At 51.8% G+C, this 57,671-nt stretch carries 54 protein-coding genes (1 of these 54 only partly in view); 27 read left to right on the plus strand and 27 right to left on the minus strand.

The window, feature by feature from the left end; genetic code table 11:
- Positions 1 to 64 precede the first annotated feature (64 nt).
- Positions 65 to 367, minus strand: coding sequence for a helix-turn-helix domain-containing protein (locus M3668_RS06740; RefSeq protein WP_251380058.1), 303 nt, complete (start codon positions 365 to 367; stop codon positions 65 to 67).
- 848 nt (positions 368 to 1,215) lie between these two features.
- Positions 1,216 to 3,213: an MDR family MFS transporter gene (locus M3668_RS06745; RefSeq protein WP_251380167.1), complete on the minus strand. Its 1,998-nt coding sequence runs from the start codon at positions 3,211 to 3,213 to the stop codon at positions 1,216 to 1,218.
- 329 nt (positions 3,214 to 3,542) lie between these two features.
- Here M3668_RS06745 and M3668_RS06750 point away from each other — a divergent pair, with 329 nt between their 5' ends.
- Positions 3,543 to 4,505 (plus strand): L-lactate dehydrogenase, encoded by a 963-nt coding sequence (locus M3668_RS06750; protein ID WP_251380059.1) that lies wholly within the window; start codon positions 3,543 to 3,545, stop codon positions 4,503 to 4,505.
- Positions 4,506 to 4,609: 104 nt separating this feature from the next.
- Here the strand turns inward: M3668_RS06750 and M3668_RS06755 are convergent, their stop codons facing one another.
- Positions 4,610 to 4,852 carry a DUF5703 family protein gene (locus M3668_RS06755; RefSeq protein ID WP_425570015.1) on the minus strand — a complete coding sequence of 81 codons (243 nt, stop codon included), beginning with the start codon at positions 4,850 to 4,852 and terminating at the stop codon, positions 4,610 to 4,612.
- Positions 4,853 to 4,907: 55 nt separating this feature from the next.
- Here M3668_RS06755 and M3668_RS06760 point away from each other — a divergent pair, with 55 nt between their 5' ends.
- The 3 genes from M3668_RS06760 (at position 4,908) to mshC (ending at position 7,530) form a co-directional block, all read left to right on the plus strand.
- Positions 4,908 to 5,192 carry a hypothetical protein gene (locus M3668_RS06760; protein WP_251380060.1) on the plus strand — a complete coding sequence of 95 codons (285 nt, stop codon included), beginning with the start codon at positions 4,908 to 4,910 and terminating at the stop codon, positions 5,190 to 5,192.
- A gap of 124 nt (positions 5,193 to 5,316) precedes the next feature.
- A complete protein-coding gene (locus M3668_RS06765) occupies positions 5,317 to 6,147 on the plus strand; it encodes an undecaprenyl-diphosphate phosphatase (RefSeq protein WP_251380061.1) in 831 nt (276 codons plus the stop codon).
- Between the two features lie 90 nt (positions 6,148 to 6,237).
- Positions 6,238 to 7,530 (plus strand): cysteine--1-D-myo-inosityl 2-amino-2-deoxy-alpha-D-glucopyranoside ligase, encoded by a 1,293-nt coding sequence (gene mshC, locus M3668_RS06770; protein WP_251380062.1) that lies wholly within the window; start codon positions 6,238 to 6,240, stop codon positions 7,528 to 7,530.
- 68 nt (positions 7,531 to 7,598) lie between these two features.
- Here mshC and M3668_RS06775 read toward each other — a convergent pair whose 3' ends face one another.
- Positions 7,599 to 8,489 (minus strand): PAC2 family protein, encoded by an 891-nt coding sequence (locus M3668_RS06775; RefSeq protein ID WP_251380063.1) that lies wholly within the window; start codon positions 8,487 to 8,489, stop codon positions 7,599 to 7,601.
- 85 nt (positions 8,490 to 8,574) lie between these two features.
- On the opposite strand from M3668_RS06775, the gene M3668_RS06780 reads away from it, so the two are divergent.
- The 15 genes from M3668_RS06780 (at position 8,575) to M3668_RS06850 (ending at position 25,965) form a co-directional block, all read left to right on the plus strand.
- Complete coding sequence (locus tag M3668_RS06780) at positions 8,575 to 9,708, plus strand: site-2 protease family protein (protein ID WP_251380064.1); 1,134 nt, start codon at positions 8,575 to 8,577, stop codon at positions 9,706 to 9,708.
- Between the two features lie 84 nt (positions 9,709 to 9,792).
- Positions 9,793 to 10,809: a tRNA (adenine-N1)-methyltransferase gene (locus M3668_RS06785; protein WP_251380065.1), complete on the plus strand. Its 1,017-nt coding sequence runs from the start codon at positions 9,793 to 9,795 to the stop codon at positions 10,807 to 10,809.
- Positions 10,810 to 10,893: 84 nt separating this feature from the next.
- Positions 10,894 to 12,579, plus strand: coding sequence for a proteasome ATPase (gene arc / locus M3668_RS06790; RefSeq protein ID WP_251380066.1), 1,686 nt, complete (start codon positions 10,894 to 10,896; stop codon positions 12,577 to 12,579).
- Between the two features lie 2 nt (positions 12,580 to 12,581).
- Positions 12,582 to 14,171 carry a depupylase/deamidase Dop gene (gene dop / locus M3668_RS06795; protein ID WP_251380067.1) on the plus strand — a complete coding sequence of 530 codons (1,590 nt, stop codon included), beginning with the start codon at positions 12,582 to 12,584 and terminating at the stop codon, positions 14,169 to 14,171.
- Positions 14,172 to 14,221: 50 nt separating this feature from the next.
- Complete coding sequence (locus M3668_RS06800) at positions 14,222 to 14,428, plus strand: ubiquitin-like protein Pup (protein WP_251380068.1); 207 nt, start codon at positions 14,222 to 14,224, stop codon at positions 14,426 to 14,428.
- Between the two features lie 40 nt (positions 14,429 to 14,468).
- Complete coding sequence (gene pafA, locus M3668_RS06805; protein WP_251380069.1) at positions 14,469 to 15,902, plus strand: Pup--protein ligase; 1,434 nt, start codon at positions 14,469 to 14,471, stop codon at positions 15,900 to 15,902.
- Between the two features lie 90 nt (positions 15,903 to 15,992).
- On the plus strand, positions 15,993 to 17,024 hold the full coding sequence (locus M3668_RS06810) for an FKBP-type peptidyl-prolyl cis-trans isomerase (RefSeq protein WP_425570014.1): 1,032 nt from the start codon (positions 15,993 to 15,995) through the stop codon (positions 17,022 to 17,024).
- 19 nt (positions 17,025 to 17,043) lie between these two features.
- Complete coding sequence (locus tag M3668_RS06815) at positions 17,044 to 17,442, plus strand: FKBP-type peptidyl-prolyl cis-trans isomerase (RefSeq protein ID WP_251380071.1); 399 nt, start codon at positions 17,044 to 17,046, stop codon at positions 17,440 to 17,442.
- Between the two features lie 61 nt (positions 17,443 to 17,503).
- Entirely contained in the window at positions 17,504 to 19,420 is a 1,917-nt protein-coding gene (locus M3668_RS06820; RefSeq protein WP_251380072.1) for a helix-turn-helix transcriptional regulator, read from the plus strand.
- 139 nt (positions 19,421 to 19,559) lie between these two features.
- Positions 19,560 to 19,886, plus strand: a complete 327-nt coding sequence (locus M3668_RS06825) for a hypothetical protein (protein WP_251380073.1) — start codon at positions 19,560 to 19,562, stop codon at positions 19,884 to 19,886.
- Complete coding sequence (tatA, locus tag M3668_RS06830) at positions 19,876 to 20,136, plus strand: Sec-independent protein translocase subunit TatA (protein ID WP_237202732.1); 261 nt, start codon at positions 19,876 to 19,878, stop codon at positions 20,134 to 20,136. The genes M3668_RS06825 and tatA overlap by 11 nt, the downstream gene beginning before the upstream one ends.
- A 108-nt stretch (positions 20,137 to 20,244) precedes the next feature.
- Complete coding sequence (tatC, locus tag M3668_RS06835; RefSeq protein ID WP_251380074.1) at positions 20,245 to 21,102, plus strand: twin-arginine translocase subunit TatC; 858 nt, start codon at positions 20,245 to 20,247, stop codon at positions 21,100 to 21,102.
- A gap of 103 nt (positions 21,103 to 21,205) precedes the next feature.
- Positions 21,206 to 24,028: a DEAD/DEAH box helicase gene (locus tag M3668_RS06840; protein ID WP_251380075.1), complete on the plus strand. Its 2,823-nt coding sequence runs from the start codon at positions 21,206 to 21,208 to the stop codon at positions 24,026 to 24,028.
- Positions 24,029 to 24,060: 32 nt separating this feature from the next.
- The gene (locus M3668_RS06845) at positions 24,061 to 25,137 is read left to right on the plus strand and encodes a hypothetical protein (RefSeq protein ID WP_251380076.1); all 1,077 of its coding nucleotides are present in this window, start codon (positions 24,061 to 24,063) and stop codon (positions 25,135 to 25,137) included.
- An 84-nt stretch (positions 25,138 to 25,221) separates the two neighbouring features.
- Positions 25,222 to 25,965: a polyprenol monophosphomannose synthase gene (locus M3668_RS06850; RefSeq protein WP_251380077.1), complete on the plus strand. Its 744-nt coding sequence runs from the start codon at positions 25,222 to 25,224 to the stop codon at positions 25,963 to 25,965.
- 79 nt (positions 25,966 to 26,044) lie between these two features.
- Here the strand turns inward: M3668_RS06850 and M3668_RS06855 are convergent, their stop codons facing one another.
- The 3 genes from M3668_RS06855 to M3668_RS06865 all read right to left on the minus strand — a co-directional run bounded on the left by M3668_RS06855 (position 26,045) and on the right by M3668_RS06865 (position 28,065).
- Complete coding sequence (locus tag M3668_RS06855) at positions 26,045 to 26,383, minus strand: RNA polymerase-binding protein RbpA (protein ID WP_251380078.1); 339 nt, start codon at positions 26,381 to 26,383, stop codon at positions 26,045 to 26,047.
- A gap of 107 nt (positions 26,384 to 26,490) precedes the next feature.
- Complete coding sequence (locus tag M3668_RS06860) at positions 26,491 to 27,582, minus strand: SPFH domain-containing protein (protein ID WP_251380170.1); 1,092 nt, start codon at positions 27,580 to 27,582, stop codon at positions 26,491 to 26,493.
- A 33-nt stretch (positions 27,583 to 27,615) separates the two neighbouring features.
- The gene (locus tag M3668_RS06865) at positions 27,616 to 28,065 is read right to left on the minus strand and encodes an NfeD family protein (RefSeq protein ID WP_251380079.1); all 450 of its coding nucleotides are present in this window, start codon (positions 28,063 to 28,065) and stop codon (positions 27,616 to 27,618) included.
- Between the two features lie 205 nt (positions 28,066 to 28,270).
- On the opposite strand from M3668_RS06865, the gene M3668_RS06870 reads away from it, so the two are divergent.
- The gene (locus tag M3668_RS06870; RefSeq protein ID WP_251380080.1) at positions 28,271 to 28,657 is read left to right on the plus strand and encodes a DUF3054 domain-containing protein; all 387 of its coding nucleotides are present in this window, start codon (positions 28,271 to 28,273) and stop codon (positions 28,655 to 28,657) included.
- Between the two features lie 64 nt (positions 28,658 to 28,721).
- Here the strand turns inward: M3668_RS06870 and trpD are convergent, their stop codons facing one another.
- Entirely contained in the window at positions 28,722 to 29,768 is a 1,047-nt protein-coding gene (trpD, locus tag M3668_RS06875; protein ID WP_251380081.1) for an anthranilate phosphoribosyltransferase, read from the minus strand.
- 204 nt (positions 29,769 to 29,972) lie between these two features.
- On the opposite strand from trpD, the gene ctaE reads away from it, so the two are divergent.
- From ctaE to qcrB, 4 genes are read left to right on the plus strand one after another with little or no spacing between them, the layout of a single operon-like run.
- Positions 29,973 to 30,611 (plus strand): aa3-type cytochrome oxidase subunit III, encoded by a 639-nt coding sequence (gene ctaE, locus M3668_RS06880; RefSeq protein ID WP_251380082.1) that lies wholly within the window; start codon positions 29,973 to 29,975, stop codon positions 30,609 to 30,611.
- A 53-nt stretch (positions 30,612 to 30,664) separates the two neighbouring features.
- Complete coding sequence (qcrC, locus tag M3668_RS06885; protein WP_251380083.1) at positions 30,665 to 31,459, plus strand: cytochrome bc1 complex diheme cytochrome c subunit; 795 nt, start codon at positions 30,665 to 30,667, stop codon at positions 31,457 to 31,459.
- A 49-nt stretch (positions 31,460 to 31,508) separates the two neighbouring features.
- Positions 31,509 to 32,600 (plus strand): cytochrome bc1 complex Rieske iron-sulfur subunit, encoded by a 1,092-nt coding sequence (gene qcrA, locus M3668_RS06890; protein WP_251380084.1) that lies wholly within the window; start codon positions 31,509 to 31,511, stop codon positions 32,598 to 32,600.
- Entirely contained in the window at positions 32,600 to 34,264 is a 1,665-nt protein-coding gene (gene qcrB, locus M3668_RS06895; protein ID WP_251380085.1) for a cytochrome bc1 complex cytochrome b subunit, read from the plus strand. Before qcrA ends, qcrB begins: the two co-directional genes overlap by 1 nt.
- A 751-nt stretch (positions 34,265 to 35,015) precedes the next feature.
- Here qcrB and M3668_RS06900 read toward each other — a convergent pair.
- The 5 genes from M3668_RS06900 to M3668_RS06920 all read right to left on the minus strand — a co-directional run bounded on the left by M3668_RS06900 (position 35,016) and on the right by M3668_RS06920 (position 40,075).
- A complete protein-coding gene (locus tag M3668_RS06900; RefSeq protein ID WP_251380086.1) occupies positions 35,016 to 35,417 on the minus strand; it encodes a cytochrome c oxidase subunit 4 in 402 nt (133 codons plus the stop codon).
- Between the two features lie 10 nt (positions 35,418 to 35,427).
- Entirely contained in the window at positions 35,428 to 37,131 is a 1,704-nt protein-coding gene (gene ctaD / locus M3668_RS06905; protein WP_251380087.1) for an aa3-type cytochrome oxidase subunit I, read from the minus strand.
- 10 nt (positions 37,132 to 37,141) lie between these two features.
- The gene (gene ctaC, locus M3668_RS06910) at positions 37,142 to 38,011 is read right to left on the minus strand and encodes an aa3-type cytochrome oxidase subunit II (protein ID WP_251380088.1); all 870 of its coding nucleotides are present in this window, start codon (positions 38,009 to 38,011) and stop codon (positions 37,142 to 37,144) included.
- 233 nt (positions 38,012 to 38,244) lie between these two features.
- On the minus strand, positions 38,245 to 38,601 hold the full coding sequence (locus tag M3668_RS06915; protein ID WP_251380089.1) for a HesB/IscA family protein: 357 nt from the start codon (positions 38,599 to 38,601) through the stop codon (positions 38,245 to 38,247).
- A 94-nt stretch (positions 38,602 to 38,695) separates the two neighbouring features.
- On the minus strand, positions 38,696 to 40,075 hold the full coding sequence (locus M3668_RS06920) for a dipeptidase (RefSeq protein ID WP_251380090.1): 1,380 nt from the start codon (positions 40,073 to 40,075) through the stop codon (positions 38,696 to 38,698).
- Positions 40,076 to 40,222: 147 nt separating this feature from the next.
- Here M3668_RS06920 and M3668_RS06925 point away from each other — a divergent pair, with 147 nt between their 5' ends.
- Positions 40,223 to 40,750, plus strand: coding sequence for a DUF3043 domain-containing protein (locus M3668_RS06925; protein ID WP_285835804.1), 528 nt, complete (start codon positions 40,223 to 40,225; stop codon positions 40,748 to 40,750).
- Positions 40,751 to 40,819: 69 nt separating this feature from the next.
- Here M3668_RS06925 and M3668_RS06930 read toward each other — a convergent pair whose 3' ends face one another.
- From M3668_RS06930 to hrcA, 12 genes are all read right to left on the minus strand, one after another.
- A complete protein-coding gene (locus M3668_RS06930) occupies positions 40,820 to 41,911 on the minus strand; it encodes a quinone-dependent dihydroorotate dehydrogenase (RefSeq protein ID WP_251380172.1) in 1,092 nt (363 codons plus the stop codon).
- A 52-nt stretch (positions 41,912 to 41,963) separates the two neighbouring features.
- Complete coding sequence (locus M3668_RS06935; protein ID WP_251380092.1) at positions 41,964 to 42,743, minus strand: isoprenyl transferase; 780 nt, start codon at positions 42,741 to 42,743, stop codon at positions 41,964 to 41,966.
- Positions 42,744 to 42,749: 6 nt separating this feature from the next.
- Entirely contained in the window at positions 42,750 to 43,520 is a 771-nt protein-coding gene (gene recO, locus M3668_RS06940; RefSeq protein WP_251380093.1) for a DNA repair protein RecO, read from the minus strand.
- Positions 43,521 to 43,618: 98 nt separating this feature from the next.
- The gene (gene leuA / locus M3668_RS06945; protein ID WP_251380094.1) at positions 43,619 to 45,358 is read right to left on the minus strand and encodes a 2-isopropylmalate synthase; all 1,740 of its coding nucleotides are present in this window, start codon (positions 45,356 to 45,358) and stop codon (positions 43,619 to 43,621) included.
- Between the two features lie 213 nt (positions 45,359 to 45,571).
- Positions 45,572 to 46,969, minus strand: coding sequence for an LCP family protein (locus M3668_RS06950; protein WP_251380095.1), 1,398 nt, complete (start codon positions 46,967 to 46,969; stop codon positions 45,572 to 45,574).
- Positions 46,970 to 47,131: 162 nt separating this feature from the next.
- Positions 47,132 to 48,220 (minus strand): GTPase Era, encoded by a 1,089-nt coding sequence (locus M3668_RS06955; protein ID WP_251380096.1) that lies wholly within the window; start codon positions 48,218 to 48,220, stop codon positions 47,132 to 47,134.
- Positions 48,221 to 48,416: 196 nt separating this feature from the next.
- The gene (locus tag M3668_RS06960; RefSeq protein WP_251380097.1) at positions 48,417 to 49,712 is read right to left on the minus strand and encodes a hemolysin family protein; all 1,296 of its coding nucleotides are present in this window, start codon (positions 49,710 to 49,712) and stop codon (positions 48,417 to 48,419) included.
- Between the two features lie 3 nt (positions 49,713 to 49,715).
- On the minus strand, positions 49,716 to 50,222 hold the full coding sequence (ybeY, locus tag M3668_RS06965) for an rRNA maturation RNase YbeY (protein ID WP_251380098.1): 507 nt from the start codon (positions 50,220 to 50,222) through the stop codon (positions 49,716 to 49,718).
- Entirely contained in the window at positions 50,222 to 51,313 is a 1,092-nt protein-coding gene (locus M3668_RS06970) for a PhoH family protein (protein ID WP_251380100.1), read from the minus strand. The genes ybeY and M3668_RS06970 overlap by 1 nt, the downstream gene beginning before the upstream one ends.
- 112 nt (positions 51,314 to 51,425) lie before the next feature.
- Positions 51,426 to 52,187: a 16S rRNA (uracil(1498)-N(3))-methyltransferase gene (locus M3668_RS06975; RefSeq protein WP_251380102.1), complete on the minus strand. Its 762-nt coding sequence runs from the start codon at positions 52,185 to 52,187 to the stop codon at positions 51,426 to 51,428.
- Between the two features lie 5 nt (positions 52,188 to 52,192).
- Entirely contained in the window at positions 52,193 to 53,323 is a 1,131-nt protein-coding gene (gene dnaJ / locus M3668_RS06980) for a molecular chaperone DnaJ (protein ID WP_251380103.1), read from the minus strand.
- Between the two features lie 65 nt (positions 53,324 to 53,388).
- On the minus strand, positions 53,389 to 54,381 hold the full coding sequence (gene hrcA, locus M3668_RS06985) for a heat-inducible transcriptional repressor HrcA (RefSeq protein WP_251380104.1): 993 nt from the start codon (positions 54,379 to 54,381) through the stop codon (positions 53,389 to 53,391).
- A 127-nt stretch (positions 54,382 to 54,508) separates the two neighbouring features.
- On the opposite strand from hrcA, the gene M3668_RS06990 reads away from it, so the two are divergent.
- Positions 54,509 to 55,381 (plus strand): DUF3097 family protein, encoded by an 873-nt coding sequence (locus tag M3668_RS06990; protein WP_425570013.1) that lies wholly within the window; start codon positions 54,509 to 54,511, stop codon positions 55,379 to 55,381.
- Positions 55,382 to 55,530: 149 nt separating this feature from the next.
- A complete protein-coding gene (locus tag M3668_RS06995; protein ID WP_251380105.1) occupies positions 55,531 to 55,947 on the plus strand; it encodes a DUF4870 domain-containing protein in 417 nt (138 codons plus the stop codon).
- A 94-nt stretch (positions 55,948 to 56,041) separates the two neighbouring features.
- Here the strand turns inward: M3668_RS06995 and hemW are convergent, their stop codons facing one another.
- A complete protein-coding gene (gene hemW / locus M3668_RS07000) occupies positions 56,042 to 57,286 on the minus strand; it encodes a radical SAM family heme chaperone HemW (protein ID WP_251380106.1) in 1,245 nt (414 codons plus the stop codon).
- On the minus strand, positions 57,286 to 57,671 hold the 3' portion of the coding sequence (lepA, locus tag M3668_RS07005) for a translation elongation factor 4 (RefSeq protein ID WP_251380107.1). The gene runs 1,471 nt beyond the window's last position; the window shows 386 of its 1,857 coding nt (coding positions 1,472-1,857); the start codon falls outside the window, past its right edge; the stop codon is at positions 57,286 to 57,288. The genes hemW and lepA overlap by 1 nt, the downstream gene beginning before the upstream one ends.

The raw sequence follows: 57,671 nt of genomic DNA on the forward strand, positions 1-57,671 counted from the left end.
AAACACAGAGAAGCCTCGGCGACCAACACGGTTGCCGAGGCTTCTGCTTTACCTGCCTGTGGGCTTATTTACCCGCTGGAGCTACCTGGATGCCGTCAGGGGTCCACTCGACCGTGAGCTTGCCATGCAGGGCGCTAGGGGAGGCGCTGGGGTCCTCTGAGTCTGCATAGAACCATTCGATAGGTACTCCAGTAGCTTCAGCGAGCGCTTGGAGGTTTTTTTCGGTGGGGGTGTGGCTGCCGTTTTCCCAACGTCCGAGGGTTTGGCGGGTGGTGTCTAGCTTTTGTGCTAGTTCGTCTTGTTTGAGCCCTGCGTGTTCGCGGGCTTTTCGGATGCGGTCTTGGAGTGTCCAGGTGGGGAGTGGCATGGTTTTAGTTTACCTGGGTTGTTACATATGTTCTATGTTTTAGTGGTTTTACATTGCTTATGTTCCTTATGTAATGTATCGTGAACCTTGAAACGTTACTTATGCAATGTTTCCAGGAAGTCATTCTTACTTTACGGTTCTTGAATCCTGACCACGGCAGCTTGCAACTGCCAGGTGAACACAAGCAACCGCCTGGATAGACCCGCTGGAGCTGGGTCATTTGAGATAGGGCCATTACCGGGATTGGCATACAAAGGAATCATTCACTGGGTAGCTCCCAGCGTTTGATGCATACGATAAGACTGCCTTGATCTTTCATACGGAAGAAATAAGGGGTCTAGTTGTCGTATCACCAGGAGGCTCTGGTGCTCAAAACCTCGGGTTTCTTTTGGAGGATGGGATTACAAAGCCCCCGCGTAGCGCAAGCCCTAGCCTCTTCCTGCGTAGCAGGCTAACCAACTAACCCTCCGTCAACTAGCCCTCACCTGATACCCTGAATCTCAAGGTAGCGGTGGGGGTTTCTTCATTCCCAGATAGTGCAGTGACACCGTCAACCAGAACAGTGCTTCACCTAGCTCATCAATAGAACAATTGCCTGTTGACGCTGTCAACATCTCCAATGAATTAGAATCTGTTTCATTCGCCTTTATCGCGGTAAATCAAGGATTATTAACCAATTATTACAGTGATTGGGGTTTTCAAGTCCCCCCTCGCGCACAGAGATCATCCCCGGTTCATAAGAACCGGGGATTTTTTTATATCTCACCCTAAAAGCTTGAGGAGGGCTACCCAACTGTGGGGAACCCTCCTCAATATTTCTACTACCTCCGTGTAGTCGCTCTAGCTATTTACTCCGATTTACCGCGACGCGCGGCGTCCGCAGATTCTTGAAGGCCGGAGGCGTTACGTAGTGGTGGGGTCTTGAAGAAGAGCGCCAACACAAAGGCCAGTAGGGTAGCAATCAGGCCCACCCAGTAAACAGACAGCGCCGATTGCGTAAAGCCCACCATAAAGGGGCGTGTAAGGCGGCTGTCGGCACCGTTGAGATATGAGGTATCTGACGTGGATGCTGAGTCGTTTTGCTCGCCCTCCTCGCTAGACTGCTCATTGATAGACTCAGCAATCTTGGGCGCCAGCAGATCAACCCAATAAGTTCGTTGCTCTTCATCTGACCAGTCGACGGCAAGCGACCCGTCTCTAATCGTAGCGTGAGCCTGCTCAGCGGCAGTGGTTAAAGCTTGCTCTTCTGCAGACGGGGTAGCTTGTGCAACCTGGTCGTCAACGAAAGTCTGCAGTGACTCAGCAGGGATCGCACCTGCATCTACCTGTGCTTGAGCGGCAGCAAAAACCTGCTGACCTACAGCATCGGTTGCAGCAGTGAGAGCCTGCTGGGTGACCTGATCTAGTTGCTCTTGAACTTCAGTCTGTAGGGGGTCAACTATGGGACGCCATATTTGCTGCATAACCCCCTGATTCTCTGAAGCTTGAGCTACAGAGGGGGTGAGGGCTGCGTCCAGGCCGTTCTTGAGATCATGCTCATTGGACATCGCTGAAGTGATATTTGCCGGCATAGCGGTGAAAAGAATGGACAAAAGCACTGCGGTGCCCATGGTGCCACCCATCTGTCGGAAGAAGGTAGCACCTGATGATGCGACGCCCATATAGGCAGGGGAGACCGAATTCTGGGCGGCAAGAGTGATGGACTGCATCAGCTGACCGAGCCCCAGACCCATGATGAACATGCCTACGATGAGGAACCAGAAGGGGCGGTCAGCCGTGAGGAAGGTCAGATAGAAGTAGGCGCTTGCCATGAGGGCGGTACCTACAATGGGGAAGATACGGTACTGGCCGGTGCGTGCCACTATTTGCCCAGAAACTATCGAAGCAATCATGATTCCGAGTGTCATGGGCAAGGTGGCGAAGCCTGATTCAGTGGGGGTTAGACCAACGACAATCTGTAGATAGAGAGGAATGGTCATCATGGCACCGAACATGCCAAAACCAACCAGGAAACCGAGGATGGAGGACATGCTGAATGCCCCTGCTCTGAATAGGTTCAGCGGCAAGATGGCGTCCGGCCCCATCTTTGACTCGATGGTAATAAAAGCAGCAAGGCCGACCGCCGAGATCGCAAAGCAGGTAACGGAGATAGCGGAGCTCCAGCCCCACTCGCGCCCCTGCTCTGCTACCAGAAGAAGAGGTAGGAGGGCGATGATGATGGCGGTTGAACCCCACCAGTCCACCCGAGGCTTAGTAGAGGGTGCTGCTCGGTGGGGGAGATGCAAGAATTTCCACACCATTGCCAGAGCGATGAAGCCAATCGGTACGTTGATCAGAAAGACCCAGCGCCAGCCGGTGACCCACAGGATTTCTGAAGCTCCTGCAAAGAGGCCGCCGGTCAGCGGGCCCAGCACAGAAGAAACACCAAAGATTGCTAGAAAATAGCCCTGATATTTTGCGCGTTCACGAGGGGCTAGCATATCGCCCATAATTGCCATAGGGAGTGACATCAGGGCTCCAGCGCCGATACCCTGAAATGCTCTAAAGGCAGCCAGCATAGCCATGGAACTTGAGAAAGCCGAGAGAAACGATCCCACAATAAAGACAGCGATGCCAAAAATATACAGAGGTCTTCTGCCGAAGAGATCCGATAGCTTTCCGTAGATGGGAGTGGTGATCGTCGATGTAATCATATAAGCAGTAGTGACCCAGGCCTGTTGTTCAAGGCCGTGCAAATCATCGCCAATGGTGCGAATCGCAGTTGAAACAATCGTCTGATCGAGTGAAGACAGGAACATGCCTGCCATCAGGCCCGCAATGACCAACATAATTTGCCGTCGGGTCATCAATGGGGCAGTGAGTGGTATAGAGGTAGCAGTCACGAGAACCTTTGAGATAGGAGTGTTGAGTTTTTTGAGGGACCTACCAATACTATTTGCAGTTCTGCAGAAAAATTCACGTTGGTGGTTTGTTGTTGGTCACGATGGACGCAGTGTGACCTTCAACAAAGGGTCAGGATGTACATATTTGTTTTTGTGGGCTTTATTTGGTTATGGTAGGGAAAACCCAAAGTTAACCACAGGTAAAACAACGGAAACCATCATTTTTTAGTGGCATACTGGAGAAGTACCGAACACAATAATTCGACTACTAAAGTCCCCTTGAAAGGACCATCATGGCTCTCGATAAGAAGCACACCAAGCTCGGCGTAATCGGCGCTGGTGGTGTTGGATCAGCTACAGCGTACGCAGCAACCTTGCGCGGTGCGGCAGACGAAATCGTCATTTACGATATCGCCGGTGATCGCGCTGAAGCTGAAGGGCTGGACATTGCCCACGGCACTATGTTCGCTCATGAAGCTCAGGTTGCCGGTAGCGGTGACGTTGAGATTCTTCGTGACGCTGATCTGATTATCGTCACTGCTGGTGCTCGCCAGAAGCCTGGTCAACCGCGTTTGGAACTAGCAGAAGCCAACGTCAATATTTTCAAGGCTATGCTTCCCCAGGTTATGGAAGTGGCCCCAAATGCCATTCTTATGATTGTTACCAACCCCTGCGATGTGCTTGCAGTAGTTGCCCAAAACATCACTGGTCTGCCCACTGAGCGTTGCTTCGCATCAGGTACCGTCCTTGATTCATCACGCCTGCGCTGGCTCATAGCTAAAAAGGCCGGTGTTTCCATCAAATCAGTTCACGCCAATGTTGTCGGCGAACACGGTGACTCAGAATTCCCGGTGTGGTCAGCAGCTAACATCGGCATGGTTCCTCTCAATGATTGGACCAACGAAGCCGGCGAAAAAGTATTTACCGATGAGGTCAAGGAAGAACTTGCTGAGCAAGCGATGCGAGCGGCCTACAAGGTGATTGAAGGCAAGGGCTCAACCAACTACGCCATCGGTATCTCAGCTACCCGAATCGCAGAGGCTGTCCTCAAGGGTGAAGATGCTGTGCTCAATGTCGCCACCCAGATTAGGGGACGCTACGGCATCGAAGGCGAAGCAGCTCTCTCACTACCTTCAGTCGTCTCGAGAGAAGGCGTCAAGCGCGTCCTTGATGTCCCCATGGACGAAGCCGAAGTAGGGCGCCTGCGTGCATCAGCTGAGGCAATTAATAACTCACTCAAGACGCTGGGTTTCTAAGACAACAGAGATTTCTGGCGATAGAGGTGGAGGTGTAGCTAGCTACACCTCCACCTTTTTTGTACGCGGAAACTCTGAGCTAACGCAAAAGAAGCTGTAAGAATCTAGACAAAATGAACTGTCTTCTGCAGCTTCATTACCCGCCGCCGTAACCAGTACTTTCGGCGGCCGCCGTAAAGAATAACGGACCGTGCTAATTCCCACCGACCGTATTCAGAGTGCTCCAGTAACCTTGCCCGTGCGTCCTTGAGATTTTCGTGAGACTCGACCGTTACGATCATGTACTCAAAGCGTTGCTGGGAGCCAGCAACCTGCTCTTCTGCATAGCCAATGGTGTGTTCCCTCAAAATTAACCTCCCGGGATATTTCGCGGAATAGACTTTTCACGATAACGTCTATTGTATGAGTAATGATCCTCGCGCCGAACTGGCACTTCTGACGTCCGCTCTCGAAGAGCACCTTGCCGCCATCACAAACAGCCGAGGTGAGCAGGATGCCACTATTGAAAATGCATATGTTGCTATCGCTAACGCCTTCGAACGGTATGAAGAGGCCCTATTTGAAACCTTTGAAGAGGTAACTCCTCTTGAGGTATTCATTGAGGATGATGATGAGGAAGAAGAGTTTGACTACGACTTCGAGGATGAAGACGACCAAGACTTCGAGGCTCAGGACGCAGAAAACTAGACCTGTTAACTGACCTCTCATCTAGCTCTGTGGGCTGTTTGAGGGTCTGGTTCTTCTGTTATTCCCGGCACAGCACCCTTTTGGGTGCTGTGCTTTCCTTTTTTCTCCCGTAGAGTTTTCAAACGTGGAATGGTTACAAGCGATAATCCTGGGTCTAGTCCAGGGTCTAACAGAATTTTTGCCGATCTCTTCATCGGGGCACATCAGAATCGTGGGGCAGTTCCTGCCGCACAACGAAGATCCTGGTGCTGCTTTTACTGCGATTACCCAGCTAGGTACTGAAACTGCGGTACTGGTGTTTTTTTGGAAAGACATCATGCGCATTATCAAGAACTGGTTTGGCTCACTGACCGGTAAGGTCGATAAGAAGGATCCAGATGCTCGTATGGGCTGGTTCATTATTATTGGTTCTTTACCCATCGGTATCCTCGGAGTCCTGCTAGAAGACTACATAGACACTTCCTTCCGTAGCCTATGGATCACTGCCACTATGCTGATTGTCTTTGCGATCATTCTTGGTGTTGCAGACCGTATTGGCAAAGAGCAGCGAGAGCTAAAAGAACTCACCGTTAAGCACGGTATTCTTTTTGGTTTCGCGCAGGCTCTGGCGCTGATTCCAGGTGTCTCCCGCTCAGGCGGCACCATCACCGCTGGCTTATTAATGGGCTACACCCGTGAAGCTGCAGCGCGCTATTCCTTCCTGTTGGCTATCCCGGCAGTCTTTGCCTCTGGCCTCTACAAGCTGGTTGGCAGTATTGGAGATGGCTTCACCGGCTATTACGGTTTTGGTTCGACCATGCTTGCAACGGCAGTTGGTTTCGTTGTTGCCTACTTCATCATTGGTTGGTTCTTGAAATTCGTTTCTAACAACAGCTACAGCCTCTTTGTCTGGTACCGTATTGCGCTCGGTCTAGCGCTTTACATCCTGCTGGGCACTGGCGTCCTCGCCGCTTAATCTCGCTCACCTTTTCACCCGCTCGGAATGATTACCGGGCGGGTATTGTTTTATATAACTGTTTTATAGAGAATCATCGTTAGGAAGTCCATGAGAGCCTGGAATCAGCCCACTATTCCATCATTGCCGGGGGCAGCCCCTCTACCTCACATTTTTGATACAGCTGCCCAACAGCAGGTGGAACTTGAGCGTGAGCAGCAGGCGGGGCTTTATGTCTGCGGTATTACACCGTACGATGCAACTCATATGGGTCATGCTTCAACTTATGTTGCTTTTGACGTGCTCAATAGGGCCTGGCGCGATGCTGGGATACCCGTAAAGTTTGTGCAGAATGTGACTGATATTGATGACCCTCTGCTTGAGCGCGCTGCAGCGACGGGTGTTGACTGGGCGGAGCTAGCTGAAGAGCAGACTGAACTTTTCCGCACTGATATGGAAGCGCTCAATATCATTGCTCCTGACCATTATGTTAGCGTTGTCGATTCAATTGCGCTGGTGGTAGACGCTGTTGAAAAGCTGATGCAACAGGGCTATGCCTACCGAGTCCCGGGTTTTACCGCTGAGGATGGCACGGTGCACCCTGATGGCGATATTTATTTTGATTTGGAGGCAGCAGCGCAGCTCAATGAGAGACTGGGCTCGGGCTGGACTCTCGGCCATGTTGCGCATATGAGTCATGAAGAGATGCTCACGGTTTTTGGGGAGCGCGGTGGTGACCCTCAGCGCCCCGGAAAGAAAGATGCCTTAGATCCGCTTCTGTGGCGGGTAGCGCGTGACGGTGAGCCCTCCTGGGAAGGGGGAGAGCTGGGTGCTGGGCGTCCTGGCTGGCATATCGAATGTACCGTCATCTCCCAGGAGTTTTTAGGCTCGCCCTTCTCTGTGCAAGGCGGAGGTTCTGACCTCCAGTTCCCTCACCACGATTTAGGGTCCAGCCACGGTTTCGCTCTGACCGGGCGTCCCATGGCACGGCATTATGCCCATACTGGCATGGTGGGCTTAGACGGCGAGAAGATGAGCAAGTCACTAGGTAACCTGGTGTTAGTCTCTAAACTTCTGCAAGAGGGAATCGATCCAGCTGTCCTACGGCTTGCCATTATGGATAACCACTATCGCACCGACTGGTTCTGGACCGAAGATTTACTAGAGAAAGCGCAGGGACGCTTTGACACCTATGTTGCAGCTCTGGAACACGCTGACACACAGGAAGATGAAGCAGCTCTTAAGCTTTTGGCATCGGTGCGAGAACTTCTTGCCGATGACCTCAACGTCCCTGCTGCCTTGATCGCTATCGATCAGTGGGCCTTTTCTGTGCTAGAGCACGGTGGTGGCGGTAGCGAGCTGGTTGGTAATCTGCTGATGGCTCGGCTTGGTCTAGCTATATAGGTTTAACTCAAGAAGAGATAGAGACGCCGGTGGTTGAACCACCGGCGTCCCTAACGTTTCACCTAAATTTAGGAGTCATCTCTGCGTTTGAGAAATTTTTCAAACTCAGCTGCAATATCCACATGGTTAAAGGTTGCGAGGTCGTCCTCAGCCTCGGCGGAGCTTTCGAGTTGCTGGACGTAGGAGCGTAGCTCGGGTTCTTCTTCAAGGAGTTCGGTAGCCCCTCGTTCCCAGGCCAAGATGTCTTCAGCCAGTTGATCTACAGGTAGCGAGATCCCCAGCATGCTTTCCAGAGCGCTCATGAGGGTGAAGACCGCCTTAGGATGGGGCGGGTGGCTAATGTAGTGGGGGATTGATACCCAGAGCGATGCGGCGGTTAAGCCCCGCTGCGCTGCCTCGTGAGCGGTGACCCCAATCATCCCGGTAGGTCCGCTGTAGGTTACTTTCTCCACTCCTTCAACGGCGAGAACATCGGGGTTCATACTGGTGATATTGAGCGGAAAGGGGCGAGAGTGGGGGACTTCATCAAGAAGGGCACCGCATTGCAGGATGAGGTCAACGCCCTGCTCTTGGGAGAAGTTGAAGATGTTATCAATAAAACTCTGCCACCTGAGGGAGGGCTCTGGTCCGGTGATAATCAGTAATCGGCGCTCTGGGCTTTTGAGGTTAACTTCTGAAAAGGTGATGGTCGGCCATCTAACCGTCCCGGTTCCATCGCTGAAGGATTCAAACATGGGGCGGGTGTTCAGATAGCTAAAGTAATCAGAGGTCTCAAACCCTGGGAGAGGGGAGGCGCCGTAGTGAGATGAAATCAGCCTCAAGGTCTCCGTTGAGGCTTCACCAGCATCATTCCACCCTTCGAAAGCGATGAGAAGTGCAGTTAAGGGCTTATCGTCTAGGATTCCCTGACGGGCGCTCATCTGGGCAAGAATGTCTTGAGGTATTTGCTGGTGTATCACCGTTATATGCTACGCCAAAAATCCACAGCAATCACCCGTAGACTGATGGAGCAAGTAAACGAAACCCTGGGAAGGTAACTCACCAGTGAATCAGCATTCGGGACTGCAGATTGGCTCTTATCGCGGGGCTCCCATTTATCTCAAAGCATCGTGGTTCATATTCATGATTCTTCTTATTGTGGGGTACGGGTCTCATCTCTCCGCCTGGCCCGCTCTTACCGTTGCTGATGGGTTTACGGCTGCAGCGGTGGTGGCAGTAACACTAGCGATGGGTGTCTTTTTGCATGAGCTGGCTCATGCGGTAGTTGGTGCTCAAAGGGGGCTAGAGGTCAGGTCCATCTCCTTGACAGTTTGGGGCGGGCAAACCAGCATGAGTACCGGTACGCCCATGACGTCGCTCATGGTGTCTTTAGTGGGGCCACTAGCGAATTTTCTCATGGCCGGAGTCTGTCAGCTCGTGTGGTCTCTCACTGGAACAGCTGATTTCTTGGGTTTTTCAATAGCATCCCAGGTCAATGTGGCGATTGGAGCCTTCAACCTCATCCCTGCTTATCCGTTGGATGGCGGACACGCACTTGAAGCAGCTGTGGCACACGTTTCAAGAAGCCGCAGCCTAGCCATGCGTGTGACTTCCTACACCGGTATTGCAGTGACTGCTCTGATGGTTGGAATTGTTGTCTTCCTAGGGCTGTGGAATTCACCGGTGATCGTGGTAGCTACCTTGGCGTTAGCTTATTTCCTCTGGAGTGGCGCTTCTCGGTCCCTTAAAACCCTCTCCCAGGAGAGGAACCCTCATAATCCGTTGACCGCGGTCTCCCTCATGAGACCCGTTCAATACTTTGACTCCGAAGTAAAGATTGGCGAGGTCTTAGCGAGATGGGACGGAAGGTCATACCTGCTCCTGAACGATGGATCTGCCGCCTCGCCGTCGTCTGTTGTAGAACCTATCGTTCTACAATCTGCTCTCAGTCTAGCCAACCAGCCATTGACATCGATAGCTAGCCCCCTTGCTCCTGGTTACATTCCCGGTTCAGCATCATCGGTAGACATCATGGATGCTTATAACGGTTACCGCTACCATCAATTGCCGGCACACTACCGGCAGAATGCTCCCCTGTGGGCGGTTACAGATCGGGGAGCTACGATTGGCGTGATTAGCCATAAGGATATTACCGAGGTGCTTCTTGCCTCTGTGAAGCGCCCACCGCACCCCGCTTAGTCGGGCAATATCCGCTGGTGTGCCTTACATGGTGCAATCTGAGATAATGTAGAAAACATATTTTTGACGGAAGATAATAACCCTATGACCACCCCTACCGGCAGCATCAACCGCCGAGGCCCCTTCCGCGCTGGTGAGCGCGTACAGATTACTGACGAGCGTGGACGCATCACCACCATCACCCTCACTGAAGGCGGTGCCTATCACTCACACCGCGGTTTCTTTAACCACAGCGAGTTGATCGGCAACGTTGAGGGTACGGTCATCGAGAACTCTGAGGGCATTAAGTTCCAGGCCCTGCGCCCCCTCTACAAGGACTTTGTACTGTCTATGCCTCGCGGCGCCGCTGTCGTTTACCCTAAGGACGCCGGCCAGATTGTAGCGATGGCTGATATCTTCCCTGGGGCCCGCGTTATTGAAGCCGGCGTTGGCTCTGGGGCTCTATCAATCGCTCTGCTTCGTGCGGTTGGTGACTATGGACACCTGCGTTCTTTTGAACGTCGTGAAGAATTTGCCGATATTGCCAGAGGAAACATCGAAACTTTCTTTGGTGGCGAGCACCCCGCATGGTCACTCACGCTGGGGGACTTAGCAGAAGAGCTGGGCTCTGTTGAGCAGCCAGGCTCAGTAGATCGAGCTGTGCTTGATATGCTCGCCCCTTGGGAGTGCTTAGACGCGGTAGCTACAGCGTTAGCACCCGGCGGTGTAGTAATCTGCTACGTTGCTACCGTTACCCAGCTCTCACGTGTGGCTGAAGCCCTGCGAGCTGATGGTCGTTTCACCGAGCCTGAGTCCCACGAGACCATGGTGCGTGGCTGGCATGTAGAAGGTCTTGCAGTTCGCCCCGACCACCGCATGGTGGCCCATACCGGCTTTCTTATTACTTCTCGTCGTCTTGCTGACGGTGCGGAGCGGCTAGCTCCCAAGCGCCGAGCTTCCAAGACTGACTTTTCGGAAGAAGATATGAATGCTTGGACTCCGGCATCACTAGGTGAGCGAAATGTATCGGATCGTAAGTTGCGCCGTGCTGGGCGCGATGCCCAAAATCTAGCGGTGAAAGCTGCTCAGGCAACCGAACAGGCTCAGACGGGCGAACAGTAACGAGAGCTTTGCCCTGTACTCACTGTGAGTGCAGGGCAGTAGGTTTTTACCGGGGTCGTGGAGAAGAGAGAAGGCAGGGGTTTCATGAGCGAGAATAATGAGCAACGAAATGTATCGCAGCAGGACTATGACAGGATACTACGACAGCTTAATATCGCTAATGATAATCGCCGCAACATGGACCGTCAGCTACGGGTTGCAGGGGAGCGCAACCAAAAGCTGGTGAATGCTCTGACGAAAACCAAAAACGAGATGGAGCATTTGCGCCTAGCTCTCTCCCAGGATGTTGCACCCCCGCTAAACTCTGCCCTGGTGATATCGGTGCAGGATGGCGCCATAACGTATCAGGATTTAGCGGAAGGTAAGACCCCGGCTGAAATTGAGAAGCACCTTGACGTACTGCTGGGAGGACGATTGGTGCGTATCACGGCCTCTCCACTCCTTTCACTGTCTAAGGTCAAGCCGGGGATGACCGTCCTGCTCAATGAGAACACCCAGGCGGTGCTCTCTCTAGGCTTTGAAGGTTATGGGGATGTTGTTACGATCCGGGAGGTGCTCGATACAGAGCACGTTGTGGTCGATATGCCTAATCAGCTGAAAGCCGTAGCTCGTATTTCAGGTGCTCTGGACGCCGATACCCTGACGACGGGGGATTCGGTGACTTATGACAGCAGGCTGCAAATGGTTACCTCCCTGGTTCCAACTACTGATGCTCAGGAGCTAGTTCTTGAAGAAGTCCCCGATATCACTTATTCAAATATTGGTGGTCTTAGTTCTCAGATTGCTCTGATGAGGGACGCGGTCGAGCTTCCCTTCTTGCACCCTGAAGTCTACCGAGAGCACGAACTGACTCCTCCCAAAGGCATTTTGCTGTATGGCCCGCCCGGCAACGGTAAGACCTTGATCGCCAAAGCAGTGGCCAACTCGTTAGCTACACGCGCTGCTGAACTTTCCGGAAAGAGTAAGAAGACTGGCTACTTCCTGAATATCAAGGGCCCAGAACTTTTAGATAAGTATGTAGGGGAGACCGAGCGGCAGATTCGCGATATCTTCTCAGCAGCGCGCGAAAAAGCTCAAGCAGGCAACCCGGTGGTAGTCTTCTTCGATGAGATGGAATCCCTCTTCAGGACCCGTGGCACCGGCCGGTCCTCTGATGTTGAGACAACAATCGTCCCACAGCTTTTAGCGGAGATTGACGGTGTCGAGTCCCTAGACAACGTGATTGTCATTGGCGCGACCAACCGCGAAGATATGATTGACCCCGCAGTCCTTCGCCCGGGCCGCCTTGATGTGAAGATCCGCATCAACCGCCCTGATCGAAAGGGCGCTACCGAAATTTTTGCTCTCTATCTCACCGAGGGTCTCCCCATCAATGATGAAGAAGTAACACGTGCCGGTTCCAAGCAGGCTGCGATCGAGACCATGATTGAAACGGTTGTTGAGGCACTCTTTTCTGCTGATCCTAAGAACCGCTATATTCGCGTTAACCTTGAAAATGGGGTGAGCCGTTGGCTGACCCGCGGTGATTTCCTCTCGGGCGCTGTCGTGCGAAATATCGTAGATCACGCCAAGAAGCAAGCGATTAAGTCGTTCCTAGCCGGCAGGGCCAAAGGTATTACCACTCAGCACCTATTGGAGGCTGCCCGTGTTGAGTTTGAAGACCAGGTTGAGGTTCCTCAGATTTCTGAAATTGAAGATGTTCTCTCCACTCTCAACGTTCGTCAACGAGTCATTAACGTTGCGCCGGCTAAAGCTGTGAGCGAGGTTTAGTAATGGGTGTTTCACGCATTATGGGAGCCGAAACTGAATACGGGGTTTTTGCACCCCAGAAACCAAGCGCTAACCCCACGGTTCTTTCAGCTTTCGTTGTTAACACTTACGACACTCTCTTTAAACAAGAGCTAGCTGCCCAGGTTGAAGCCCAGTGGGAGTATTCTTCAGAGACTCCCTTGGACGATGCCCGCGGCTTTAGCGTGGCACGTCAGGACGCCCACCGGAGCCAACTCACTCACGAATCTAAGGTGCTCACCAGCGAGGACATCGCGGCTGAGGCTCTGAGTCAGGCCGGTCACTTCGCCGAACGCATTGACTGGGATGCTGTCACTATGAACTCCATTTTGCCCAACGGTGCACGGTTTTACGTGGATCATGCCCACCCTGAGTACTCCTCTCCCGAGACCAGTAACCCTCGGGACTGTGTCCTGTGGGACGCTGCGGGAGATTATATTGCGGCGCGAACCGTGGCTACGATTGAAGGCGTAGCGGCCACCGAGCAGTCGGCTATGCCAGTGGTTAACCTTTATAAAAATAACACCGATGGTAAGGGCCAGTCCTACGGTTCGCACGAAAACTACCTCCTGCCCAGAGATATAGACTTTGAGGCTCTAACTCAGGCTCTCTTACCCTTCTTCGCCACTCGTCAAATCATGACTGGGGCCGGCCGGGTGGGCATCGGCCCAGCTGGTGAAAAAGCCGGGTTCCAGATTTCCCAGCGGGCGGACTTCTTTGAACGAACCGTTGGTTTAGAAACAACCATTCGCCGCCCCATGGTTAACACGCGCGATGAACCGCACGCATCCAGCGAAAAGTATCGGCGACTTCACGTGATTTCTGGGGACGCTAATTTGGCGCACTCTTCTAATCTGCTGAAGTTTGGAACGATGTCGCTGGTACTCAATCTCATTGAAGCGGGGGCAGCGCCCGTTATTATCCTGGCTGACCCGGTTTCAGCTATGCATACAGTTAGCCATGACCTCACCCTAAGAGCCACACTGCCCCTAGCTGACGGGGGAGAGACGACTGCGCTGAATATTCAACGCAGTTACCTACAGGCTGCTCGAGCCCTGGAAGAAACCCCAGATACTGCTACGGCCGAAGTGTTGGATCTGTGGGAAAACATTCTGGACGCGCTCGAACATGATCCCCTATCACTGGCTGGCACCCTCGACTGGGTGGCCAAGTATTCACTGATGCTGGGCTACATAAAGCAAGGCCTGGAGTGGAGTGACCCCAAACTTGCAGCCATTGATCTGCAGTATTCAGATGTCCGACCCGGAAAGGGGCTCTACCATAAGCTGGTCGCTCTGGGGCGGCTTAGCACCATCTTTGACGAGTCACAGATTGCTGAGGCCGCTGCCAACCCACCGCGTGATACCCGCGCTTTTTTGCGCGGCAAACTGATCACTACCTGGCCGGACGAGGTGGTGGGCGCGAACTGGGATACGCTTTCAGTACGTAACCCTCTTTCGGTGGACCTGCACCGCTTACAGATGGGCGAACCTCTTGGCTTCAATGCTGAGGTGGTAGAACCTCATCTCGGCTTAGAGCATGCTGACCAGTTATTTGAAATCCTCAACGGCTAAAATTTATAACCGATACCATCCAGAGTAAGAACTTATAAGGAGATTCCACCGTGGAACGTCAGCAACAGCAAGCTCAACAGCAGATGAGCTCCAGCGCACCCCTTGAGCAGAGTCAGCTTCAAATTTCTCACCAGACCGCAGAGGTTAATCAGAACCTAGTGTCAGAAGTCGATGACATTCTGGCTGAAATTGACGGTCTTCTGGAAGAAAATGCTGAAGACTTCGTCAAGGGATTCGTTCAAAAGGGCGGCGAATAAAATACTGCCCTCATCGAAGAGGACGTAAAGAAGGGCGATAATGGAACGTAGAATTTTTGGTGTTGAAACCGAATTTGGGATTAGATATATCCCACGCGGGCTAGGGCCTCTTGCACCGGAGGAGGCGGCCCGTAAGCTCTTCAAACCTGTGGTTGATAGTTGGCGCTCCACCAATATCTTTCTGCCCAATGGCGGTCGTCTCTATCTTGATGTTGGCTCTCACCCTGAATATGCAACGGCCGAAACCGCTACCCTGCGTGATTTACTCGCTCACGATAAAGCTGGTGAATACCTCTTCAACGATTTGGTGAACCAGGCTCAGGATAACCTCGAAGCTGAAGGCTTCGACGGGCGGATTTTCCTTTTCAAGAACAACGTGGATTCAGCGGGTAACTCCTTTGGGTCGCATGAAAATTACATGCTTGAACGAAAAGTGGAATTTAGCAGACTGGTACGCTCGCTCATCCCTTTTCTGATTACACGTCAGATTATGGTCGGGGCGGGCAAAACTCACCCTTCCGGCCCGCCAGAGTGGTCCGGTCGTCCGCTGGGACCTCAGAATGAACCTAGTTTTTCTTTCTCTCAGCGTGCCGACCATATCTGGGAAGGCTCCTCAACGGCGACAACGCGTGCCCGCCCCCTGATTAATACCCGTGATGAACCGCATGCTGACGCCTCACTCTACCGCCGTCTGCACGTGATTAACGGCGATTCGAATATGTCTCAGGCAACCACTATGCTCAAGGTCGGTGCTACTGATCTTGTGCTGCGGATGCTTGAAGATTATTACCCCTTAGCTGACTTTGAAATCAGAGATGCTGCAACAGCTCTGCGGGTTATCTCGCACGATTTGACCGGTAGCGCCCGTTTTAGTCTTGCCGATGGTAGCGAGCGAAGCGCTGTAGAGATGCAACGTCATTACCATGCTGCGGCCTGTCAGTACGTTGAAGCTAAAGGCCCGCACCACGAGGATGTGCCTTATATCCTAAATCTGTGGGATCGAGCTTTGACAGCCATTGAGACCGGGGATAGCAGCGGTATCGATACAGAAATTGATTGGGCCATTAAGAAAAAGCTTCTGGATGCCTATATCAGCCGAGGCGCTAGCGGGTATGATGACCCCAAAATCCAGCAACTCGACCTTGCCTATCACGATATTGACCCTGACCGCGGGATTTATAATGTGCTGAATCGCAAGGGTCTCATTAAAACAGTGATATCGGAGTCTGAAATTGATCGGGCAGCGATTGAGCCACCGGCGACTCGGGCTCGTATTAGGGGTAGTTTTATCAGCGCAGCCCGCGCGGCTGGTGAGCCTTTCACCGTAGACTGGGTACATCTTAAGCTGAATAGTCGGCCCCAGCTCAGCGTGATGTGTAAAGACCCCTTTGCCGTGGAAAACGCAGAGGTAGCTTCCCTCATCGAAGAATTACAGCAAAAGAAATCTACAGTTTGGGCTCCTCCCTTTATCTAGAAAAGGGCCTCATAGCCGGCACCCAGCTTCCTCAGCTATGATAAACGGCGAGAAGTCCTGCGTCCGACGGGCGCTTCAACAATGAAAGAGATGTACGTGAAAAAGAAAACGACATATATCGCTACTGGTAGCGCTGTCCTTGCCCTGCTACTCAGTGCTTGCGGTGGCGGCTCGGGCGATAAGCTTGAAGACGTTGATTACTCCCTCAACGGGGCAACCGCTCAACCCTCAGCTTCCTTCGCGACTCCCTTCGCGGCATCCGGTACCGAAGCCCGCATTGTTGAAGAGGGCACTGGCGATGAGATTGTAGATGGAGATACCATCCTCGTTGATGCAACCGTATTCAACGGTGCAGACGGTAGCTCTGTTGGTACTACTTATGCTGACGCTCCCATGGTCATTCCGGTCACTGATCAGCTCAAAGAAGCTGCACCGGAACTCTACGAAATACTCGCTGGGGCAAAAGTAGGAACTACTTTCTCCTACACCACCAATATTGATCAGGCGTCTACCTCAACAGCCGAGGCAACACCTACCGTATCTCCAGGAACCGCAACCAACGTTGAGGTTTACACCGTCACCAGCAAGCTCCTGAAATCAGCAGAGGGCGTGGAGAACGAAAAGAAGTCTTCAGCTCTGGAAGAATTTAGCGTAGGTGATGATGGTGCACCTACCCTCAAGCTGGCGGAGGACCGTGGCGATGCGCCCACCGAGCTCTACACCGAGGATCTTATTACCGGTGAAGGCGCCGTCCTTGGTGAGAACGACACCGTTTACGCTAACTATGTAGGTGTCACCTGGTCAGACGGTGCTGTTTTTGATGAAAACTTCAGCACTCAGCCTCTTAGCTTCTCCCTCAACGGAGTTATTGAAGGCTGGAAGGAAGGCCTGAAGGGTAAGACCGTGGGCTCCCGAGTCCTGCTTCAGATTCCCAGCGAGCTAGCCTACGGTGAGGACGCTGCGGACTCAGGTGCTCCCGAAGGTGCTCTGGTGTTCGTGGTAGATATCCTTGGTTCATCACAGGCTCGTACCGCGGAGGCTACCTCATCAGCACCTGCCGAGTCCAGTGATAACCCTGAAAGTACGCAGTCACCTGAGGCAACTGCCTCAGCTTCGGAATAGAAATACCTAAGGAGTTTATATGTCATTTGGACAGCGAAACCTTGATCGCAGTAAGCCCGAAATCGACTTCCCTGAGGGTGGGGTTCCCCATGAGCTAGTGATTATCGATGAAATTGAGGGCGCGGGTGAGACCGTAGAACGCGGATCCACGGTATCTGCACACTATGTTGGGGTAGCTTTCTCCACTGGTGAAGAATTCGATTCATCATGGAACCGCGGTGAACCTCTCCGTTTCCAGGTGGGTGTTGGAATGGTTATCCAGGGCTGGGATGAGGGTCTGTTAGGTATGAAGGTTGGTGGGCGACGTCGTCTGGAGATTCCTTCGGAGATGGCTTACGGCTCACGTGGCGCTGGTGCAGCTATTGGCCCCGATGAAGCTCTCATCTTCGTGGTTGACCTAGTTGATGTCAGCAAGTAATTAGAATGCTCAGCGTGTTTAGTCCCCGGTTCTTATGAACCGGGGACTATTTTAATGAGTAATGACTTCTAAAGCAGTTGAACGCGCTATTACGCTTCTTGATGTGCTGGTATCAGCCCCGCATGGTCTTGACCGTAACCAAATTCGCCACCGTGTACCTCAATACTCACAAGCTTCCAGTGAAGCAGCTTTTGAGCGTATGTTCGAAAGAGATAAGGATGTGTTGCGGTCGGTGGGGCTTGACCTTATCTCTCACCGTGTTCAACATTCGGAAGTAGGCTTTACCTATCGTGTTGAGACCGGTGACCGCCCCTCCCTAACGCTGGGACCAATTGATGTCTTACTTTTGTCCCATCTCAGCACGGCTTGGCAGGGCACGAGCCTTGAGCGCTACGCTTCATCAGCGATGCTTAAAGTGGGAGCTAATGCCGGGCTTAAGATAGGCGAACTACTGGGAGATACCCCTCGGTTCTCTGACGAAATTGGTCTCGTTGAATGCCTTGAAGCGACCGCTGAAGAAAAGGGTCTGAGCTTCCTGTACGGCACCTCTGCTCAGGTCCGCAAAATATCCTGCTGGGGTTTGGGCCTTAGATTTGGGCACTGGTACGTTTATGGCTGGGATAGAGACCGTAGAGCAGAACGTATCTTTCGGCTAGATCGTATGTCCGGCACCAAAATCCTTGCTGCCAGTAGCTTTCCCGCACCCCCAGATTTTTCGATGCAAGAGGCATTGAGCCGTATCGGTTTTGCTGAGCTTCCGCTCGTGGCATCTCTGCCGCTCAAACATATTCATTCTTCGGAAGCCTGCACGGAGCTACCCTCTTACTCACCGCTAGAATCTGCTGAGCACGCTGTTCTCAACGGTGCAACTCATGAGCTCACTGAACAGCAGCTAGCTTCGGTTAATGTTGATCGGAGTCAGCAGAGCCTTGTGATCGAAGCTGAAAGAAACCTGCGTACTGCTCTTGACCAAGCACCTGAAGAAACACTAGGTGCGCTGCCCCACGGTTTAGTGTGGAAGCCCGTCAGCGCGCAGCGCGAGCGCGAAACAGCCTCTCAACAACTCACACGAACTTTTATCATGCTCTCGCTCATCAGTTCCCGCGGTGGCATGGCGCTCTCCGATCTTTCTGATTACTTTGATCTGCCTCCGTCTAAAATACGGTCCAACTTGGAGGCTGTTGCTGCAAGCGTTACCTTCGGAGCCCTATTCGTCACCATCGATAGCGATGACTGGGTAACGGTCGATGGAAAAGTAGAAATGACCGGCGGGGCGCCACTAACAGCGGTAGAGACCGCAACACTTTTACTAGCCATTAACCTCAACCATAGTTCTGAGCAACAGCTAATGCTTGACAGTTTAGCCATCAAGCTCAATGAGAGCTCTGTACAAACACAGCACTTTTGTCACCGGTTTTCTGTGTACTCAAATGACACGGTGGGCGTGTTTCAGGAGGCAATAGCTTCAAAGGTTCCCTTGGAACTTACCTATAGTTCTTATCACGGGGTCAGTCAGAGAACGGTTGAGCCTCTCTCCTTAGTTAATAGAGACGGCCCTCGCTACCTTCGTGCTTGGTGCCGTTCAGCACAGGACATACGTCATTTCAGGCTAGACCGCATCGGTGCTGTGCACGTACTCACTGATGATGCTTTCCAGTCTGAGCCTGTTGATGATACAGACTCCAGCCTTCACAGCTGGCGTCACCAGCTGGTCAATCAGCCTCATCGTGAAGCAACTTTGGTCGTCCCAGCTCATTTGACGGCCACTTCACGCGCCAAAACTCAGTGGATTCTCGAGCAGTATGCCTCTCATATAGCCCAGCAGGCTGGAAACCACTTTTATAAGCTGCCGCTAGTAAATGAGATCTGGCTATTTGAGCTCATCATCTCTCTAGGGGGCTGTGCTCAATTGCTTCAGCCATGCGACGTACGGCGGCACTTTCAGCTGAGATTGGCTGGCAGAGAAGAAGACAGCTGAGCGTAAATTAACTAAAGGAACCGTGATAAGCCCGGTTCTAAGCAAGTCCACAGCCCAATATGTTCATGGCATCTCCATAACCGGATATATAATTGGTCGTATGCCTTGGTGGTTTTGGATAGTTTTATGGAGCGTGCTCGTGTTGAGCTCGCTATCCTTTCTAGCCTGGCTGCTGTGGCGCGTCCTGCGTAAGGGGTTAGCTACTTTCAAAGCTGCTGAAGAATGGGAGAATCTCATTAGTTCACAGTTAGGCGACACCGCTGTGTCAACCGCTGTCAGAGGCCCGCAACCTGTGGCACTTTTTCAACCGGTGTCTGTTACAGCCCGCGAATTTACTCAAGGCGCACACCAACGAACGCTTGACCGTGCCAAGAGGCGTATTAAGCGCCGCGATCAGCTAGGTCAGCCCCAACTCATCGGAGATTTACTCAGTAAATCTCAGAAAGGTGACGAACGTGCTCGGTAACCTCGGCCCCGTCCATCTGCTCATTCTCCTCATCATTATTATTCTTCTTTTCGGTGCACCTAAGCTTCCCGGTATGGCCCGTAGCCTGGGGCAGTCCATGCGTATCTTCAAATCTGAGGTTGATGGCCTCAAGAATGATGGCAAAAAAAATACTTCATCAACTACCACCAACGATGGCGTGGTTTCAGGTGAAGTTATTAATAATCCTTCATCCACTGACCAGAACACCGGGTCACACCGCGCCGACTAAACAGCCTCGGCGCTCCATTTCAAGCGTTCGGATTCCCTGAACCCGTGCTCCTTTGTCTAGGAGCACGGGGTTCTGGGGCTCTAGGTACACCGCTCATAAAAGGTAGGCATGGCTAAACCAAACAGTCGAAAGAACAACCCCCAAGCAACCATGGCTTTGGGCGAACACTTTCGTGAATTTCGCAACCGGCTCATCAAAGCTGCCCTTGCAACTCTTCTGTGTGCCATCGCAGGTTTTTTCCTCTATGACCCTTTCATTCAGGCCATTAGTGAACCTTTCACCGCAATCAATGAACAAGCGGGCCGTAACGCTACTCTCAACTATGCTTCTGTAGCTTCCCCCTTTGACCTGTTGGTTAGAATTTCACTCTATATAGGTCTTGTGTTGGCCTGCCCAGTATGGCTGTATCAGCTGTGGGCATTCATCACTCCCGCTTTGTATAAGAGAGAAAAAATATACGCACTCAGCTTTGTGTTCAGCGCGGTCCCGATGTTTTTCTTCGGTATCTGGCTAGCCTGGGTTTGTCTGCCTACAGCTATTAGCACCCTACTGATGTTCAACCCAGAGGGCACTGATAATATCGTTGTAGCTGATGTCTATATTGGCTTCGTCGTCAAATTCATGCTGGTCTTCGGCATAGCTTTTGTGCTCCCTGTCCTTCTCGTAGGCCTTAACTTCATGGGTCTTTTGAGCGGTAAGACCATCAAGAAATCGTGGCGCTGGGTCATTGTACTCGTGGCCTTCCTCGCTGCGATGGCTGCTCCGGGCACAGATATTATGACCATGTTCTACCTCATGGCTCCTCTGCTCATTTTCTTCTTTGTTGCTGTTCTGATCTGCCTTTGGAACGACAAACGTCGAGCCAAAAAGCAAGCAAAACTTGCTGGTGGGCTCAGCCCGGACGAGCTGGACCAAGCTACCAGTTTTGAGGACCTTCAGCATATGGGCAATACCAACCGCTTATAAAGCGCTGCCATTTACCCCAGTACCATTCGGTGCTGGGGTTTACTTTGTTCGCGGTGAGGAGGAAACAGCGGGAGAGAGGGCATCTGACGACTAGGATGGATGTATGGCAAGTTACGCTGAACAATATTTTGAAGCAAGAAAACGCAATGAGTATTCAAAGACTGAACTCTCAGTTTTTGAGAAGACCCTCGATTTTTCGATAGACCCATTCCAGCGTGATGCCTGCTCGTCAGTTGAACAGGGCAGGGGAGTTCTTGTAGCGGCTCCAACTGGCGCTGGTAAAACAATCGTTGGTGAATTTGCCATACATCTCGCTTTGAAACAAGGGAGAAAAGCTTTCTACACCACCCCCATCAAGGCTCTCAGTAACCAGAAATACAACGATTTAGTCGAGGTGTACGGCAGCGAATATATCGGGCTGCTGACGGGGGACACTTCCATCAATTCTGAGGCTCCCATTGTCGTCATGACAACTGAAGTGCTTCGCAACATGATTTATGCTGAGTCAACCACCTTGAATAATCTTGGCTACGTTGTCATGGACGAGGTCCACTACCTGGCTGACCGTTCCCGTGGTGCTGTGTGGGAAGAAATCATCATCCACCTTCCTGAACATATTTCAGTAATTGCTCTTTCCGCGACTATTTCTAATGCCGAAGAGTTTGGTGCTTGGCTCGATACAGTGCGCGGGAAAACTGACATTATTGTTTCTGAACATCGCCCTGTTCCCCTGTGGCAGCACGTGATGGTGGGCAAGTCTCTACTCGATCTCTTTGACGGTGATACAACCGTTCAGGACGCCGCAGAATCTTCCGAGATGCCGGAAGTAAACCCTGAGCTACTAAGGATTGGGCGTGGGCGACCTTCCCGAGCCCGTCAGGAAAAGTCCTTCTCCCGCATGGGGCGGGGCAAGCAACGTCGTACCCAGGAATACCAGCGTGGTCGCGAGCGCGATAGCGGCTTCTCTGCCCCATCGAGAGGCTCTAGGGTGAGCCGGCCGGAGATGATTGCTACCCTGGATAAGAACGGTCTTCTACCCGGAATTTGCTTTATTTTTTCCAGGGTAGGGTGCGACGCTGCGGTAACCCAGTGTATTGATGCTGATGTGCGGCTTACTACCGATGCTGAAGCGCAGACTATCCGCGCCTATGTGGCTGAGGCGACGGCGTCCTTAGATATCAAGGACTTAGCGGTACTGGGGTTTTATGAGTGGCGTGAGGGGTTAACTCGGGGTATTGCTGCTCATCATGCGGGCCTTTTACCAGTTTTTAAAGAGGTAGTCGAAACCCTGTTTTCTGAAGGTCTGGTACGTATGGTTTTCGCTACCGAAACCCTTGCATTGGGTATCAATATGCCAGCTCGTTCAGTGGTACTGGAAAAACTGACTAAATTCAATGGCGATACCCACGTCGATATAACCCCCGGTGAGTACACTCAACTGACTGGCCGAGCGGGGCGCCGGGGAATCGATATTGAAGGTCACGCTGTGGTGATGTGGCGGCCCGGACTAGAGCCTCAACAGGTTGCAGGTTTAGCGTCCAAGCGAACCTATCCACTGAATTCTTCTTTCAAACCTACCTATAATATGAGTGCAAATTTGCTGGCTCAATTTGGTGCTGAGCGTACCAAAAAAATTCTTGAGTCGTCCTTTGCCCAGTTCCAGGCTGATAAATCTGTAGTGGGAATTGCGCAACGGGTTAGAAAGAATGAACGTGCTTTAGCCGGTTTCGAGGAGGCAATGACCTGCCACCTGGGTGATTTTACAGAGTACGCGAGGATCCGTAGGGACCTGAAAGACCTAGAAAAAAAGCTTGACAAGGGTCGCAATAGGTTGCGGCAGTCCCAGGCGCGTGCTTCGCTGCTTGATCTGATGCCCGGAGATATCATCGATATACCTCACGGGCGCAACAGCGGCCCGGCAGTGGTGCTGGCACGAGCTGAGTCTTTTGACGATCCTAAGCCGTCCATCCTTACGATGGACGCTCATTTACGCAGGCTTGATTCTCGTGACCTTGAAGGCCCCCTTCTGCCCATCTCAAAAATCAAGGTCTCTAAAAGGTTCACTGGGAAGACAGCTAAAGATCGTAGGGATATGGCGTCGCGAATGCGGGAGGCCTTGTACCAGGGGTTGCCTGCTCGCGAGAAATCTCAAAAGCGATACTTTACTGAGCGAGAAGATGGTGAGACAGTCCGGCTTGAAAACCTGAGAAAACAGCTGAGGCAGCACCCTTGTCATGGCTGTTCAGACCGCGAGCATCATGCCAGGTGGGCTGAACGCTGGTATAAATTATCGCGTGATACCGACGGTCTGCGTCAGCAGATTGAGCGTCGGACCAACACCATTTCTCAAATTTTTGAGCGAATCACGGCTCTTCTTACGGCCTATAACTATGTTGAGGTAACTGAGCAGGGGAGCCGCCAGCTTACTAAGCAGGGGAGTACCTTGCGCCGTATCTATGGCGACAAGGATTTGTTGACCGCCCTTTGCCTGGCAGATGGCTTTTTGGATGAATTGGATCCCGCAGCAACGGCTGCCGCTATTTCGGTCATGGTCTTTGAGGCTAAGAGGGATGAGCAGAACATTCTTCGGAAGTATCCCACCAGAGAGTTGGAGCCTGCGTTGATGAAAGTGGTGAAGCACTGGAGCAAGCTGACCGATGCTGAGAAACTTCACCGACTGCCTCAGACTACTACACCTGACTTTGGCATGGTGTGGCCGATCTATAAGTGGGCTCGTGGGCAGTCACTAGCTTCGGCTATTGATGGCACAGACCTGGCCGCAGGTGATTTTGTCCGGTGGACTAAACAGGTCATTGACTCACTAGACCAGATAGCGCACGTATCAACGGCTGAACCCCAACTTCGCACACAGTGTGAAGCAGCCATCAATCTCTTACGACGCGGCGTTATCGCAGACCAGATTTAAACGTTTCCACATTTTCTTTGAAGGAGGGCCTTATGGCTGCTCAAGTATTTCTAGATGGTTCTGTCTATAGCCCCGTGGATCCCTTTGCCACAGCCCTAGTAATGAACGAGGGCGCGGTTGAATGGGTTGGGCAGGACGCTGGGGCCCGTTCCATTCTTGATGAAAGCATGCAAAGCATCGAACTAGGGGGAGCACTTGTCGTTCCGACCTTTTCATTAGCTGCAGCGTCCGTAGCATCGGTAGAAGATGCCAAGGCGCTTCTGTCCGTTTGCCGGTCACAGGGCTATGGGGAAGTCAACCTCTTTAGTAAGCACAATTTTCTGAGCGAGAATGCTGCTGGTTCGGAGCTTAAGATTAACACTTATCTTTCGGCAGAAGCACTGCTAAACCCCTCAGAGCTACCGACCAATATCAAAGGTGTGTATTTCACTGAGGATTCTTTGAAACACCTGTCCCTGCTAACCGTAGCGGTGGAACATCAACTGATCGTGTCAGGAGCTTTCACTACCAGCAGCTCTGTCAGAGTATTTCTAGACAAAGTTTCATCTCTCGAACCTCTCGACCGTCTGCGAATCGCCCCGCGCCTGGACGGCATCTTTTCTCTCGAGGATGATCTCATTGACCTAGCACGGTCCCTCCATGTGACCTTGGGCTTTTCATCAGATTACACTTCGGCAGGTGATAGCCTCTCGAGAGCTCTATCCAGCGGTGCTGCTATTACCCTGGGCTCTGATCCTTTGGCTAAGACTGCGGCGTTTGGCTGGGACTTAGTCAGCGATGCTGTGAACGCCCCTGAACATCAGGCAATCTCGGCACGTGCGGCCTTCCAGGCACTGACCCGTGGCGTTCAACGCGCTAACGGTGTATCTTCACCCTTGGCAGGTCAACTTGTACCGGGTGCTCCAGCTAACTTTGCCCTGTGGAATGTGACTGAGCTGATGGTGCAGACTCCGGACTCGCGTATCTCAGCTTGGAGTACCGACCCCAGGGCCAGAACACCGCTGTTGCCAGCGCTATCGTCTGATGTTGATCGTCCAGTTCTATCATCTGTTTACCTAGAGGGTAAAGCTCTTAAAAACATAGGTCCAACTGAGCTATGTAAGGATTAATGTAAAGCTCGACGGTAACTATATAATGAGAAGTCGGTTGATGAAACCGTGCAGCCCGCCCAAAGGGATTAACCAAGGAGAACTATGCGAGTCTTGACGATCATTCCTACCTACAACGAGAAGGAAAACCTTCCGCGTGTGGTAGAAAGGCTCCGTGCTGCTGTACCCGACTGCGATATTCTCGTCGTTGATGACAATAGCCCCGATGGAACAGGCAAGCTTGCTGATGATATGGCTGCCTCAGATTCACAGATTCATGTGCTACACCGCACCACTAAGGACGGTTTGGGTGGAGCCTATCTAGCAGGTTTTGACTGGGGTTTGGCTGAGGGGTATGACGTCTTAGTAGAAATGGACGCGGACTGTTCACACCAACCCGAGCAACTTCCCTTGCTGCTGCGCGCAATTGAGAATGGAGCCGATCTAGCAATTGGGTCAAGGTATGTTCCCGGCGGTAAGACCAAGAACTGGCCAGCGCATCGTCTGCTTCTTTCACGAGGAGCTAATCTTTACACCCGCCTTATTCTGGGCACCACAATTAAAGACATCACTGCTGGCTATCGTGCTTACACCCGAGAAGCCCTGCAGCGTCTTAACCTTGACGGCATCGACTCAAAAGGCTACGTATTCCAGGTAGATCTGGCATGGCGTTCAGAAAAAGCCGGCCTAAAGATTGAGGAAGTTCCGATTACGTTTATTGAGCGAGAAATTGGTAGTTCAAAGATGGATGGCAACATCATTTTTGACTCCATGAGTAAGGTGACACGCTGGGGTCTATCCTCTCGTTTTGAAGGAGCAAAGAGCAAAATCTCAAACCTGAGAAAGTAAGCTGTTTAGCTTCTCCATGAAAGCTTGAAGCCCCTTACCTGTTAGGTAAGGGGCTTCAAACGTATAAAATTACCGATTTCTAGATGGCGTGACGCTCACGGTAGATATCTAGACGCTGCTGCAGAGTCTCTTCTAATTCCTCGATACTCCGGCGTTCCAGAAGCATATCCCAGTGAGTACGTACTGGCTTTTCGTTGCTTTCCTCAACCTTGCCGTCTCCAGAGACAAGGAAGGCTTCCTTGCCTGACTTAGCGGGCCATGTTGCCGGGATTTCAGCTTCCTGAGCGAAGGTTACAAATAGACGTTCGCCATCTTCAGTGCGGTACTCCACGCGCTGGCGAGGTGCCGGCTCAACGCCAGATTCGGTTTCCATCGACTGAGAACCAAGACGCATTCCGCGAAGGCTGCGATCGCTCATTATTTTCCTCCAAAAAGATGACTGTATGTCTGAAGTGCATAACGGGTATGCAGCACGGGTTTATTCCCGTTTAAGACCAAACTCTAATTATAGCCGGGCGAACAGTTTTAGCGAGTCGAATCATCGAGAGCGTTAGTCGTTTCTGTTGCAGTGTCAGTAGGTATTTCAATTCCTGAATCTAGCTTATCCAGATTAGGGTTGAGATCCTCTTCAGTAATCCGAACAACTGGAGTATCAACGATGGGGGAGACCGGTGCTGATTCGTCAGTCTGTTCCTCTACGTCTGGTCCTAGGTTGCCAGGGGTGAAAGCATTCCCGATGCCGCGCAGAGCGTCACCAAGTTCGGTGGGGATGAACCACAGCTTATTAGCATCGCCTTCAGCAAGCTTGGGTAGAGTCTGCAGGTACTGGTAAGTCAGCAGTTTCTGGCTGGGATTAGATGAGTGAATGGCATGGAAGACCTTTTGAATGGCCTGCGCTTCACCGTCTGCACGGAGAATAGCTGATTTAGCGTCACCCTCTGCAGTTAGGATCTGAGACTGCTTTTCACCTTCAGCACGCAGAATGGCTGCACGAGAATCACCCTCAGCGGTTAGAATCTGTGACTGCTTCTGACCTTCGGCAGTAAGGATAGCTGCACGACGATCTCGTTCAGCGCGCATTTGCTTCTCCATGGAATCCTGAATGGAATGTGGAGGCTGAATTTCTTTAATATCAACGCGGGAAACGCGGATGCCCCAACGTCCGGTCGTAGTATCAAGTACGCCGCGAAGTTCAGTGTTGATCTTGTCTCGTGAAGTCAGAGTTTCTTCAAGGTTCAGTCCACCGACGACGTTACGGAGAGTAGCGCTGGTGAGTTCATCTACAGCGTGAATGTAGTTGGTGATTTCATAGGTTGCTGCTTTGGGATCAGTGACCTGAAAGTAGACGACAGTATCAATACCTACGACGAGATTATCTTCAGTAATTACTGATTGGGCTGGGAAAGAGACAACCTGCTCACGCAAATCGATGAGGGGAAGTACTCGGTCAACAAAGGGAACTGTCACGTGGAAGCCGGGGTTCAGTGTTGTGTGGTATTTACCCAAACGTTCAACGATTCCAGCGCGAGCCTGGGGGATGATACGTACCGCTTTGAGCAAGACGGTAATCACCAAGATGATGAGGGCAATCAGTATGATTGCAACCGTTAGATTAATGATTGACAAGGGGATTTCCTTACAAAATGGGGGTTAGAGAGCTGTTAGGTAGGCTGTTGCGCCTTTGATGGCCGTAACCCGGGCGTTGGTGCCAGAGGGTATAACCATTTCGGGGCTAGAGGGCCTGGCGGTCCAGGTATCACCGGCAAGCGTCGCTAAACCCGCTGTTGAAGTTACTGTTTCAATCACTAAAGCAGTCTGGCCCACCAAACCATCGGCGTTCATCGGAGTATCTGGTGAACTTTGATGAAATTTCTTGATGAGCGGCGGCCTTAGTCCGAGCAAAAGGGCGATGCTAACCGCCGCAAAGATGACAACCTGAGCCACAATGGAATCGACCCAAACAGAGCTGCCGGCAGTAGCCAAGGCAGCAACAGCCATCATGAGGAACACGAAGTCCAACATCAAGATTTCGATAATGCAGAGAATAATTGCAATGGCCAGCCAAAGAGCCCACAGGTTGTCCGAGAACCATTCGATCATGTATACCTCCTGTGAAGATTAAGGATATTTCTATTCTCTATTCTCTATGAACTTGATGAAAAGAACCTATGATTGTACCCGTGGTTCAGATGAAATATGGCTATTTCTGGACTATACTGAAACGCCGATAATATACATTATGTAAAGTAATGTTTTTGAACGCTCCCCTCACCCCGGGATATGTCAGTGGACTAAAGTAATTAATATGCCTCTATCATCTTCAACCAAACAGCTTCCAAATCAGTTTTTACGTTTGTGTATCGACGTGGCGCTCGTTCTAATATTTATTGCTATCGGTCTAATGAGCCACGGCGAAGACCTTAGCGATATCCTCAGAGCGTCGGCACCTTTCCTGACATCTGCACTTTCTGCCCATATTCTGATCTGGGTCATTAATACCAGGAGAAACCTCCCCTTGATGGCAGAAGCAATTATTGTCTGGAGCATTACCCTAGTCGTCGGCATGGCTCTACGAATCAGCTTTGGTGATACCGCAGCAACAGCATTCGTTATCGTTTCTACCCTGACGCTTTTTGTTTTCTTGGTCGGATGGCGACTCATTATCATTTTCGTTGGGCGTAGTCGTCGGTAGTAGTTATCTGAAAAAGGGAGTCCTACGCTGTTGTAAGACCCCCTTTTTCCTTAACTCTCAACCATTACTTGTTTGCGCTATAAGATACCCATTTTTCAAGAACCTGCAGGGCCTTGCCACTATCAATGGCTTCCCTGGCTCTTCCAATTCCTTCAGCAAACCGCTGGTCGAAACTTATGCCTTCAACCGGGCTGTAGGCAGTAATTGCAGCAGCTGCGTTCAGTAACACAGCGTCCATGATAGGACCCACGGACCCCTTCAAAGTTTCATGTACTACTTGAGCGTTATGTTTTGCATCGCCACCGCGCAGGTCGCCCATCACACCTAAGGGAAAACCACAATCTTCTGGGTTTAGTTCGTAAGCAGTAACTTCCCCATCGAAAGTTTCCCATACATATGAGGGGCCAGTAATTGTAATCTCATCCAGTCCATCAGAACCCCGCACAATGAGTGCATGGTCCCCTCTTGATGCAAAAACTTGAGCAATACGTTCAGCCATCTCATGATCTGCGACACCAATAGCTGAAGATCTAACCTGTGCAGGGTTAGTCATGGGGCCAAGGTAGTTAAATGCAGTAGGTACCCCTAGGGCTTTTCGTGCGGGGGCCACATGTTTCATGGAAGGGTGGAATATCTGAGCAAAGAGGAAAGTGATTCCAACTTCTGATACAGCTTGAGCAACATCTTTAATGCTCATGTTGAGGTTGACACCTAGTGCTTCAAGAACGTCTGCACTACCGCTAGATGAAGAAGAAGCTCTGTTTCCGTGTTTAATGACAGGAATACCGGCCCCGGCAACTACTAGCGAGGCCATGGTTGAAATATTGACGGTGTTTTGCTGGTCTCCCCCGGTGCCTACAACATCTACTGCCGATGAGGTCACCTCAATAGGTTCTGCCTTCTCAATCATGCCTTGAGCAAGTGCTTGCAGCTCCTGAGGAGTTTCACCCTTAACATGAAGTCCAACTAGAAATGCACCAATGATCGCTTCGGGTGTCGCCCCGCTCATAATCTCATCCATAGCCCAAGAAATTTCATGAGATGTGAGATCATGTTGGGCGGTGAGACGATTTAGTATGTGTTTCCATGATAGGTCTGTTGAATTAAGCATTCACCCAGTCTATGGCGCTTATAGGTAATCTCTCCCCCATGACCCGGTTTGTTGACAGGGAGAGCGGCGACTTCTTCGTGCGCTTCGACATAACTGCGTAACACCGCTTTCAAATAGGGCATTTTATGCAGGATTTACAACACACCCCACGACAAACAGCCCCGCCTATTGGTTCATGGCGAGTTTTACAGACATAATGTCTATGTGACAACTGCAACCCATACTCCAAGTAAGTCGGCTCATGCCGCTCTAAATCGACCAAACCAGGTAGCCGTGGGCACCGTGGTTTGGTTGGCTTCTGAGCTCATGTTTTTTGCCGGCCTGTTCGCCATGTACTTCACGCTTCGTGCTTCACGCCCCGATATTTGGGCTGAGAACACACCCCTGCTTGAAGTCCCGCTCGCTCTCGCTAACACCATCGTGTTGGTCTTGAGTTCCGTTACCTGTCAGTTCGGTGTTTTTAAAGCTGAACAGCTAAAGCCCCGTCGTACCGGTTCCATCTTTGACATTCGCCAGTGGGGAATGATCGAGTGGTTCCTTCTTACCTTCATCATGGGTGCGTTCTTCGTATCCGTGCAGGCTTACGAATATGCCAACCTTGTTTCCGAAGGCATGACTATTGCTTCAAGCGCTTACGGTTCCGCTTTCTACATCACCACCGGCTTCCACGCCCTCCACGTGACTGGCGGTCTTATCGCGTTTCTGCTGATTATTGGCCGCGCGTATGTTGCCAAGCGTTTTGGCCATTACGAAGCAACTTCAGCAATCGTTGTTTCTTACTACTGGCACTTTGTTGACGTCATCTGGATCGTATTGTTCCTGGTCGTCTACTTCCTCAAGTAAGCCAATCGCTAAATTAACCATCCATAACTAGCACACACTAAGGAACAAACAACGTGAAGGCACTTTCTCAAAAGCGGCGCCATCCGCTCGCAGCTCTTGTGTTGCTTGCCCTTGCTCTGCTTCTCTCCGGTGGCCTCTATGCAGTTGCCACAGCTACTAACGAAGCCCAGGCTGCAACAAGCACCTCCTACAGCGCTGAAGATATCGCAGAGGGCCAGAAGCTTTTTGTATCTAACTGCGCAACCTGTCACGGAACCAACGCAGAAGGCTCAGTAGACGGCCCCTCACTCATTGGTGTTGGTGCCGCTGCTGTTGATTTCCAGGTTGGAACCGGTCGTATGCCTATGCAGATGCAGGGTGTTCAGGCTCAGCTTAAGCCCGGGCAGTTCAACGACGAGCAGACGATGCAGCTTTCAGCTTATGTAGCTTCACTCGGTGCAGGCCCCACCATTCCTGAGGACGAATACCTCGATGTTTCCAAAGGCGATGCAGCTAACGGTGCAAAGGTATTCCTAGCAAACTGCGCTATGTGCCATAACGCTGCTGGCGTTGGTGGCGCTCTTACTCGCGGTAAGTTTGCCCCCACCCTGATGGGCGTATCAGAGAAGCACATCTACGAGGCAATGGAAACCGGGCCTCAGAATATGCCCGTTTTCAGTGATGTAAACATCACCCCTGAAGAAAAGCGCGATGTGATTACCTACCTGAAGTCTCAGGAAGTAAATACCCCCGTTGGTGGTTTCGCTCTAGGCTCGCTTGGCCCCGTGTCTGAAGGTCTTTTGATCTGGACTCTCGGTCTCGTGATTGTCATTGCATTCACCCTGTGGCTCACATCACGAGCTGCATAAGCTTTAGCACACACATAAATTTCGTACCAAGGAAGATTTGAGGCAACACATGGGAAACCATAGTGACGGCGTAAAGGCTCATACCTCTGCCGTAGTTACCTCTCAAGAGGCAAGTCAGGAGAGGTTCCCCGATCCGGGGCTTCCCCCGCACGCTCCACGTCTGACCGACGTGGATTCTAAAAAAGCCAAAGGTGCTGAGCGACAGGTAGTTCTACTATTCGTCATCTCAATACTCGGCTCCCTGCTGTTCTGGGTTGGATACTTCGGTATCGAGGTCAGCGGCAACTTCTACGATGTCATGAACCCCGAACCTAACAAGATGCTTCGTTTGCAGAACCTGCTCATGGGTCTTGGCGTCGCTTTCGCGATGTTCGGTATTGGTATCGGCATCGTCCATTGGGCACGGTCACTCATGCCTGACCATGAGATGGTCGAAGAGCGTCACGCGGTTACTTCTGAAGAGGACCGCGCAGAGGCTCAGGAAATCATGGAAACTATCATCGAAGAAACCGGTATTAAGCGTCGCCCTCTGTTGCGTAATACCCTCATCGGTTCGGTTATCCTCGCTCCCCTGACTTTTGTCACCCTCTTCCGTGATCTGGGCCCTGCTGATCCGTCAGTACTCAAGTACACCATGTGGGACGAAGGTGTCCGTCTCGTTCGTGACCCCTCAGGTACTCCTATCAAGGCTGCTGATGTAACCCTTGGATCTGCTTACCACGTTCTGCCCGAGACCCTTTCAACCCTAACCCACGAAAATGGGTACTTGGAAGAAAAGGCCAAGTCAGTTGTATTGTTGATGCGTCTCGATCCCAGCGAACTCAACGTTTCTGAAGGCCGTGAAGACTGGAACGTAGACGGCATCATCGCCTACTCAAAGGTCTGCACCCACGTTGGCTGCCCCATCGCTCTCTATGAGCAGCGCACCCACCATCTGCTGTGCCCCTGTCACCAGTCAACTTTCGATGCTGCTAACGAATGTGAAGTTGTTTTTGGTCCCGCAGGTCACGCCCTGCCTCAACTTCCCATCCGAGTTGACTCGGAAGGCTACCTGGTCTCACAGAGCGACTTCCACGAGCCTGTCGGTCCCGGTTACTGGGAACGCGCAAAGCACGTTAAAGAAATGGCAGGTGAAGCATAATGTCGCACTCACTGCAGTCCGATTACAAAGCTAAGACAACAACAGGGCGCATTGCTCACTACGTTGATCAGCGCGTAGGCGTATCTGGCATCGTCAAAGAATTTGGCCGTAAGATCTTCCCTGACCACTGGTCATTCATGTTCGGTGAAGTTGCTCTGTACAGCCTCGTCATCTTGATTTTGTCAGGAACCTTTCTGACCTTCTTCTTCAACCCCACCATGGTTTCGGTGACCTACGATGGTTCATACGTCCCCATGAAGGGCGTAGACATGTCAGGTGCTTACGCATCTGCCCTGGACATCTCCTTCGATGTACGCGGCGGTCTGCTCATGCGCCAAATTCACCACTGGGCAGCCCTCATGTTCATGATGGCCATGACCGTGCACATGTTGCGTGTGTTCTTCACCGGCGCTTTCCGCCGTCCTCGTGAACTCAACTGGGTTGTTGGTGCAACGCTGATGATTGTTGGCATTCTTGCTGGTTTTACTGGCTACTCGCTTCCCGATGACGTTTTGTCAGGCAACGGTCTTCGTATTATCGACGGTATCTTCAAGTCGATTCCGCTCATAGGTACCTACATTTCACTGTTCTTCTTCGGTGGTGAATTCCCCGGCTCCGCAATCATTAGCCGTCTCTACAGCCTTCACATCATGGTGATCCCCGCAATCCTGCTTCTGCTAGTTGCTATTCACATGTTCATGGTGGTCATCCACAAGCACACTCAGTACCCTGGCCCAGGCCGTACTGAGAACAATGTGGTTGGCTTCCCCGTTGGTCCCGTATATGCAGCTAAAGCCGGTGGCTTCTTCTTCATTGTCTTCGGTATTATTGCGCTCCTTAGTGCAACCTTTACTATCAATGCATTGTGGAACTACGGACCCTACGATCCCTCCCCTGTTCAGGCTGGTACCCAGCCCGACTGGTACGTAGGATTCGGTGATGGTGCACTGCGTTTGTGGCCTGGCGTATGGCCCTTCCCTTGGGAATTTGAATTCCTGGGTGGAACCTGGGTGCTTAGCGTTCTGCTCCCCTTCGCTCTCATGGCGGGCAGCGTCATAATGGCTATGGTCTTCTGGCCTTGGATTGAGCGGTGGGTTACTAAGGACAACCGAGTTCATAACGTTCTCGATCGTCCTCGAAACGCTCCTTTCCGCACAGGCGTAGGCGTTGCAGGTATCATCGGTTACGCAACCCTTATGATTGCAGCGAGCTCAGACCTTATTGCAACACACTTCCACGTTTCGTTGAACGATGTTGCTTACGCGCTACGCGCAAGCTTCCTGGTCGGTCCTCTCATCGGCTTCTACATTACTCAGCGTATTTGTTTGGCACTGCAGCGTAAGGATCGTGAACTGGTTCTTCACGGTATTGAGACCGGTAATGTGGTGCAGCTGCCACACGGTGAATTCATCGAAGTTCACAAGCCTGTTGATGAATACCGTCGTTACGCTCTCGTCGATTTCGAGTCGCCCGCTCCCCTCCCGGCTCAGCCGAACAAGAAGGGTAAGGTCAATCCCATCGAGAAAATTCGAGCTGGTCTTTCAAAGATTTGGTTTGAAGATCGCGTTGTAGCTGTGACTCCTGCTGAGCTCGAAGCAGCTCACCATGATCACCACAGTGACAACGCTGTTGAGGGTAGCGTTTCAGCTTCTCTTGAAAAGTAAATAAGCGGTTGTAGCTAGATGCGGGGCACCTCACGGAGGTGCCCCGCATTTGTTTTAAAAATGTTAACTATTTTGGTGGGAATTAGGTGTGTTGATTATAAGAACCCTGCCCCGCCCGTGATTGGCTCTTCCTGAGCTGTCCTGAGCTGTCCTGAGCTGTCCTGAGCTGTCCTGAGCTGTCCTGAGCTGTCCTGAGCTGTCCTGAGCTGTCCTGAGCTGTCCTGAGCTGTCCTGAGCTGTCCTGAGCTGTCCTGAGCTGTCCTGAGCTGTCCTGAAAGGCTACTAAGGGGTTACCCAGGGACTTTGTATTGCACAGCGTGATAAAGCTCAGGGATCTTTGGTGAAAACCATGAATTTCTCGCAGGGTCTCGTGACCAGTAGTAAAAGGTTGTAAAACGAAAGACAGAGAGAACTAAGGTCGGGCGAACGGAGGCCCTATAGACCGACGATAAACCTTAGAGGCAAGCCCACTTCGCAAGAATTAACGGGTATGAGTCTACACACCATAGCTCACTCAATCACTCATAAATGAGGCTAAAAACCGTGAGCCAAATACTAAGTTACGGACCTCTGACTCATTCTCGCTGCATTGACTGTAACCAGGAGACTTTAGCCGGTACTTACAATCTACGAACAAGCCTGCCTCTGGGAAATGGTTTAGATGCAGTTCTTGATAGTTGTTTTGGATACAAAAAAGTTGGTGCCCGGAACTATTTAGAACCGGACACCAACCTGTTAGTTATTTAGAAAACTAGTGAGCGTGATCGCCACTGTTGTATTCATAAACCCAACCTATAACTGCAACCGCTGCAACGGGCAACGACAGGAGGAATACCCACCAGCCGACAGCTAAACCGACAACGGCGATAGAACAAGCCACGCCAATCAACAGGGGCCACCAAGACCATGGTGAATAGAACCCATAATCGCCAGCAGCGTGCGAAATTTCGCCATCAAGGTCTTCGTAGGGCATATCTGGATGCTTCTTGTCAGTGAAGGACAAGAAGTACCAGAGGAAAAGACACATGACAGCTGTTGCAAGAAGCGCTGGGAAACCGGCCCAATCATTAAAGTCAGTCATGAACCCGTAGGTGATACCAACCGGAATCAGGAATACACCGATGAGACCAAAAATCTTTGAAAAAAGTTTCATACTATGTCCCCTATCGTGCGCTGATCTGGCGAGCAGCCGCAGCGACGTCGTTGTTGGTTGACAGCTCCGGATGGTGCAAGTCAAGTGCAGGACGCTCTGAACGGATGCGGGGAAGAGCTGTGAAGTTGTGGCGAGGTGGCGGGCAAGAGGTAGCCCATTCCAGAGAACCGCCAAATCCCCAAGGATCATCAACATCAACGGTCTTAGTTGAACGGTAAGTGATGTATACGTTCCAGAACCAGGGGATCATCGAGATAGCGAGAATCATGGAACCGAAAGTTGAGAGCTGGTTCATCCAGGTGAAGCCGTCTTCAGGCATGTAGTCAGCGTAACGACGTGGCATACCGTCCACACCAAGCCAGTGCTGGACCAGGAAGGTCGTATGGAAGCCAATGAAGAGCAACCAGAAGTGAATTTTACCAATGCGTTCGTTGAGCATTTTACCGGTGAACTTGGGCCACCAGAAGTAGAAGGCGCCGAACATACCGAACACCAAAGTACCGAAAATAACGTAGTGGAAGTGTGCTACCACGAAGTATGAGTCTGAAAGGTGGAAGTCAAGCGGAGGAGCCGCCAGGATAACGCCGGTGATACCGCCGAACAGGAAGGTAATAAGGAAGCCGAAGACCCACAGCATGGGGGTTTCGAAGGTAATCGAACCCTGCCACATAGTACCGATCCAGTTGAAGAACTTAACACCAGTAGGAATACCAATGAGCATCGTCATGAACGAGAAGAACGGAAGCATTACCGCACCCGTGACGTACATGTGGTGAGCCCATACGGTTACTGATAGAGCAGCAATCGCGATGGTAGCGAAAATCAGACCCTTGTAACCAAAAATCGGTTTGCGTGAGAAGACCGGAATAATTTCGGAAACGATACCAAAGAAGGGCAACGCCAGCACATACACCTCAGGGTGACCGAAGAACCAGAAGAGGTGCTGCCACAGAATGGCTCCACCGTTTTCAGGATCAAAGATGTGGCCACCTAGGCGGCGATCCATGCCCAGGGCAAACAGAGCTGATGCAAGGGGCGGGAAGATCATGATGATCAGAATCGCAGTGATGAGCGTAGTCCAGGTAAAGACCGACATACGCCACATGGTCATACCGGGAGCACGCATACAGAGGATGGTGGTCAGGAAGTTGACGCCACCCATGATGGTGCCGAAGCCCTGCAAGGCAAGACCGAAGATCCAAAGGTCGCCACCAACGCTAGGGCTAAAAGTGGTGCTATTCAACGGTGCATAAGCGAACCAGCCGAATGACGCAGCGCCCTGAGGAGTAATAAACCCAGCAATAGCGATGAGTGAACCGAAAAGGAAGAACCAGAATGCTAGTGAGTTCAACCGTGGGAAAGCAACGTCAGGAGCACCAATTTGAAGAGGAACGATGACGTTAGCAAAACCAACAAACAGCGGGGTACCGAACATGAGCAGCATGAGAGTACCGTGCATGGTAAACAGCTGATTGAACTGTTCCTTGGTTTCTAGAATCTGCATACCGGGAGAGAAAAGCTCTAGACGCATAATCAGAGCCATAACACCGGCAAAGCAGAAGAAAATGAAAGAAGCGATCAGGTACATGTACCCGATGGTCTTGTGGTCGGTGGAAGTGAGCCAATTGACGATAATTCGCCCTTTAGACTTGGGCACCACCCGCGGAATAACACTGCCGTTAGTTGTGTCCGCTGAATACTCAAGAGTAGTCACGGGTTACCTCTTAGTTGTTGGTGTTCTGGTTGGGATTGCGGTTGTATTCATCACCGAGACGTCCGGTATTACCTTCGTCTTCTAATGACTGAATGTAGGCGTCATACTCGTCCTGAGGGACAACCTTGACGTTGAAGAGCATCTCAGAATGGTACTCACCGCAGAGCTCTGCACATTTGCCAGCGTAGGTGGCAGCCTCATCACCTGTAGTGAAGTACATGTGGTTGGTCATGCCGGGAATGGTGTCACGCTTCTCAAGGAAAGCAGGTACCCAGAATGAATGGATTACATCGCGAGACTTTAGCTGGACATCTACAGTCGAGTTAGTAGGCAGATAGAGTGTAGGAAGGGTTTCTTCAACACCTTCTTCGCCGGTGGTGCTCAGACGCGCCTGAATACCGGAAAAGTAGACATCTTCGTTAATGTAGTTGAAGTCCCAAGCCCACTGCTTCCCGTAAACCTCGACGGTAACATCGGCGGTTTCAGCCTTGGGTGCGGTTATCTCTCGCTCAGCCCTGTCAGAGAAGCTGAAGAGGCTAACAATCAAGATAACGGGAATTATGGTGTAGAAAATTTCCAGAGGAGCATGGTAGCTCACCTGGCGGGGGTAACCGGTTTCGTACTTGCGACGACGGTAGGCGATGATGCACCAGAGCATGAGGCCCCAGGCGACAAGACCTACGGCTAAAGCAGCTACCCACGAACCAATCCAAAGGTCCATGATGGTATCTGCGTTATCGGTTACACCACGCTGGGTAGGCAACCAGCCCACCTTTGCCTGTTCTGAACAACCGGTCAATAGCAGTGCTGAGACTGCAGTAGCGGTGGCTATTGCCTTGCTTTTCAGCCCCTTGCTGCCGGTTCGATGCTGCGAACTCACAGACGGCCCTTCCTGTAGCGATGTGCGTGTTACCTAGGTGCCGTGTGTGGACAGCAATAATCTAGGTATAAATCTTTCAATACGAGCTTACCTGCAAATGGGGAATTACGGTGACAACCTGTCATCTAATAGACGTGTCATTACAAAAGTATTTCGTGACAGCCATACTAAAAAATTTAGGGTCAGCGTGTGCGAAAGCACAGGCTGACCCCTATCGTTTACATCAGTAGCAATTAGCTGAACGAATCACCACATGCACATGACCCCTGCGCATTGGGGTTATCGATTGAAAAACCCTGCTTTTGAATGGTGTCTTCAAAGTCAATGGTGGACCCATCGAGGTAGGGGACGCTCATGCGATCAACAATTACCTCAACACCGTCAAAGTCACGGATAGCATCACCTTCCAGTACACGCTCATCAAAGTAGAGCTGGTAAATAAGACCTGAGCAACCGCCGGGCTGCACAGCAATGCGCAGTCGTAAATCGGTACGACCTTCCTGTTCGAGCAAGGCTCGAACTTTTGCTGCAGCAAGGTCAGTAAGGTTCACTGCGTGGGTTGATACGTTATCGAGAACAGTCTCTGACATCAATTTTCCTTTCAAGAGGTGTTATTCAGCATCTAGTTTACGCTTTTAAAACTTCGAGCGCGAGGGGGCGCTACTCAATGGTGATGCTACTCCCCTAGCTCTTTTCAGCTAGCATCAAAGCTTCAGCGAGAATAGCTTTTTTGAAGTCAGGTATGTAGAGGGACTCGTTTGCACTGTGAGCTCTTGTGTCAGGATCCTCAATACCAGTAATGAGTATCTGCGCATCAGGGTACAGGCTCGTTAGGGTAGCTATGAATGGAATTGAGCCGCCCATGCCAGTAGTTACAGGTTCCACTCCCCATGCCTCAGAGAAAGCCGCTAAGGATAGTTGAGCTCCCTCCCCAGCAGTGTCAGCGGAATAGGGCTGACCTGAATCTTCAGCTTGGTAAATAACTTCAGCTCCTAATCCATTGCGAGCTTCAAAATGACGTGCTAGGGCCCTGTGCGCGTCATCGGGGTTCTGACCTGGTGCCAGGCGCACGCTAATACGAGCGTTAGATGTCGCCGCAATGGTGTTGGAGGATTCAGCTACCGAAGTAATATCCATGCCAATTACCGATATGGCAGGCTGCGCCCAGAGTCTGGATGATATCGAACCTTCACCAGCCAGGACCATGCTGTCTAGAATCCCTGAGTCCGCTCGGAAATCCCCTTCATCATAGTCAACCTCTGGTTGAGGTGAAGATATTAGACCTTCAACCGCAACCTTACCTTTATCATCATGAAGTGTCGATATCAGTTTCATAAGGACAGTGTGGGCATCGAGCAATGGCCCACCAAACATCCCAGAATGAACCGAGTGGTCGCTAACTCTTACGGAAATATCACCGCTAGCTACACCCCTGAGGCTTGTAGTTAAAGCTGGCACCCCAGTTCGCCAGTTCGCTGAGTCAGCTACGACGATGTAGTCAGCCGCTAACTTTTGTTTGTAGTGTGACAAAAAGTCATCAAAACTGGGTGAACCTGCTTCTTCTTCACCCTCAATAAACAGGGTGACGCCTACCTTAAAGGAGTCACCTAAGACTTTCCTTACCGCTGAAAAAGCTGCTAGATGGGCGATTACTCCAGCTTTATCATCTGCAGCTCCACGGCCATAAAGCCTGTCACCAAGCTGGGTTGCAGTAAATGGGTCTGTCTTCCACAGCGTTAAATCGCCTGCGGGTTGTACGTCGTGGTGCGCGTACAACAAGAAGGTTGGGTACCCTAGACTAGCCTCTTTGCGGGCTACTACAGCGGGCATGCCCATCTTGCCCCCTGCGTACTCAACACTCAGTATTTCTGCCGACTCAAACCCAGCATCTAGCGCAAGTTCACGAACTTTTTGCGCGCTATCGGTGACCTTTGAGATATCGAAAGACTCCCAGGCCACAGAAGGGATTGCAACTAATTCAACTAGCTTAGCCAGCTCCGCGTCGAACTGCTCTTCAATGAGATTTGCTAGCTGATCCTTGTGCTCAAATTTAAAATCATGCATCGTCATATATCTCAGAATACGCGTTAAATGTATTTAAAGGCTCGAAATCGTTATCCTTAAGAGGTGTTTGGTCGTAAAAATAAAGCAGCAGAAACTGGAAGTCAGCAGTCCGCGGGGTCTATCAGGATTGAAAGAACAGAACCTCATCTGTCTGACTCTAAGTACACCCCTCCCAAGGGCCGCCCTACCCCCTCTCGTAAAGAAAGAGAGGCCGCACGCAAGTCACCTCTTGTGCCGGTAGATAGAAAGGCAGCTAAAGAAGCGGAAAAAGCAGCAAATCGCGAATTCCGCATCAAGCAACAACAAGCTATGCAGACCGGCGATGAACGTTATCTTCCCGTGAATGATCGCGGCCCGCAACGCCGTTACATTCGGGATTTCGTAGATGCACGATTTAACGTGGGCGATGTACTTCTTCCCGTCATTTTGTTAACCTTCATCATCGGTCTTTTCACCAGAGCCTTTCAGGAATACAGCATTTTGGTCATGTGGGCCTTTATCCTGCTGTGGTTCATTGATTTCTGGCTTCTATGGCGCAAGCTCAAGCCAAGGATTATCGCAAAGTTTGGTGCCGTAGAACCACGTTCCGGCTTCTACGCCTTTAACCGATCAATGATGATTCGTAGATTCCGTCTACCCAAACCTCAGGTTGCCCGCGGCCAATATCCCAGCTAAACTCAAGCTCTTATCAATGAACGGGGGGCCGGAACTTCTGTACAGAAGTTCCGGCCCCCCGTTTACTGACTACTTATTATTTTTTCGCAAAGCAAGAAGTTCTTTGTTAATACGAGCTGCCCATAGTGGGCCTTCGTAAAGAAAAGCGGTATAGCCCTGCACTAGCTGAGCTCCTGCATCCAACCTTTCTTGGACGTCTTTGGCGGTGGTTACGCCGCCTACTGAAATCAGTGAAAGCTGATCTCCCACCTCAGATTTAAGTATTCTGAGAACTTCTAGTGAGCGGCTTCTCAGCGGCTCCCCCGATAGACCGCCAGCACCGATTTCAGTAATTTTAGCGGTGTCAGAAGTTAGCCCCATACCATCTCTGGCTATAGTGGTGTTGGTAGCAATGATGCCATCCAGTCCCAAACGCACAGCCATACGCGCAATCTCAACGATATCTTGATTAGCCAAATCAGGTGCTATTTTGACGGCCAGCGGTATTCTACGACCGACGACAACTCTATCCGCCTCAGACCTTACAGCCTCAAGTAGAGGTTCAAGGGTTTCAATAGCCTGCAGGTCTCGCAGACCTGGGGTATTCGGCGAGCTAACATTCACCACCAGGTAATCTGCCTGGGGTGCCAATACACGTGTGCTCACCAAGTAGTCTTCGATGGCATCTTCAAGGTCTACAAGCTTGGTTTTTCCAATATTGACCCCGATAAGGGGGCGCAGTTTTCCTTTATACTCACTCTGTAAGTCGGCTCTTGCCGCTGCGATACGCGGTCCAGCTTCAGCAGCTCCCCCGTTATTAAATCCCATGCGATTGATGACAGCTCTATCATCGACCAAACGAAAGAGACGAGGCTTAAGGTTACCTGGCTGTGCCTGCCCGGTTAGCGTACCAATTTCGATATGACCAAACCCGAGGTTGCCCAGCGCTGAGATAGCGTAGCCCCCTTTATCAAACCCCGCCGCCATTCCAAAAGGTGAAGGGAAAGTCAGCCCCATAGCTTCAGTTTTCAATGCCGGATGAGGCGCAAAAAACAGACGTTCACCAATTTTGGAAATACCGGTCTTGCGGAGGGTTTGCACACCCCACATGCCAATATGGTGGGCCCTTTCTGCATCCATAGGTTTGAACATCGTATTGAACAGGGTTGGGTATAACCTCACGGTCATTCCCCTTTCAGCCGCGGTAAAACTACCAGTTATATATAAATCTAAATTAGCGAGAGGTAACCTGGTCGATAGCGCCACCGTATCTGCGATCTCGGCGTGCATACTGCTCGACGGCGTCCCACAGAACAGTTCGGTCAACATCTGGCCACAGGACATTCATAAAGACCATCTCGGCGTAAGCACTCTGCCAGAGGAGGAAGTTAGAAAATCTCTGCTCTCCTGAAGTCCGTAGAAATAGATCTACATCGGGAAGGTCAGGCTCATCAAGATACCGTTGAAAAGTCTTCTCGGTAATATGTTTGGGTTTTATTTTACCGTCAGCGACATCCTGGGCCATCAAGGCTGCAGCATCGGCAATTTCAGCGCGGCCCCCGTAGTTAACGCACATAGTGAGAGTGCAAACAGTATTATTCTTTGTTTCAGCTTCGCACTTCTCAAGTAGAGTAATGACAGATTTCCATAGTTTAGGGCGTCGGCCCGCCCATCTAATACGAACTCCCCACGACTTAAGGGTCTCTAGCTGCCGCTCCAGCACCTCTGAGGAAAAACGCATCAAAAAGGCGACCTCATCTGGTGATCGTTTCCAGTTTTCTGTAGAAAAAGCGTAAGCCGAGATGTAAGGAATACCCATCTCAATCGCTCCAGCTACCACTTCGAGAAGTGCTGCCTCACCTGCACGGTGCCCTTCATTACGAGGCAACCCACGTTCGTTGGCCCACCTACCGTTACCATCCATCACTACAGCAACGTGTTGAGGAACAAACTTACGTGGAATGGACGGCGCAGTAGCACCGCTGGGGTGTGGATTAGGCAGAAGGTGGGACATAGGAGACTAGCTTTCCTTTTCTAAAATTGCGAGCGTTTTTAGTGGTCGCTCTAGATGCCACTGAGCATATTCCATCATAAGCCGTGAAGATTTGACGGAAAGGGAGGAAGCAGTTCCTAGCGTCCCAACGGTCTCCCAATCTCCAGCTTTGAGAGCAGTGAGGTATGCGGGAGTATCTTCTGAAATAGGTGTGACACGTTGCACCAAGTTACGCCGCCCGCAGTTCTGACACAGGACTCCAACCTCAGCCGAGAAGTAGTTGAGATCATCGACAGATGCACAAATGCCGCAGGCAGAAGTTGCTAAACCCCACCCTGCTAAAGAAAAAGAGCGGGCGATGTAAGAATCAAGAATTCTGTAGGGAGAATGAGATCGGCGAGCCAATGCAGAAAGTGCTCCTGCCAGCAGCGAAAATTGACCCGAACCAGCCTCCTGGTCGTTCTGCACCAGCTGTTCAGCTAACTCACAAATAACAGCTGCAACGGTAAACACACCGTAATCAGCAGCAATAGGGGCAGCGTAGGCCCTTCTCGTTACCACCTGAGAGATGGTTGCTAACTTTTTTCCGCCGGATGCCGAAAAGTCAACCAGCATAAAGGGCTCAAGGCGGGCACCGAACTTTGAAGAGCTGCGTCGTACCCCTTTAGCCACCGCATGGACGATGCCGTGCTCCCGGGTGCACAAAACAATGATACGGTCGGTCTCCCCCAGATTCTGGGTGCGCAAAACAATAGCGCTATCGCGAAAGGACTTATTCATTGATAGCGCTGAACTCACACTCATATTCTTTCATACCCTGTGCACTCTGTCAGTCACAGAGAAAAAAGAAATCGGCGGGGCTGAACCTCCAGGAGGCTAGCCCCGCCACGGAAAACTTATTCTGAATCTCTAATCGCTCGATTGACCGCCGAAATCATTGCCTTCAACGACGCGCGGGTAGTAGATGAGTCAATCCCAACGCCCCATAGAACCCGGCTTCCAACCGCGGCTTCGATATAGGAAGCTGCCTGCGCATTAGCGCTTGAAGCAAGAGTGTGTTCCGAGTAGTCCAGGACACGAATATCTACCCCCTCCTTGGAGAGGATGGACTGCAGGGCCTCAATGGGACCACTGCCTTGGCCCACTCGCTCATAGCGATGACCTTCAATGACCAGACCAGCACGCATCGTGGTGGCACCGTGCTCTTCAGAATCAATAGACAGGGACTCAATGCGGTACTTGCCCCAGCGGTTCTCAACATCGGTGCTGGGCAGGTATTCATCAGCAAAGATGTTCCACAAGACCGGACTTGAAACCTCACCGCCCTGCGAGTCAGTTCGCGCTTGAACAATGGTAGAAAATTCCTGTTGCGCTCGTTTGGGGAGATCCAAGCCGAAATCCTTCTTCAGCAGATAGGCGACGCCGCCCTTACCCGATTGTGAGTTCACACGGATAACTGCTTCATAGGTGCGCCCCAGGTCCTTGGGGTCAATGGGCAGGTAGGGAACTGACCACACCATGTCATCAATATCTTTGCCTGCAGCCTGGGCATCCTTCTCCATACGCTCAAAACCCTTTTTAATAGCGTCCTGGTGAGAACCGGAGAAAGCAGTAAAGACTAAGTCGCCGCCGTAGGGTGAACGCTCATGAACCGGTAGCTGGTTACAGTACTCAACGGTAGAGCGAATCTCATCAATATTGGAGAAATCGATTTCTGGGTTCACACCTTGAGTGTAGAGGTTCAACCCCAGGGTTACCAGGTCTACGTTGCCGGTGCGCTCTCCATTACCGAAAAGGCAACCCTCAATACGGTCTGCCCCCGCCATATAGCCTAGCTCTGCAGCGGCGACACCGGTGCCTCGGTCATTGTGCGGGTGCAGGGAAAGAACGACGTGTTCACGGTTGGTTAGATTGCGGCTAACCCACTCAACAGAATCAGCGTACACATTGGGAGTAGCCATCTCGACGGTTGCCGGCAGGTTGATGATAACCTCACGCCCCTCGCCGATACCCAGTTCGTCAGTTACCGCATTGCATACCTTGACAGCAAATTCAAGTTCTGTGCCGGTGAAGGATTCCGGAGAGTATTCGTAGGTGATTTTAGTATCAGATACCATTTGCTCTTCGAACTTCTTGCACAGACGAGCACCGGTCAGAGCGATGTCCAAAATACCGTCCTGATCCTGGTTAAAGACAACGCGTCTTTGCAGAACAGAAGTTGAGTTATAGAAGTGCACAATGGCTCTGGGGGCACCTTCAATTGCCTCAAAGGTCTTTTGAATCAGGTGTTCACGGCACTGCACCAGCACCTGAATGGTGACATCAGCGGGGATATGACCCTCTTCAATGAGGGTGCGCACAAAATTAAAATCGGTTGCAGATGCTGAGGGGAAACCCACCTCGATTTCTTTGTAGCCCATCTTAACCAGCAACTTGAACATGGCGAGTTTGCGCTCTGTGTCCATGGGGTCTATCAGAGCCTGGTTACCGTCACGCAAATCTACCGCGCACCATCGAGGTGCTTTAGTAATAGTTTTGTTTGGCCAGGAACGATCCGGAAGCGATACCTGAATCTGCTGATTAAAAGGGACGTACTTGTGCACTGGCATTGAAGCCGGCTGCTGGAAATTTTTCATGAGGTGTACTTTCAGCGTGAGATTTATAGTTCTAAGAAACAGGAACAAACCCGTAGCGCAGCATGACCTGTATAACCGCGCTACGGCAAATAAGCATTTCCATATGCATCTCACTCATGTGTTCAAGGTATCACGCGTTTTTTAGCCACCGGTAGTAAGGTCACACTATTTCCACTATATGAAAAGCTCCAGCTGACACGGGAGCTTTTATATTTAGTAGTTAAAGGACTGCTGGCAGGTGACCTGATCAGCGGTCTGCCCGGTGACACCGGAGGCTATACCAGCATCTTGCGATTCTACTTTGTCATGCTCTGCTAAGTCTGAGCCAACTACTACCTCAATGCCGATGTACTGGTCAGAAGGTGTGAGGGTAGTAATTCCAAAGATATCCGCGACAGCCTGGGCTTCAGCCTCAAAACCGTAGGGGTAAACGATAGATGAGGTTGAATACTCGGCGGCGTTTTCGTCAACGGTGGTCTGCTTGAAACCGCGATCAGTGATATCCGATGCTAGAGCAGAACCTCTATCATCGACGCCTGAACCGTTGGATACGGAGACGGAGACATCATAGTTCAGCGAATCAACGTCCTCTTCTACCGTTTCTTCTGTGGCAGCCGGCTCAACAAGACTCTCGTCCTTCTGCAGTTTCGTGAAGAAAGCCTCAGATTCGGTGGATAATTGCAGTTTATTGTCATCTAGGACGTAGGGTTCGTTGGGAACCGTTGCAAAAACAACTTTGCTGAGGTCAACTGTTGAGAAAATCGACCCCACACTGACCAGCGTAGATAGATCGGTCAGCCCCTTATCAACCGTGACGTTCTGGGTGACGGCTTCGGCCATACGGTAGAGCATGCTGGGGTTAGAAAGAGTGCCCTCCGACTGAACCTTGCGGAGCAGGGAAGACAAAAAGCTTTGTTGAGCTTTAATACGGGCGGTATCGCTCCCATCGCCAAATCCGTGACGTGACCGAAGGAAAGCAAGGGCCTGCTCGCCTTCAACGTCGGAGGTTCCAGCCTCCAACTTCAAGCCACTGTAGGTGTCATCAATATCTTCTGTGACGCATACCTGGACCCCACCAACAACGCTGGACAGTGCCTTAACAGCGTTGAAATCAACCAGCATAAAGTGATCAATTTCTACACCGGTGATGTTACTGATGGTAGCGACAGTGCAGCCCGGGCCACCACGCTCGAGTGACTCGTTAATCTGTGTATCTTCACTAGCGGCGTAGACCTGGCCCGTCTCAGCGTCGGTGCACTTAGGGATATCTACCATTAAATCGCGAGGGAACGACACCACATTAACCATCTGGCGGTCCTCACTGATCTGAAGCAGCATCATTACATCTGAACGGGCCCCGGACTCTGCATCAGCCTCATCGCCGTAGGCAGCGTTATTACCTGAACGGGTATCGGAGCCAATGACCAAAATATCGAGTGGACCACTCGCCAAATTGCCGACTAACTCCCCCACATTCATCTCAGCGGTGTGAACATTCGAGCGCAACCTGGCCAGAGCGAAGCCCCCCAGCCCGAACACTAAAAGCAACATAGCTACGCAACCGAAGGCAAGCCATTTCAAACGCTGAGACTTCTGGGGCTGAAGTAGCATGTGGCGCCCATGTGTAGCTGTTGAAGGCTGAGGGGAAGAGCCTAAAAAGGCCATTCATAAACTCCGTTTCATAGATACCGACGATAAGCACCGTGGTTCAAGGTAATGCTTAAAAATACCCACAAATTCTTATGGTTCTTAGCTCAAAAGCTGAAAGGAAGCCTAAAAGCCTAACTTGCCCATAGCCTTGGGGTCCTTCTGCCAGTCCTTAGCAACCTTTACATGAATCGATAGGAAGACCTTGGTGCCCAGCAGCGTCTCGATATTCTTGCGCGCTGTCTGACCAATTTCTTTCAGGCGTGCACCCTGTTTGCCGATAATAATTCCCTTCTGAGAATCACGTTCAACGAACAAGTTAATGTGTATATCCAAGAGCGGGTTTTCCTCACTGCGCCCCTCCCTGAACTCCATCTCTTCGACGGTAACTGCAACCGAATGCGGTAGCTCGTGAGTGACGCCTTCCAAGGCAGCTTCACGAACCAGCTCGGCAATGAGAGTGGCCTCAGGTTCATCGGTCAGTTCACCGGTGGGATACAGAGGAGGAGAATCAGGCAGATGTGTTGAGAGTAGCTTGGCTACCTCCTCAACCTGATAGCCATTGACTGCAGATACAGGAATGATATCGGCCCAGCCGCCGCGTCCGTCGTTCACTACGCCGCTGGCAGGTTCACCCTTAGCGCTAGCCCGAGAAGCGGCCGGGCCACTACCCTTACGGAAGGGCATTTGTTCGCCCTTTTTCTTGCGCTCTTGCCGATCGCGACGCTGTTTGCGAGCTGCTCGCTCCGCGCTCATAATCTCATCACCCAGAGCCGAAACTTCAATGAGCTGCTCGGTCAACTGTTCGTGGCTCACCTTATCTGCTTTGGTAACAATCGCTACGATGGGCTTGTTTCCAGAGGCAGCAAGCTGTTGAGCAATATAGCGATCACCAGGCCCAATCTTCTCATCAGCCGGAATGCAGAAGCCAATAACATCAACCTCAGAAAGAGTTTCAGCTACGAGATCGTTGAGACGCTCTCCCAGCAGAGTACGCGGCCGGTGCAAACCGGGAGTATCGACCAATACCAGCTGAAAATCATCGCGGTGCACGATACCGCGAATAGTATGACGGGTGGTTTGTGGGCGGTTTGAAGTAATAGCAACTTTCTGCCCCACCAGCGCGTTGGTCAAGGTTGACTTGCCGGCATTAGGGCGCCCAACCAGCACCGCAAAGCCAGCCGAATAGTCATCGGGAAAAGCTGCAAAATCCACTCAAAAACTCCAAGTGTTGGTCTCAATAAAAAACTACAGACCACTCTACAACCTTTTACCTATGCCCCTTTAAGTTTGTGCGGTAAGTCGGTACCTCTGCGGTATAAGTCTCCTCACCGCTTCTCCTGTTGAGGCTAAAATCAACAAGCCGCCCTTTCCAACCCAAGGGCTGGAAAGGGCGGCTTTGCCGAGGTGTCTACTGTTCAACAGGCTGTTCACTCGCTTCGACGGTGACAGGGAGCTCTGCCCAGACTTCTAGGGTGCCAATCTTATTGCGGCGACCGCGGGCACCAATTGCTTTGATATGGATGCCCTCCACGACGACTTCACTACCAATAATAGGTACTCGTCCCAGGTGCTTAGAGAGCAACCCTCCTACCGTCTCGACGTCCTCATCTTCGAGGTCAACACCAAAGGTTTCTCCCAGTTCTTCGACCCCTAGACGGGAGCTGATACGGAAGGTGCCATCTTCCTGCATTACTACTTCTGGTTTCTCGTTGTCATACTCATCGGCTATATCACCAACAAGCTCTTCAATTAGATCCTCAAGAGTAACCAGCCCTGAGGTGCCCCCGTATTCATCAACAACCACCGCCACGTGGGTTGACTCCCTCTGCATTTGCTTGAGCAAGTCCATCACCCGCTTGGTTTCAGGTTCAAAACGGGCCGGGCGCATGAGCGAAGCGATACCGAGAGCTGAAGCTTGACCTGTGATTCCTCGATAGCCCTCGATGGTGTCTTTCAGATAAAGGACACCCCGCACATCGTCAAAAGAGTCGCCCAAGACGGGCATGCGAGAGTAACCTGAGCGCAAGAAAAGATTCAGGGCATCATCTAAGCTCTCATCGAGGTCGATAGTGACCATATCTGCGCGAGGCACCATCACCGAGCGGATGCGAGTTTCATCCAGCTCAAAGATCGACTGCACCATCTCAGCTTCATCGTCCTCAATAGCTTCAGATGACGATGCCCGGTCAACGAATTCGAGAATCTCATCCTCGGTAAAGATACCGGTGACCCGGTCTGAGTCTTTGGGGCTAAACTTGCGCGATAGCGCTGTCAGTAAAGATGAGAAGGGGCGTGTTAGAACCCCCAGGGCATAGGTTAGACCAGCCATTGTTTTAAAAACCTGAACGTGCTTTGTGCGGCCCACTAAACGCGGAGCCACCCCAAAAAAGGCAAAAATCAGGATAGTCATTACCAGTAAAGTCAGCACCACGCTGATCCAGGTGCGGTGGAATATCTCGGAAATCAAGAGATAAAAGCAGACTACCGCTGCGGTTTCCGCTAAAACCCGCCAGATGCGCAAGGAACGGAAGTAAGGTTCAGGGTCAGCAAGAATTGCCCGGACGCTCTTTTTACCGGACTCATCCGCTAACTCCCCCGCAACGGCCCTGGGCAGGTAGGTATAGGAAGACTCCATAGCGGTGAAAAGATAACCGATGAGAACTAAAACCAGTACACCGGTAGCGAGAAAGAAGACGGAAAGCACGGGTTAGTGCCTCGTTTCCACGGGAGCAGGGCGACCGAGAAAGTCTTCAAGAATAGTTCGCTGGATACCGAACATCTCAGCTTCCTCTTCTTTCGTGGCGTGATCGTAGCCCAGGCAATGCAGGATGCCATGGGTGGTGAGCAAACAGAGCTCATCAAGAGTCGAATGCCCGGCTTCTTTGCCCTGAGCAGAAGCTACCGGTGGGCAGAGCACGATATCGCCCAGCACACCAGTGGCCAGCTGGTCCGGTGTACCTGGAGTTAACTCGTCCATTGGAAAGGACATTACATCGGTTGGCCCGGGCAGATCCATCCACTCTAGGTGAATACGCTCCATTTCAGACTCACCCACGACGCTGATGGAAAGCTCAGTCTCTGCGGAAACATTCAGATGAGCGAAAGCATGAGCTACCAGACGCTCTAGGACGTTTGTATCAACCTCAGCAAAAGACTGACGAACGGTTTCAGAAGCATCCTGGGCGGCATCCTCAATATCAAATTCAATGTTCATTAGTGGTCCTTAGATACTTCAATACCCGATTTTTCAAGTAGCTTCTCAGCCGCAGCTTCAATGGTTTGGCGTTTGACCTTGCGAGTTTTCCGGCGATCGATATTAGATTTCGTTTCGTCCCAGCGATCATAGGCACTCACAATATCTGACACGAGCGAATGACGAACCACGTCCTCAGCCTGTAGCAAAGAAAAATGAATATCTTCGACTCCCTCAAGAATCTGGCGAATTTGTTTAAGACCCGACGCATGTCCACCCGGAAGATCAATCTGAGTAACGTCACCAGTAATCACCATCTTGGAGCCAAAACCCAGGCGTGTGAGGAACATCTTCATCTGCTCAACAGTGGTATTCTGAGCTTCGTCCAAGACAATGAAGGCATCGTTGAGGGTGCGGCCACGCATATAGGCAAGAGGCGCTACCTCAATGGTCCCGGCCTCCATCAGACGCGGGATAGACTCCGGGTCCATCATGTCATGAAGCGCATCGTAGAGCGGGCGCAGGTAGGGGTCGATTTTCTCGTGGAGCGAGCCGGGCAAAAAGCCTAGCCGCTCCCCAGCCTCTACCGCGGGGCGAGTCAGAATAATGCGGTTAACCTCTTTAGCCTGCAATGCCTGAACAGCTTTTGCCATAGCGAGGTAGGTTTTACCGGTACCAGCCGGGCCAATACCGAAAATAACGGTATTAGCGTCAATGGCATCAACGTAGCTTTTTTGGTTGATGGTCTTGGGGCGGATGTTCTTACCCCGTGAACTCAGAATGTTATGGCTAATGGCCGCAGCTGGATGCGCCAGCGTGGCTGTCATCATGCCCATAATGCGAGTGACCACTTCGGTGGTAACCTGGGTGTCATTTTGAACAAGCTGGACCAGCTCACCTAACAACCGCACGGTGGTCCCTGCGGTTTCAGAAGGGCCGGTGACCACAACATCTAACCCCTTAGGGCGGATGGCGAGACCCGGGAAAGCATGTTCAATCAGGGTGATGTTGCCATCGTGGGGGCCAAGGACGGCCACCATCTCTTCAATTGAGCGGAAAGAAAAAGTTCGAGCAACGGTTAGGGGGCGGTGCGTAGCGGATGCAGTAGTCATAGGTGACCTCGCAGGTCTTTCAGAGCTCCTTGGCAATAGCAAAGTGGGTAAAAACTACTTTACCGAGCGCGGGGACCAGGAGGTAGAAGTTTTGCGGTCAGTGATATTACAGCTACCAGCGGCCTAGTGCGACGTTGAGGGTTGAGATAGCGGCGGCCCCCGCGGTGGAACTGCGCAGCACCTCATCGCCCAAGAGGACGACCCTGGATCCGGCGGATTTTAAGAGGTCGAGTTCACGCGGGCTCACTCCCCCCTCTGGGCCTACCAAGAAATAAATCTCTTCAACGGTATCGGTCAGACGGGCTGAAAGTTCTTGGGTTAGTCGGAGCTCAGCCTGCTCATGCAGTACCAGAAAGAGAGCGGTATCGCCCAGCTCACGGGCTAATTCAGCCAGGTCAGCGCTACTGTGCTGCTCAAAAACTTGCGGTATGACAGCTCGCCTGGACTGCTTTGCAGCAGCCCGCACGGTGTTCTGCCACTTGGCATGAGCTTTAGCGGCGCGCTCCATTTTCCACCGCACAATAGATCGGTCAGCACTCCACGGTACGACTCCATGAGCACCCAGTTCCGTAGCCATTTCTATAGCCTGGATGTCACGATCGCCCTTGGCAAGAGCTTGAACTAGATAGATGGTCACCTGCTGTGACTGCTGGGTGAGCAGGTTAATGCCAACCCTGACACCAGCATCTAGGATTCCAAGAACTGACCCGGTAGCGCGCCGTCCTGCACCATCTGCTAAATCAATGCCCTCGCCAACCTCAGCCCGCTTCACATTCTTAGCATGGTGCCCTTCATCGCCCGTCAGGTCAAAGGTGCTACCTTCTTCCAAGAGGTCAAATTCGGGGGTGCTAATGTAGTAGACCGCGTTTGTCATAGGGATTACTTCAGATGATCTTTAAGGCGGGAGAAAAAGCCCCCGGACTTCTTATTTGAAAGCGTTTCGCTGACCTTGAGGTCTTCACCGCGGGACTCAGAGAACTGCAACAGAAGGTTCTTCTGTTCCTCGGTCATGCGGGTGGGAGTGCGCACCTCAATCTGTACATGGATATCGCCCCTACCGCCACCGCGTAGACGGGTCACGCCCAGTTCTTTGAGAGTGATGATATCGCCAGACTGGGTACCGGCCGGTACGTTAACCTCCTGAACCCCATCGAAGGTCTCCAGCGTAACGGTGGTTCCCAGGGCGGCAGCAGTCATGGGCACACCCAGTGTTGCTACCAGGTCATCACCGTCGCGGACGAACACAGGGTGAGATGCTACTCGCAGCTCAACGTAAAGATCCCCGTTGGGGCCACCCGCAGTGCCCGCTTCACCCTGACCAGCCAAGCGAATGCGGGCACCGTTAGTAACACCTGCAGGAATTTTGATGGTGAGCGGCTTGCGCTCGCGCACACGGCCCTCACCGTAGCACTCAGCACAGGGATTCTTGATAACAGTGCCAAAACCACGGCAGGACGGGCACTCAACCGGCTGGACGACAGTACCCAGAATAGATTGAACCTGGCGTTGCATGTAACCCTGACCGTGGCAGGTCGAACAAGTCTCAGGGTGAGTGCCTTCTGCGGTGCCTTCACCCTCACAGCGCCCACAGGTGACCGCTGTGTCAACAGTGATGGGCTTATTAACGCCGAAGACGGCCTCCAGCAAGTCGATTTTCACGTTGATGAGGGCATCTTGGCCCTGACGCATGCGGCTCTGCGGCCCGGTGGGACCTGAGTTGAAGAAGGTATCAAAAATATCCTGGAAGCCACCAAAGCCACCACCGAAACCACCCGCACTGCCAAAGCCCCCGGCAGAACCATTTTCGTTACCGGTCTGGTCGTAGATACGACGCTTTTCAGGATCGGAGAGCACATCATGAGCTAGTGATACCCGCTTGAACTGCTCTGCAGCCTCTTCCGAAGGGTTAATGTCAGGGTGCAACTGACGAGCCTTCTTGCGGTAAGCCTTCTTAATGTCTTCTGCGGACGCATCTTTGGACACACCCAAAGTTTCGTAGTGACTGCTCACTGATTCCTCTTTCTAGAGTAGGTTCACACAAAATATACCGAACGAAGCGCTAAAGGCAGTTGCCCCTAGGACTCGCTCAAAATCTTTGACAGGTAACGCGCCACAGCGTTGACCTTTGAAATAGTCATGGAGTAATCCATTCGGGTTGGCCCTACTACTCCTAAGGCAGCTGCTTCATCAGGGCCATAACCGCGAGCAATGACCGCTGCCTCTGACAGCGAATCTTCCGGGTTCTCTTGACCGATACTGACAGCAAAACCCTGTTCGTTTCGGTCGATGCCGGTCAAGAGTTTGAGCAGAACTACCTGTTCTTCTAGAGCGTCGAGCACCGGCGCAATGCTGCGGCTAAAGTCTACGGCTCCCTCAGCTAGGTAAGCGGTACCTGACACCAGTAAACGGGTGGGGTCTCCCTGGCTTCCCATTGCTTGGAGAGCAGCCCAGAGGGGGCTGAGCCCAGGGGCATCAGGAGGTGTGGGCTGAAGCTCAGTCAGCAGATGCAGCGGCTCACCCTCACACTGTTGGTTCAGTACTCTGCGCCAAAAAGACAGCTGTTCTTCGGTGTGCAAAGTTGCCACATTGCGTTGAAGGATCTGACCGGTGTTGGTAATCAGCACCATCAAAATCATGGCGTTTGAAAGGGGTACCAGCTCAATATGCCGGACCGTCACCGTTTTTTTACGCGGGTACTGAACAAGTGCAACCTGCTGTGTAAGATGCGACAGCAGACGGGCGCTACGCCCCATCATCTCGTCGATGTCCTCGGCGCTATCTAGAAGTGTTTGTATAGCTCGTTTCTCAGCAGAACTTAGCGGCTGAACCTGCGCTACGCGGTCTACAAAAACCCGATAGCCCTGGTCCGTCGGAACCCGCCCCGCGCTCGCATGAGGAGCCTTGATAAGCCCAGCTTCTTCGAGTGCCGCCATGTCGTTGCGCACAGTGGCACTTGAGACACCCAGATTGTGCCGCTCAATGAGAGCTTTCGAGCCCACCGGCTCACGCAGGTGCACATAATCTTCAACAATTGCCTGTAGAACCTGCAGGCGACGAGGGTGATCCATATGCACCTCCTGGGCTAAAACGAGCTTCATAACTAGCACCCTCAGGTTGAGAGTGCTAACACCGCTTAACTCTAATACCCCCTGGGATAGAATCAGAATTCGGTACGCTCATGGCTAAGGTGGGCAGGTGCGCGCAGAAAGGCAGCTAGTGGATTACAGAGACAGTTGGGGGTCAGCTGACCTCACTAACCACCGAGTCGCAGTGCCCAGAAAAATTGCTGTCAAACCTGGTCTTCTACTGGAGGACGTACAAAGTGGCTGGGTAGGAGTAGTCGTCTCGTTAGAAACCATCGGCGGCATGCGCGTTATCGGTCTAGAAGACCGATACGGAAAGGTCAAAAAATTTCCGCTAGGACCAGGTTTTCTCTACGAGGGACAGCCGGTCAGCGCCGTCGTCCCTGCACGTCAACCGCAACAAACAAAGCCACAAATCTCTCGATCAGGCTCCCGCGCTGTTGAGAGCGCCCCATCTCGCACCGCACGTGCCTCCCGCATATGGGTGGAAGGGACGCACGATGCAGAGCTGGTGGAAAAAGTATGGGGTCACGACCTCAGAGTAGAAGGAATCGTTGTAGAACCCCTACACGGCGTGGATGACCTCGCTACTGCCATAGCGGCCTTCGGCCCTGCACCGCACCGCAAACTGGGTATCCTGGTGGATCACCTGGTGGAAGGGAGCAAAGAAAGCAGAATCGTTGCACAGGCTTTACAAGCTCCTGGTGCACGCGGAAATGTCACCATCGTTGGTCACCCTTTTGTAGATATCTGGCAGGCCGTCAAACCAAGTGTTGTAGGCATCGATGCCTGGCCCTCTATTCCGCGCTCAGAAGAGTGGAAAAAGGGCATACTACGGCGCTTCGGGTGGCCTCACGAAACACAAGCAGATATTGCCACTGGCTGGAAGACTATCCTTTCAAAAGTCGAAACCTATACAGATTTAGAACCAGCCCTTCTCGGCCCCGTCGAACAACTCATCGACTTTGTCACCTTAGAACCCTAGTCTTATGTGACAAACATCGTGACCAAGACAGCAAAAATGCCTGTCACCGATATGTTCTCTACACCAAATTTTCATTAGAATGGTCACAGCGCAAGACCTACCCTGTCTTCTGCCACCACCCGTTCGCACCACACTCAAAGAGAAAATTTTTGAAGACCGCAACCTCTCCCTCAGCAAACGCTTACAAGGGCTCACCGGCTACCGCCTCGCATCTTTCAGTAGCGGCTGATCGAAACATTGCAACCACCGCTCACTTTGGAGGTGTCATTGGGTGCATTCCTTCGGCCGTCATTTACTACCTCTACCGCGGCCGTGGCCCCTTTACCGAACAAGAATCAAGAGAAGCACTAGATTTCACTCTGTTGCCCACTCTCGTCATCGCTGTGTCAATCATTCTCAGCGGTGTGCCCGCTATCGGTTGGTTCTTTGGTCTCTTGGCAGCTCTCACCTGGACCTTCCTCGCAGTTTCCTCGCTAATTGCTGGTATCAAGGTAACTCGAGGTAACCCTTATCAGTACCGTTTTAACACCCAACTTTTTACCCGCATTCTGAACCGTAAAAAGTAACGGCAGTCGATAAACCAAAGCGATGCCCGGCGCTCAAGGTGCCGGGCATCGCTTTTACACAAGACCGCATATGTGGTCTAGGAGTATAACCAGTTTATAGGTCTGGTAAGAGTTCGCGGGTTACGGCATCTCCCAGTAACCTTCCCTGTAGCGTTAGTTGCACCCTACCCTCTGATCGGGCTCGGGGCTCAATTAAGCCCTGAGCCTGAAGCCAGTCCAGGGAGCTCTCAATGTCTTGAGGAGAGCGACTACCGTCAAGTTTGCTGATATGCAGCCCATCAATGACGCGAACCTGCAGCATGATATCTTCGAACCGGCGAGTTTCAGCAGACAGAACTTCACGTGCAGCTGCCGGGCTCAGCCCTTCTCTCACCTTGTGGGCATAGGGTACCGGGTGCTTCAGGTTCCACCACCGAGTACCGTTGATATGCGAGTGAGCGCCCGGGCCAATGCCCCACCAATCCTGGTTGCGCCAATAGGCATAGTTGTGACGACTGCGGGTGGCCTCGGTAGTCGAATAGTTTGATACTTCGTACCAGTGGTAGCCACCAGCGCTAAAGATCTCCTCGGCTGCCAGGTACATATCAGCCATGAGATCATTATCAGGCATCTGGTAGTCTCCACGCCGAATCTGGGCAGCCAGTTTAGTACCCTCTTCGATGATGAGAGAGTAGGCAGATATATGATCCGGTTGATAGCTCACCGCAGCTTGGGCTGATTCACGCCACTGCTCAAGGGTCTCCCCGGGAGTTCCGTAAATGAGGTCAACTGATACCTGCAGGCCAGCCTCTTTGGCCCACTGCACCACTTTGGGCACGTTGGCCGGTGTATGGGTACGGTCAAGAACTTCCAGAACTGAGGGAATAACAGACTGCATACCAAAAGAAACGCGGGTAAAACCACCAGCTCTGAGCTCGAAAAGGTCATCTCTGGTTACTGAGTCAGGATTAGCTTCAGTGGTGACCTCTGCACCCTTCTGCAACCCAAACAATTCAATGGCCGACTGCAAAACGGTGACCAGGTCTGCTGCCGGAAGCTTGGTAGGCGTACCACCACCAAAAAAAATCGAATAGAGGGGGCGGTCTGGCACCCCTGACTCCCGCAGGACACGCTGCGCGAACTCAAGCTCTGCCACAGCGTCCTGAGCATAGGACCCAAGACCGACGCCGTTACCAAAATCATCGGTGGCATAAGTATTGAAATCGCAGTAGCCGCAGCGCACCGAGCAAAAGGGCACATGGACATAGAGGCTGAAATCGCGCTCCTCGCACCGAACGGCAGAACCCGCGGGGATTCTGCCGTGTAATGGTGCCGGAGCGCCTATAGGCTGAGCCGGCATTATTTTTTTGCTTTATCCTTCGACTCTTCACCGGAAGACAGCGCTGCGATGAAGGCTTCCTGCGGAACCTCAACACGGCCCACCATCTTCATGCGCTTCTTGCCTTCCTTCTGCTTCTCCAGCAACTTACGCTTACGCGAAATATCGCCGCCGTAACACTTAGAAAGCACGTCCTTACGCATAGCGCGTATATTCTCACGAGCAATAATACGAGAACCAATTGCCGCCTGGATGGGCACCTCAAACTGCTGACGAGGGATCAACTCACGCAACTTGCCGGTCATCATCGTGCCGTAGGAGTAGGCCTTATCCCGGTGGGTGATAGCACTAAAAGCATCGACCTTCTCGCCCTGCAGAAGAATATCTACCTTGACCAGATCGGCTT

This window comes from Rothia sp. P100, assembly GCF_023712425.1.
Taxonomy (GTDB): Bacteria; Actinomycetota; Actinomycetes; order Actinomycetales; family Micrococcaceae; genus Rothia; species Rothia endophytica.

Coding starts and splice junctions, on each gene's coding strand:
- M3668_RS06740 (WP_251380058.1), bottom strand. CDS start 367: ATGCCACTCCCCACCTGGACACTCCAAGACCGCATCCGAAAAGCCCGC.
- M3668_RS06745 (WP_251380167.1), bottom strand. CDS start 3,213: ATGACCCGACGGCAAATTATGTTGGTCATTGCGGGCCTGATGGCAGGC.
- M3668_RS06750 (WP_251380059.1), top strand. CDS start 3,543: ATGGCTCTCGATAAGAAGCACACCAAGCTCGGCGTAATCGGCGCTGGT.
- M3668_RS06760 (WP_251380060.1), top strand. CDS start 4,908: ATGAGTAATGATCCTCGCGCCGAACTGGCACTTCTGACGTCCGCTCTC.
- mshC (WP_251380062.1), top strand. CDS start 6,238: ATGAGAGCCTGGAATCAGCCCACTATTCCATCATTGCCGGGGGCAGCC.
- M3668_RS06785 (WP_251380065.1), top strand. CDS start 9,793: ATGACCACCCCTACCGGCAGCATCAACCGCCGAGGCCCCTTCCGCGCT.
- arc (WP_251380066.1), top strand. CDS start 10,894: ATGAGCGAGAATAATGAGCAACGAAATGTATCGCAGCAGGACTATGAC.
- dop (WP_251380067.1), top strand. CDS start 12,582: ATGGGTGTTTCACGCATTATGGGAGCCGAAACTGAATACGGGGTTTTT.
- pafA (WP_251380069.1), top strand. CDS start 14,469: ATGGAACGTAGAATTTTTGGTGTTGAAACCGAATTTGGGATTAGATAT.
- M3668_RS06810 (WP_425570014.1), top strand. CDS start 15,993: ATGTACGTGAAAAAGAAAACGACATATATCGCTACTGGTAGCGCTGTC.
- M3668_RS06815 (WP_251380071.1), top strand. CDS start 17,044: ATGTCATTTGGACAGCGAAACCTTGATCGCAGTAAGCCCGAAATCGAC.
- M3668_RS06820 (WP_251380072.1), top strand. CDS start 17,504: ATGACTTCTAAAGCAGTTGAACGCGCTATTACGCTTCTTGATGTGCTG.
- tatC (WP_251380074.1), top strand. CDS start 20,245: ATGGCTAAACCAAACAGTCGAAAGAACAACCCCCAAGCAACCATGGCT.
- M3668_RS06840 (WP_251380075.1), top strand. CDS start 21,206: ATGGCAAGTTACGCTGAACAATATTTTGAAGCAAGAAAACGCAATGAG.
- M3668_RS06845 (WP_251380076.1), top strand. CDS start 24,061: ATGGCTGCTCAAGTATTTCTAGATGGTTCTGTCTATAGCCCCGTGGAT.
- M3668_RS06850 (WP_251380077.1), top strand. CDS start 25,222: ATGCGAGTCTTGACGATCATTCCTACCTACAACGAGAAGGAAAACCTT.
- M3668_RS06855 (WP_251380078.1), bottom strand. CDS start 26,383: ATGAGCGATCGCAGCCTTCGCGGAATGCGTCTTGGTTCTCAGTCGATG.
- M3668_RS06865 (WP_251380079.1), bottom strand. CDS start 28,065: ATGATCGAATGGTTCTCGGACAACCTGTGGGCTCTTTGGCTGGCCATT.
- M3668_RS06870 (WP_251380080.1), top strand. CDS start 28,271: ATGCCTCTATCATCTTCAACCAAACAGCTTCCAAATCAGTTTTTACGT.
- trpD (WP_251380081.1), bottom strand. CDS start 29,768: ATGCTTAATTCAACAGACCTATCATGGAAACACATACTAAATCGTCTC.
- qcrA (WP_251380084.1), top strand. CDS start 31,509: ATGGGAAACCATAGTGACGGCGTAAAGGCTCATACCTCTGCCGTAGTT.
- qcrB (WP_251380085.1), top strand. CDS start 32,600: ATGTCGCACTCACTGCAGTCCGATTACAAAGCTAAGACAACAACAGGG.
- M3668_RS06900 (WP_251380086.1), bottom strand. CDS start 35,417: ATGAAACTTTTTTCAAAGATTTTTGGTCTCATCGGTGTATTCCTGATT.
- M3668_RS06915 (WP_251380089.1), bottom strand. CDS start 38,601: ATGTCAGAGACTGTTCTCGATAACGTATCAACCCACGCAGTGAACCTT.
- M3668_RS06920 (WP_251380090.1), bottom strand. CDS start 40,075: ATGCATGATTTTAAATTTGAGCACAAGGATCAGCTAGCAAATCTCATT.
- M3668_RS06935 (WP_251380092.1), bottom strand. CDS start 42,743: ATGTCCCACCTTCTGCCTAATCCACACCCCAGCGGTGCTACTGCGCCG.
- leuA (WP_251380094.1), bottom strand. CDS start 45,358: ATGAAAAATTTCCAGCAGCCGGCTTCAATGCCAGTGCACAAGTACGTC.
- M3668_RS06950 (WP_251380095.1), bottom strand. CDS start 46,969: ATGCTACTTCAGCCCCAGAAGTCTCAGCGTTTGAAATGGCTTGCCTTC.
- ybeY (WP_251380098.1), bottom strand. CDS start 50,222: ATGAACATTGAATTTGATATTGAGGATGCCGCCCAGGATGCTTCTGAA.
- M3668_RS06970 (WP_251380100.1), bottom strand. CDS start 51,313: ATGACTACTGCATCCGCTACGCACCGCCCCCTAACCGTTGCTCGAACT.
- M3668_RS06975 (WP_251380102.1), bottom strand. CDS start 52,187: ATGACAAACGCGGTCTACTACATTAGCACCCCCGAATTTGACCTCTTG.
- hrcA (WP_251380104.1), bottom strand. CDS start 54,381: ATGGATCACCCTCGTCGCCTGCAGGTTCTACAGGCAATTGTTGAAGAT.
- hemW (WP_251380106.1), bottom strand. CDS start 57,286: ATGCCGGCTCAGCCTATAGGCGCTCCGGCACCATTACACGGCAGAATC.